The sequence below is a fragment of the Pseudomonas sp. SORGH_AS_0211 genome (assembly GCF_031453455.1).
GTDB classification, from domain to species: domain Bacteria; phylum Pseudomonadota; class Gammaproteobacteria; order Pseudomonadales; family Pseudomonadaceae; genus Chryseomonas; species Chryseomonas aestiva.
The window spans coordinates 283,846-339,193 of sequence record NZ_JAVIZV010000001.1 but is presented as its reverse complement, the minus strand read 5'-3'; the positions used below and the strand labels follow the sequence as shown (position 1 = coordinate 339,193).

Here is a 55,348-nt window from a genome sequence, read left to right as displayed (position 1 = left end):
CCAATCAGCTGGTGGGCGCGCCGAACATGGCGCTGATCGCCGAACTGCTCACCACCGATCCGGACTTCGACTTCCATTGCCTGGTGGATCATCCCGACCAGGTCACCGCCCTGGGTGCCTTCTTTGGCGCACGCGGCCTGGCGCTGCAGGTGATGATCGAATATGGCGTACCCGGCGGCCGTTGCGGTTGCCGCAGCGAATCCGAGGTGCGTGAACTGGCCCGCGCCATCGTCGGGCAACCGGCGCTGCGCCTGACCGGCATCGAAGGCTACGAGGGAGTGATCCATGGCGCGGAGGCGGCCACCGACATCCGCGCCTTCGCCGATTCCCTGGTGCGCCTGGCGGAGGAATTGCGTGGCCAGGGCGCCTTTGCCCTCGACCGGCCCATCGTCACCGCCTCGGGGTCAGCCTGGTACGACCTGATCGCCGCCGCCTTCGACCAGCTGGAAGTGCGCGAGCGCTTTCTCGCCGTCATGCGCCCCGGCAGCTATGTGGTCCATGACCACGGGATCTATCGCGATGCCCAGTGTGGCGTCCTGGCCCGCACCGGTCTGAACGAGGGCCTGCAACCGGCGCTGGAGGTCTGGGCTCACGTGCAGTCCATGCCCGAACCCGGTTTCGCCATCCTGGCGCTGGGCAAGCGCGACATCGCCCACGATGCCGGCCTGCCGCTGCCACTGCGCCGCTACCGGCCGGGTCGGACCGCTGCCGACGCCGTCGACGTCAGCGGCTGCACGGTCACGGCCATCATGGACCAGCACGCCTTCATGGTCGTGGCCCCAGGGACCGCGCTGGCCATCGGCGACATCATCGCGCTGGGCACCTCCCACCCCTGCCTGACCTTCGACAAGTGGCGCCAGGGCTGCATCGTCGACAGCGAGCTACGGGTGGTGGAGACCTTCGCCACCTGTTTTTAGCGGCGCAGCCTTCTAGGGCCGCAACTCGCCCTGCTCCTCCCCATCCCAGTAACGAACGCGCTCGGCATGCACCTTGATGAGGATCATGCCGGGCGTGTCGGTGCCCTGGGGAAACCAGCGATCCAGACTCTTGGTCCAGTGCGCCTCGAATTGCGCCTTGTCGCGGATCAGCTCGGCATGCCCTTCGATGCCGATGAAGATGCCGGGCTTGCCGAGCAGACTCTTGCCTTCGCTGAAGCTCAGCCCCACCGCCGGATCCTGCTCGATGTCACGGATCTTGGCCGAGTCCTCGTAGGCATAGAACCAGGAGTCTCCGTCGTATTCGACGTCGCCGTTGTTGCTCATCGGCCGGCTGGTCAAACGCCCGGTGCCGGTGGTCAGCATGCAGAAATCCAAATCGCGCATCGCTTTGGAAAGGTCGTGCAGGGTCTTGTCGGCCATGGGGGTCGCTCCGGTTGGGCGGGCAGGCAGTGCCCGTCTGCATTCAGACCGGGGACGGCTGCCGCTTGGTTCCGGCGCGGCGGCCGCGACCGGGCTTTTCGGACGGACAGCCCTAGTGCGAAGAGACATAGACCGCCGTCGCAGGCGGCGCCGGCAGTGCATAGGTGGCCTTCATCCAGTCGATCTCCGCCAGCGGTGTCCGGCCGAACAGCCGCTTGAATTCGCGACTGAACTGGGAGGCGCTCTCGTAGCCTACGGCAAAGGCCGCGTTCGCCGCCGGGAGGGCGTCGCGCAGCATCAACAGCCGCGCCTGGTGCAGACGGGTCGACTTCAGATACTGCATGGGCGTGGTACCCGTGACGTCGCGGAAGTGGCGATGGAAGCTGGGCTGACTCATCCGCGCTTCCTGCGCCAGCGCGGCGACGTCCAGCCGCTCGGCATAGCGGGCATGCAGGGTGCGCAACGACCGGGCGATGCGGCCGAAACGACCCTGGCGATCCAGGGCCGCACGCAGTGATCCGCCCTGGGCGCCGGTGAGGATCCGATAGTAGAGTTCGCGCAGCAGCGCCGGCCCCAGCAGCCGGGCGTCCGTCGGCACGCTCAAGACCTCCAGCAAGCGTAGCGTCGAAGCGCGCAGCGCTTCATCGAGCGGCGAGGCATAGAGCCCGCGGGGCGCCTCCAGCGCCGGTCCCAGTTCGCTGTCGAGCTGCAGGACCAGGTCGCCGAGCAGCCCGAAATCCAGCCGCAGATAGATGGCCAGCAGCGGTGCCTCCGGACTGGCATCGGTCTCCATGGTGAAGGGCACGGGCACGGAGACCACCAGGTAGTGCTGGGCATCGTACTGATAGACGCGGTCACCGAAGTAGCCGCGCTTGCCGCCCTGGCAGACGATGACGACCCCGGGATCATAGAGCACGGGTACGCCGGTCAGCGGGCGATCCGAGCGCAGGAAGCGCACATCCTCCAGAGGGCTGAGGTTGTAGCCTTCCTGGGGCGCCAGCCTGCCCAGCAGCGCCACCACCCGGCTGGCAAAGGGATCGCTCGGATTCATGGGGCCTCCGCGTCAGCCATCGGTGGAAAGGGTCAGGGCCTCCCAGCGCTCGATCTCCCGGCTGGCCGTGGCCAGACGTTCGCGCACCAGCTGCAAGGCATCGCTCCCCAGCAGCAACTGCGCAGGCGGCGCCGGCAGGGCGATCAGCTGCAGCAGGGCCTGGGCCGCCCTGCGCGGATCGCCCAGCTGCTTGCCGCTCTTGGCCTCCCGCGCCGCACGGATCGGCGTGAACTGCTCATCGTAGTCGGCGATGCCGCGGGCGCTGCGACGCATCGAGCGACCCGCCCAGTCGGTGCGAAAGGAACCGGGTGCCACGGCGGTGACCCAGACGCCGAAGGGTGCCAACTCCTGGCCCAGGGCCGCCGAGATGCCTTCGAGGGCGAACTTGCTGCCGCAATAGTAGGAGATACCCGGCAGGGTGATGGTGCCACCCATCGAGGTGATGTTGATGATATGACCGCGGCGCCGCTCGCGGAAGGACGGCAGGAAGGCCTTGGTCACGGCGACCGCCGCGAAGACATTGACCTCGAATTGCTGGCGCAGCTCTTCCAGCGGCGATTCTTCGAGAATGCCCTCATGGCCGTAGCCGGCATTGTTGACCAGGACATCCACCGGACCGTGGGCTGCCTGAACCTCGGCCACCACCGTTGCCAGGCGAGCATGGTCCGTGACATCCAGCAGCACGCCATGAGCCCGGTCCGACAAGGCGGCGAAGGCCTGAAGATCGGCTTCCCGGCGCAGCGTGCCGATGACGCGGTGGCCGGCCGCGAGGGCCTCCCGCGCCAGGGCGTTGCCCAGGCCGCTGCTCACCCCGGTGATGAAAAGGGTCTTGTGCTCGTTCATGGTCCACTCCCCTCGTTGGAAGCGGCCATGCTAGCGCCGGTGCCTGGCGCCTTCGTTGCCGGATCGTCTGGAGGTCTTGCCCAATCCTCTCGACCGCTACCCTCCTGGCGCCTATCAGACGACCTACAAGGGCTTCGCCGGCCACTCCCCCGATGCCACCCACGACGTGGGGCGCAGCCAGGCGCTGATCAGCTGGAGCCGCTTGCCGGTACCCGCCAGGAACACCCTGAACGGCAACGACCTCGGCGCGGCGAATGTGCGCTTCAAGGCTGGCGGGGCCTTCTGGTCCAACCTGCAGAAGGCCCGGCAGGCCCCGTGACCGTTCTGGGGTAGCAGGGGCTCGCTGGCGGCGTCGCCGCAGGCGTCCAACCAAGGCTGTAACCTTGGCTGCGGGAACAGCCCGCTAGCGACGCCCGGTTCGCGTGGCCAGGGCCGAGACGCCGACCCCCAGGATCACCAACCCGAGCCCGGCAAGAAACAGCGGGGAGACGGTCGCGCCAAACGCCAGACAGGAGAAGGCGGTACCCACGAGCGGCACCCCCAGGGTGAAATTCGACATGCCGAACGTGGAGATCCTCCGCCCATGTTCCGCCGAGATGACGAAGCAGGCCGACGTCGCGACCGGACCGATGAACAACAGCGCCTCGACCAGCGTTCGATCCCAGACGATGGCGATCGGCGGCCCTTCGACGAGGTAGGCGGCAATCGCCAGGGGGATGGTGGCCAACAGCATCTGCCAGGGTGCCAGGAGCAGCGCCGGGGTCACCCAGTAATGGCGCTTCACATGCAGGATGACGATCGCCCAGCTCACCGCCGCCAGCAGCAGGAAGGCCGCCCCCACGAGGGTGTCCCGCTGCGTCCAGTCGAGCTCTCCAGGGGAGCAGACCGCGACGACCCCCGCCATCCCCACCAGCAGCCCGGCAAGCTGCAGCCGGGTCGGCACTTCACGAAACAGCACCCAGGCCACGACCACGCACCACAGCGGCGTGGTGTAGGCCAGGAGCACGGCCTTGCTGGTGTCGACATGCACCATCGCCACCATGCCGAGTCCGGTGAAGGTCATCATCTGCAGCAGGCCCACGCTGGCGACGATGGGCAGGTCCTGCCGGGTGGGCCGCCTGAGCTGCCCTCGCACGCCGAGATAGGCGAACAGACAGAGCGCGGCGCTGGCGAATCTGAGGGTCGCCAGCCAGAGCGGCGGCACGCTGTGCAGGGCAAGCTTTGTCACCGGCCAGCTACTGCCCCACAGCAGCACCATGAGTCCCAGGCACAGGTAGGTGGAGGAGATTCCCCGGCCTTTGATGCGGCTTTTCGCCAGATGCTGGATTGAAACGCCCATGATGCCACCCCGTCGCAAGCAGATTGCCCAGGGTCATGATGCGGCGATACCAGCGGAAAAATGCACCTATCTGTTCCTTCAAAAAGGGAAGATGAGTAAGTTCTACCTATAAATAGATAATCACAGGAAAATCTCACCATGAGCCGAGCAACGCTCGACGAGGCCAGCCTGCGTATCCTCGATGCGCTTCAGGAAAATGCGGAGCTCAGCAATGCGGAGCTGGCCGATATCGTGGGCCTTTCCGCTTCACCCTGTTGGCGACGCGTCGCGGAAATGAAGGAGCGTGGCGTCTTGCGCGGCGCCGTGACGCTGGTCGATCCGGCAGCGCTCAACCTGGCCATCAACGTCTTCGTGCATGTGTCGCTCAAACTTCAGGACAAGCAGTCCCTGGAGATCTTCACCAACGCGATCAAGGAGCGCCCGGAAGTGATGGAGTGCTACCTCATGAGCGGCGAGGCGGACTTCATGTTGCGGGTGGTGAGCGAAGACCTGAGCAAATACCAGACGCTCCTGCTCGACTGCCTGACCTCCATCCCCGTCGTGGCCAGCATCAGATCGAGCTTTGCCCTGAGCCAGGTGAAATACACCACGGCCCTGCCCACCAATCATCTGCGAAAACGTCCGGCCGGCAGCAACGGTTGAGCGTTCGGAGCACCCGTCCAGCCAGGTCGGGCCCGCGTCCAGGCGGCTCCGCCCGAGAGCCAAAGCCTTGCCCGCTCCGGGGTTTCGGTCAGGTCCCCCGCGGCTTGGCTCGCGCCGTGGGTTCGGCGATCAAGGGATCGTCCGGCCAGTAGTGCTTGGGATAGCGGCCCTTGAGATCCTTCTTCACCTCGCCATAGGTATTGGCCCAGAAGCTGGCCAGGTCCTGGGTGACCTGCACCGGTCGCCGCGCGGGCGAGAGCAGGTGCAGCTTGACCGCCAGCCGCCCCCCGGCGAGGCGTGGGGTGTCGGCCAGGCCGAACAGCTCCTGCAGCCGTACCGCCAGCACCGGCGGCTGCTCGCTGTAATCCAGGCGGATGCTGGAGCCGGAGGGCACCGCCAGACTGCGCGGCGCCAGTTCGTCCAGCTGGCGCGGCAGTGGCCAGGGCAGCAGACCCTGCAGCATGGCGGCCAGATCCAGATTCGCGAAGTGGGCCAGCCGGGTGACGCGCTCCAGATAGGGCAGCAGCCAGTCTTCCAGGCTGGCCAGCAGCGCCGTGTCGCTTACCTCCGGCCAGTCGCTCGTCTGCTTCTGCTGCAGGTCCAGCTGGCGCAGCAGCGCCACCCGGGCCTGCCACTGGCGCAGTTCCGGCGTCCAGGGCAGCAACTCCAGGCCCTTGCGCCGCACCAGCCCGAGCAGCGCCCGGCTGCGGGCGGCGGCGTCCAGATTCTTCAGCGGCTCGCGACTCAGCACCAGTTGGCCGATCCGCCGCTGGCGTTCGGCGCGTAGCACGCCTTCGCGCTCGTCCCAATCCAGTTCGTCGTGACGCACCACCTGCTCGGCCAGCGGCCCCTCGAACAGCGCCGGATCCAGTTCGGCGGCGAGGTAGATGCGCTCTTCGCGCTGCCCCTGGCGACTGCCCAGGTCGGCCACCACCAGCCAGGGCGATTTCATCAATCCATCCGGCTCGCCAAAGCTGGCGGCCCGGCCGTTGGCCAGGCGGTAGTCCTGGCCACCCGCCTTGCGCTGCTGGGCGATGCGATCCGGATAGGCGCAGGCCAGCAGCGCCCCGGTCCAGCGCGGGTGTTCGGGATCGGCCACCGGCTGCCCGGCCGGGCCGCGCAACAGGCTGCGATACTGGCGGATCAGCTGACGAATGCGCGCCACGCCGCCGCGCGGACCCCGGCCTTCGCCCGCCAGCAGCAGGAGACGGGTGTGCAGATCGGCGCCCTGCCCCGGGGTCAGGTCGCGCTCGCCCAGCAGCGCGGCGATCTCGCAGGCGCGCTCGGCCAGGCCCCAGGCCTGACCGCGCAACAGCAGGTGGGCCAGCCGCGGATGGGCCGGCAGGCCGCTCATGGCCTGGCCGTGAGGCGTGAGCACGCCCTGGTCGTCCAGGGCACCCAGCCGCAGCAGCAGATCGCGGGCCTGGGCGAGGGCGGCAGCGGGCGGGGGATCGAGCCAGGCCAGCTCCTCGGCGTTCATGCCCCAGCGCGCCAGTTGCAGGGCCAGGCCGGCCAGGTCGGCCTGGAGGATCTCGGCGCTGTCATAGGCCGGCAGCTGCTGATGCAGCTCTTCCGACCAGAGTCGATAGCAGACCCCCGGTTCCAGGCGGCCGGCGCGGCCCTGGCGCTGGGTCGCCGAGGCACGGGAGATGCGGCGGGTGGTCAGGCGGGTCATGCCGCTGCCGGGATCGAAGGCCGGCACGCGCGCCAGGCCCGCGTCCACCACCACCCGCACCCCTTCGATGGTCAGGCTGGTCTCGGCGATGTTGGTGGCCAGCACCACCTTGCGGTTACCCGCCGGCGCCGGCTCGATGGCCGCGCGTTGGGCGGCCAGTTCCAGCTCGCCGTGCAGCGGACAGAGCAATACCCCCGCGGGCAGCTGCTCCGCCAGGCGCTCGGCAGTGCGGCGGATCTCCGCCTGGCCGGGCAGAAAGACCAGCAGGCTGCCGGTCTCCTCGTCCAGTGCCTGCAGCACCGAGGCGGCCACCCGCGCCTCCAGGCGTTCGTCCTGGCCGAGCGGTCGGCTCCAGCGGGTCGTCACCGGAAACATGCGCCCTTCGCTGCGCACCACCGGCGCTCCGCCCAGCAAGGCAGCCAGGCGTTCGCCTTCCAGGGTGGCCGACATCACCAGCAGCTTGAGCGGGGTGTCACGCAGCAGTTCGCGGCCGCTCAGGGTCAGCGCCAGGGCCAGGTCGGCGTCCAGGCTGCGCTCGTGGAATTCGTCGAAGATCACCAGGCCGACGCCCTCCAGCGCCGGATCGTCCTGCAGCCGTCGGGTGAGGATGCCCTCGGTGACCACCTCGATGCGGGTGCGCGGGCCCACCCGGCTTTCCAGGCGGATGCGATAGCCCACCGTCTCGCCAACGCCTTCGCCCAGCTCCGCGGCCAGGCGCTCGGCGGCGGCGCGCGCCGCCAGCCGGCGCGGCTCCAGCAGCAGGATGCGCTGACCGGCCAGCCAGGGCTCATGCAACAACGCCAGGGGCACCCGGGTGGTCTTGCCGGCCCCCGGCGGCGCTTCCAGCACGCAGTCATCGCGGTGGGCGAGGGCCTGGCGCAGCTCGGGCAGGACAACATCGATGGGCAAGGGCGTCATTGGGCACAGCCGGTGGTCTCAACGGGGCGGGCAGTATAAGAGCGGCTAACAAAATGTAGCGAGCGGCTGTCAGGCAGGTGCGCGCGGCGCGCAGGAACCGCAGTGTACGAGTGGTACATGAGGATTCCGAGCACTGCACGCGCCTGTATGGCAGACGCGCAGTAGTTTTGTTTGTCGCTCTAAAGCGTCTCGCCCGCCGTGATTCCGGCCGCTATAGTGGCGGCCTCATCCAACCGGAGGTTGTCTATGTCGATGCGTACCCGCGCGGTGTGTGGCGTCCTCGCCGCAGCCCTGTTCACCCAGCTGACCGCTTGCGGTTCGCTGTTCTATCCCGAGCGCCGCGGCCAGATCACCGGCAGTGGCCGGATCGATCCGGGCATCGTCGCCCTCGATGCCATCGGCCTGCTGTTCTACATCATTCCCGGCCTGATCGCCTTTGGCGTGGACTTCGCCACCGGCGCCATCTACCTGCCCGACAACAAGCGCGCCGAGGTTGATCCCAGCGAGCTGAACAAGGCGGTCAACCCGGATGGCAGCGTTGATCGCGCGCGCCTCAAGGCCATTATCCAGCAGGCCACCGGCCACAACCTGCCGCTGGACGATCCGCGCCTGCTGCAGCGCAGCGGCAGCAACGAGCAGCTCGCCAGCCTGGGCCTCGCCCCGCGCGCCTGATGAGCGACCCGCACGGCACCGAGCGGCTCCTGCGTCGCGCCACCGCCGCCTCGGTGGCAGTGGCGACGACGCTGATCCTGGCCAAGGCCGTGGCCTGGTGGTTCAGCGGCTCGGTCAGCCTGCTCGCCGGCCTGACCGACTCGCTGCTTGATGGCCTGGCCTCGGTGTTCAACCTGCTGGCGGTGCACTACGCCCTCAAGCCGGCGGACGACGACCACCGCTATGGCCATGGCAAGGCCGAGTCCCTGGCCGGCATCGCCCAGGCGGTCTTCATCGGCGTCAGCGCCGTGCTCATCGCCTGGCAGGCCATCGGGCGGCTGCAGCAACCCGAACCCCTGGGCGCCCATGCCCTGGGCATCGCCGTCACCCTGTTTTCCCTGGCCCTGACCGCCGTGCTGGTGGCCTACCAGCAGCACGTCATCCGCCTCACCGACTCCACAGTGGTCCGCGCCGACGCCCTGCACTATCGCTCCGACCTGCTGCTCAATGTCGGCATCCTGATCGCCCTGGCGCTGACCGGCTTCGGCTGGTACTGGCTGGATCCGCTGTTCGGCCTGGCCATCGCCCTCTATATCCTCTGGAGCGCCTACGGCATCGCTCGCGATTCCTTTGGCGTGCTGATGGACCAGGAACTGCCCGCCGACATCAGCGAACACATGCTGCAGCTGGCCTGCCAAGTCCCGGGGGTGGAAGGTGCCCACGACCTGCGCACCCGCCTCTCCGGCAATCACTGGTTCGTGCAAATGCACCTGGAGCTGCCGGGCGAGATGAGCCTGTCCCGTGCCCATGTGCTGTGCGACGAAGTGGAAGCCGCCATCCGCGCCGAGTATCCCCAGGCCGAGGTGCTGGTCCACGCCGATCCGCTGGACGCACCCGACGTTCCGCACCGTCATCCGTTGCCGCCCGCCCCCTGAGCGGAACCTGGCGCCGCTGCGCTCTCTCGAATCTGCTGAGCCTGATTCGAGAGAGCGCCCCAGACGGCGCCGGAGTCCACCATGAAAACCATGCACCCGGTCGCGCACCTTGCCGACCTGCGCGAAGACCGCGGTACCGCGGTCGAGATCGAAGGCACCGCAATCCTGCTGCTGCGCGTCGGTGACGAGGTACGTGCCTTCCAGGCGCAGTGCCCTCACGCCGGCGCGCCGCTGGCCGAGGGCGCGGTCTGCCAGGGCCGCCTGGTCTGTCCCTGGCACAAGGCCAGTTTCGCCGTCGACGATGGCCGCCTCTGCGAACCGCCGGCGCTGGATGCCTTGCAACGCTATCCGGTGGACGTGCGCGACGGCGAGGTGCTGGTCGGGACCGAGCCCCTGCCCGCGCAGACGGCGGAGCCCCAGTCCGACGATCGCCTGTTCATCGTCGTCGGTGCGGGCGCCGCGGGCACCGCCGCAGCGGCGGCCCTGCGCGAATTCGGCTTTGGCGGCCGCCTGCTGCTGATCGGCCGCGAACCGGGTGAGCCCTATGACCGGACCGCCCTGTCCAAATTCGTCCTCCAGGGCGACAAGGCCCCCGATGAAGCCCCACCGCTGCGCGAGGCCGACTTCTTCCGCCAGCAGCGCATCGAACGCCTGCACGCCGAGGTGACGCACCTGGATCCCCAGCTCCGCCAGCTGCAACTCGCCAACGGCCAGACCCTGAGCTACGCCGGCTGCGTGCTCGCCACCGGCGGCGAACCCAGGCCCCTTGAGGTGCCCGGTGCCGAGCTCAAGGGCGTCCACCTGCTGCGGACCCGCGCCGACGCGGCCGCGATCCTCGCCGATCTGCCTGCAGAGGGCCGCGCGGTGATCGTCGGTGCCAGTTTCATCGGCCTGGAAGCCGCCTCCGCCCTGCGCAAGCAGGGCCTGGCGGTGGACGTGGTCGCCCCCGCTTCCCTGCCCTTCGTCAAGCAGATGGGCGAGACCCTCGGCCAGCATTTCAAGACCCTGCATGAAGCCAATGGCGTGACCTTCCATGCTCCCAACGAGGTGGTGGGCTTTGCCGGCGACGACCAGGTGCGCCAGGTCAGCCTCAAGGACGGTACCCACCTGCCCGCCGACCTGGTCCTGGTGGGTACCGGCATCGCCCCGGCGACCGCCTTCCTGGCCAATCTGCCCCTGGCGGATGACGGCAGCGTCCCGGTGGATACCCAGCTCCAGGCCGCCGCGGGCCTCTACGCCGTTGGCGATCTGGCCACCTTTCCCTATGCCGGCCAACCCACCCGCATCGAACACTGGCGTCTGGCCCAGCAACACGGCCGCCTGGCGGCGCGCAATCTGCTGGGCCACGCCGAGAGCTACGCGGACGTGCCCTTCTTCTGGACCCTGCATCACGGCAAGCGTTACGAATACCTCGGCCATCCCGGCCAGTGGGACGACATGCACCTCGACGGCAGCCTGGGCGACCAGACCTTCGTCGCCCTGCTGCTGGCCGCAGAGCGGGTGGTCGGCGTCGTGGCTTGCCAGCGAGAACGCGCCACCGCGGTGCTGAGCCAGCTCATGCGCCAGCCACTGTCGCGCGCCCGCGCCCTGGACGTCCTGGCAACGTCCTGAGCGGGAACGACCCGGACGCACCCGAGGGACAGGTGCGTCCGGTCGGTCCGTGGCGCCTCAGTTCCTTGCGTTGAACATCTCGGTGAACAGCTGCTTGTGGGCCGCGTAGTAATCGGCCACGACCTTGTCGGCGGAACTGTCACGCGCCTGGAGCATCAGCTGCTGCAAGTCGCCGGCCGGCAGGTGGTAGTCTGCGAAGAAGGTGGCGACCTGCGGGTACTCGGCCGGAAACTCCTTGCGCGCCATGGCATGGATCTGCTCCGCCGTACCGAAGACCCCCTTGGGATCGTCGAGATAGCGCAGCTTCCACTTGGAAAACATCCAGTGCGGACTCCAGGCATTGATCACCGACCACTTGCCGCGCTTCAGATTGCGTTCCATCTCGGTGAGCATGCCGACTTCGGACGAAGCGACGATCTTGTAGCCCTTGAGTTGGTAGATGTCGAAGGCCTTCTCGGTGAGCTTGTACTGGCCATTGCCGACTTCCGAGGACAGGATCTTGCCGTCGAGCTTGGCCCGTACTTCCGGCTTCTGCAGGTCCTCGATACTGGAGAGCTCGCTCTGGGGAACGGACTCCGGCACCGCCATGCCCAGCTTGCCCTCGTAGAGCACGCCCAGATCGGTGAGTCTGTCCTTGTGCTTGTCGACGAACACCGCATGGGTGGTGGGCAACCACACCATGGGGATGAGATCAATGCTGCCGTTGGCCAAGGCCTGGAACTGGATGCCGATGTCGGCCTGCACCAGCTTCACCGGCAGCTTCAGCTGGTCTTCGATGGCGACCTGGGCGAGCTTCGCGGTGATTTCCGCGTCCGACCAGTTGACCCAGCCGATGCGGACCGGTCCCTGGGCGGCCTGGATTACCTGGCTGGCGATCGTCAGGCCCACCACGGCGACCAGACCCAGCACCTTGCGCTTCATGTTCTGTGCAACATTCATCAGCTCTATCTCCGGCGTTTGTAGTGTTGTTGTTGCTGGCAGTCTCAAGGTGAAGAACGTGTTGTTGTTGGGGTAGGAAGCGTCCGCTAGAGCGCCCGCTCCAGGTCCGGCAGGGCTTGGAACAGATCGGCCACCAGGGTGTAGTCGGCCACCTGGGTGATGGGCGCCTCGGCATCCTGGTTGATGGCGACGATGACCTTGGAACCGCTCATGCCCGCCAGGTGCTGGATGGCGCCGCTGATCCCCACGGCCACATAGAGATCGGGCGCGACATGCTTGCCGGTCTGGCCCACCTGCAGGTCGTTGCCGGCGAAGCCGGCATCCACCGCGGCGCGCGAGGCCCCGACGGCGCCGCCCAGCCGATCGGCCACCCGCTCTACCAGGGCGAAGTTCTCCCGGCTGCCCAGACCCCGCCCGCCGGACACCACCACGCGGGCACTGCCCAGCTCGGGCCGTGCACTGGTGCTGAGCACCTCGCTGACGACACGGCTCGCCGCCGGTATCAACGCCTGCTCCAGTCGCACGATCGGGCAAGGCGTCTCGCCCTGCTCCGCCGGGGCGAAGGCGGACGCGCGAATCGTCAGGACCTGCACCTCATCGAGGGATTCGATCCGCGCGATCGCATTGCCGGCATAGATCGGCCGGCGGAACACCGTCGGGCTGTCGATGCCGATGACCTCGGCGATCATCCCCACATCGAGCAAGGCAGCCACCCGCGGCAGGACGCTACGCCCCTGGACGCTGGCCTCGGCCAACAACTGCCCGGGCCGCCGGCCCGTCAGCCCGGCGATCAGCTCGGCCTGGCTTTCCGGGGCGCACGGCGCCGCGGTCTCGACCACCAGCACCCGGTCCACCCCGACCAGGGCCGCCGCCTGCTCCGCCGCCGCGGCAGCGCCTGGCCCGATCAACAGCAACTCGATGGGCTGCGCCAGCTCCCTGGCCGCCATGACGACGTTCGCCGTGCCAGCCTTGAGCTGGCCCTGGTGCTGTTCGGCGAGGATCAAAGTAGTCATCAGAGCACTCCTGCACGCTGTTTGAGGTGACTCACCAGTTCATCGACGGACTGGACCCGGATGCCGGCTGAGCGCTGGCTTGGAGGCTGCACGCCCAGCAGGCGGGTATGCGTTCTGGTCGCGATGCCCAGCGCCGTGCCGTCAAGCACCTCCAGCGGCTTCTTCTTGGCCTTCATGATCGCGGGCAGCGAGGCATAGCGGGGCTCGTTGAGCCGCAGATCGCAGGTCACGACCGCGGGCGAGCGCAGCGCGACGGTCTGGCGCCCGCCATCGATCTCGCGCTCGACGATCCACTCACCCCCCGCATGGCTCAGCGCCGAGGCGCAGGTGGCCTGCGGCAGGCCGGCGAGTTGCGCCAGCATCTGGCCGGTCTGGCTGTTTTCCTGGTCGATGGCCTGCTTGCCGAAGAGCACCAGGTCCGGACGCTCACGCTCGACGACGCGGGCCAGAGCCTTGGCCACGTTCAAGGGTTCCAGGGGGCCCGGCAGCTCCACCAGCAGCGCTCGATCCGCCCCCAGGGCCAAGGCCACGCGCAATTGCTCCTGCGCGGCGCTGCCGCCGACCGTCACCACCACGACCTCCTGGGCGATGCCCCTCTCCTTGAGGCGGATGGCTTCCTCGACGGCGATTTCGCAGAAGGGATTCAAGGCCATCTTGACGCCTGCCAGCTCGACGTCGGAACCGTCGGTCTTCACCCGAACCTTGATGTTCGGATCGATGGCGCGCTTCACCGCGACCAGCACTTTCATCGTCTCTCCTGGGGCCCCTCGGGGCCGTGGCTACCACCTGAGATGGGCCAATCCTAGCCATGGCTCGACGTCGTCGGCAAGAGAAATGTACACGATAGATTTATTTATTGACACCGATGTACATTCAACCCAGATTGAGTGAAAACACGCCTGATGTCGTCAGCCCGGAGAGCCCGAGATGTCCACCGATCCGCTCCTGCAGCCGTACCAGCTCAAGCACCTGACCCTGCGCAATCGCATCATCACCACGTCCCACGAGCCGGCCTATCCCGAGGACGGCATGCCCAAGGCGCTGTACCGCGCCTATCACGTCGAGCGCGCCAAGGCCGGGGTCGCCCTGACCATGACGGCCGGCTCGGCGGCCGTCTCCCGCGACAGCCCGCCGGTGTTCAACAACGTGCTGGCCTGGAAGGACGAGGTGGTGGGCTGGCTGCGGGACCTGACGGACGAATGCCATGAGCACGGCGCCGCGGTGATGATCCAACTCACCCACCTGGGCCGCCGCACCCGCTGGGACAAGGCGGACTGGCTGCCGGTCGTGTCGCCCTCCCACGAGCGCGAGCCGGCGCACCGGGCCTTCCCCAAGCAGATCGAAGACTGGGATATCGAGCGCATCATCAAGGACTACGTCGACGCCGCCGAGCGCATGAAGTACGCCGGCCTCGACGGCCTGGAACTGCAGGCCTACGGCCATCTGATGGATCAGTTCTGGTCGCCGCTGACCAATACCCTGGACGGCCCCTATGGCGGCTCGCTGGAAAACCGCATGCGCTTCACCTTCGAGATCCTGCGCGGCATTCGCCAGCGTTGCGGCGAAGACTTCCTGGTAGGCATTCGCTACACCGGCGACGAGACCCTCCCCGGCGGTATCGACGCCAACGACGGCATGACCATCTCCCGGCTGCTCAAGGACAGCGGCCTGGTGGATTTCCTCAACGTGATCCGCGGCCATATCGAAACCGATGCCGGCCTGACCGACGTCATCCCGATTCAGGGCATGCGCAATTCGCCGCACCTGGATTTCGCCGGTGAAATCCGCTCGGCCACCGGCTTTCCGACCTTCCACGCCGCGAAGATTCCCGACGTCGCCACCGCGCGCCACGCCATCGCCTCGGGCAAGGTCGACATGATCGGCATGACCCGGGCGCACATGACCGATCCGCACATCGTGCGCAAGATCATCGAGAAGCGCGAAGAAGAGATCCGCCCCTGCGTCGGCGCCAACTACTGCCTGGATCGCATCTACCAGGGAGGCGCGGCCTATTGCATCCACAACGCCGCCACCGGCCGCGAGACCAGCATGCCGCACGACATCCCCAGGGCGGCGCTGCCGCGCAAGGTGGTGATCATAGGTACCGGCCCGGCCGGTCTGGAGGCGGCGCGGGTAGCCGGGGAGCGCGGCCACCGCGTCAAGGTGTTCGAAGCCGCCGATCGCCCCGGCGGGCAGATCCGCCTGACCGCCCAGAGCGAACGGCGGCGCGAGATGATCAGCATCATCGACTGGCGCATGGCCCAGTGCGAACGCCTGGGCGTCGAATTCGCCTTCAACACCTGGGCCGAGGCCGACACGGTACTGGCGGAAGAACCCGACGTGGTGATCGTCGCCACCGGCGGCCTGCCCCACACCGAGATCCTCAGCCAGGGCAACGACCTCACCGTCTCGACCTGGGACATCATCTCCGGCGACGTCAAACCCGGTCGTCAGGTGCTGATCTTCGACGACGCCGGCGATCATGCTGCCCTGCAGGCCGCCGAGGTCATCGCCAGGAGCGGAGCCCAGGTGGAGATCGTCACCCCGGATCGGGCCTTTTCCGCGGAAGTCATGGCCATGAACCTGGTGCCCTACATGAGGACGCTGCAGGACCTCGACGTGACCTTCACGGTGACCTACCGCGTCGACCGGGTCGCGCGGCGCGAAGGTCGGCTGGTCGCCACCTTCAAGAGCGACTATGGCCCGGTGCACAAGGAACGCGTGGTCGATCAGGTGGTGGTGAACCACGGGACCGTGCCACTGGACGATCTCTATTTCGAGCTGCGGCCACAGTCGAGGAACGACGGCGCCGTGGAGCACCAGGACCTGATCGCCGGCAAGCCGCAGAACATCGTCACCAACCCGGCCGGGCGCTTCCAGCTGTTCCGTATCGGCGATGCCGTGGCCGCGCGCAATACCCATGCGGCGATCTACGATGCGCTGCGCCTGGTGAAGGATCTGTAGCCCAGCGAGCTGCCCTGGTCGCAGGCCGGGGCAGCTGCCAGCAGACCTAGAGCTCGTCCGCTGCCGGCGCCTGGCGGAAGGTCTCGCTGAGCGTCACGAAGACCCCGGGCTCGGCTTCGGCATAACCGAATTTGCCGAAGAAGCGGTCGAGTTCACGCCGGGTGGGGCGCTCACCGGTAAAGATGCTGGTGTAGTGCGGGATGCGCCGGAAGCGTTCGGTCAGCCCCTCGGCGGTCTTCATCGAGATATAGCCGATCTGCGTCAGGTACAGCGTCCGCGCCCGGGTGTCGGCCGCATCGGCGTCGTAGCCGAAGCGCTGGAACATGCTGGAAAGCGCCGCCATGCGCGTGCGATCGGCAAGGGCGATGGCCTCCGCCACTTCGGCGGATTGCAGCGCCCAGCTGCGGACCGCGAACTCGAACTGGGAGTCGAACAGCTCGGCGTTCAACCAGCACTCGAAGACATTGAGGATCGCCTCGGCGATGCTCTCAGCATAGCTCTCGCATTGCCGGATCAGATTGCCGGTGTTCTTGTCGCGCCAGCGATCAAGCAGTGCGGCCAGCAGGTGCTCCCGATCCTCGAAGAACCAGTAGAAGCTGGTACGCGACAGCTTCAGCCGCTTGGCGAGCGGCATCACCTTGACGCCATCGATGCCGGATTCCTTCAGGGCCTCGTAGGCGGCCTCCAGCCAGCCATCGGCCGAGCCGCGCCAGCCACTGTCGGCGTCCTTTTCCTTGTCCCGCGCCTTGCTCTGTCGCGCCATCGACCGCTTGTCCCGTGCAATACTGTCCAGCAACTGTACAGCACCGCGCTTTTCTCTGCGCATCCAGGTGGATGCCCGCTTCTCTACGGCTTCCGCCGTGATGAATCGGGACTGAAGGCATAGCCCCGGCGAAGGCAGGCTCCCATGCAGCGCTCCGAATCCATGCGACGTTCCAAAGGCTATCGCCGGCTCATCCCGTCCATGAATGCCCTGCTGGTCTTCGAGGCTGCCGCTCGCCTCGGCAGCTTCACCCTGGCCGCCCAGGAACTCGGGGTGACCCAGGCCGCAGTCAGCAAGCAGATCCGCTTCCTCGAGGAACTGCTGGATACCCGCCTGTTCCACCGCCTGCACCGGGCCATCCAGCTCACCCCCGACGGCAGCGCGCTGTTTCTGGTCATGGGTGATTCGCTGCAGCGCATCGCGGCGACCTTCGACAAGATCCTCGACGGCCAGGCCGAGCAGGAAATCGTCCTGGCCTGTACCAGCGCCTTCTCCCATCTGCGGATCATGCCCCGCCTGCCGGCCTTGCAGGCACTGCTGCCCGATCTCCAGCTGCGGCTGGTCCCGCCGCTGCATCGCGAGGCCGATCTGGCCATCCGCTACGGCGATGGCAGCTGGGATGATGGCACGGCCACCCTGCTGTTCGACGAAGAGGTCTTTCCGGTCTGCGCACCCGGGTGGCTGGTGAGCCATGCCGCGCCGCACTCCATCGCGGACCTCTACCAGAGTCCGCTGATCGACTCGGACGCCACGCTGGAAGGCTGGATGACCTGGAGCACCTGGTTCCGCGCCCTGGACCATACCCCACCGCGGCTGCGCATCGGCCTGCGCTGTACCCACTATGCCGACACCATCCGGGCGGCGACCCAGGGCCTGGGGATTGCCCTGGGCTGGCAGCGTCTGGTCGCCCCACTGCTGGCGGACGGCCAACTGGTCCGGGTGACGGACTTCATCGTCAAGCCGCGCGATGCCTATTACCTGGTGGTACCCCATGGTCGCCAGTCGGTGGTGGGCGACCTGCTGCCGACCTGGCTGCGCGACGAGCCAGGCGCCTGCAGACCGCTCTAGCACAAGGTTTTCATCGCATAACCCAGACTCATGCCAGCGTAACAATAAAGCGCGTTGACCCCTTCCAGGGGCGCTTCGATACTGCGGCCACCTACCCCCGGCCAATGTCTCCCCGAGGTGCACCCATGGACAACGCCCCTGCCAAGAGCCATCGCGACCTGCTCGCCCAGCGCCAGCCGGGTCATGGTCTGCCCGGCGAGCTGTATGGCCGGCAAGACGTCTTCGCCACGGACCTCGAGATCTTCTACAACCGGCACTGGATCGTGGTCGGCGTGACCGCGGACATCCCCGAGCCGGGCGATGTCTCCACCCTCGACATCGGCAAGGCCTCCATCATCCTGGTGCGCGATGACGACGAGAACATCCGGGCCTTTCGCAACGTCTGCCGGCATCGCGGCGCGCGGCTCAGGGAGGCGGGCAAGTCCACCGTGGGCATGCTGGTCTGCCCCTATCACCAGTGGACCTACGACCTCGACGGCCAACTGAAACACGCGGCGCACATGGGCCGGGCCTTCGACGCCAGCTGTCGCAGCCTCCTGCCGGTAGCGGTACGGGTGGTAGGTGCCCATATCCTGGTCTGCCTGAGCGAAGACTCGCCCCAGGACATCGATACGCTCGCGGCCGAGATGGCGTCCCGCTTCGCGCCCTACGCCCTGCAGCTCAGCAAGATCGCCCACGAGAGCGAGATCATCGAGAACGGCAACTGGAAGCTGGTGATCGAGAACAATCGCGAGTGCTATCACTGTGCCGCGGGCCATCCGGAATTGAACGCCTCCTTCCTGCCGGAAGACTTCGGCGTCTGCACCGACGGCATGAGTCCGGAATCGCTCCAGGCCCTGGCGGAGTATCAGGCGAAGAATGCCGCGGCCCGGCAGGACTGGGAAGATCAGGGCCATCTCTGCGCCGCCGTGGAGCATCTGGAAGAAGACAGCGTCACCCAGTTCCGCTCGCAGCGCCTGGTCATCGCCAACCACGGCGAATCCCAGACCCTGACCACCCGGGTGGCCTGCACCCGCCTGCTGGGCGACCTGCAGCGCCGCGACCTGGGCGACGTGCATTTCTGGACCCATAACTCCTGGACCCACGTGATGAGCGATCACGCCGTGGTCTCCTACCTCATCCCGCTCGGGCCGGACCGGACCCTGGTGAGGACCAAGTGGCTGGTCCATGCCGAGGCCGTGGAAGGCGTCGACTACGACCTCCAGACCCTGATCGAGGTCTGGCAGGCGACCAATCTGCAGGACGCCGGGCTCGTCGCCCTCACCCAGCGCGGTACCCAGGATCCTGCCTACGTGCCCGGCCCCTTCTCGCCCTTCACCGAGACCTACGTCGAGCAATTCACCCGCTGGTACGCCGCCCGCCTCGCGGCCCACGGGGTGTGAGAAATGACCATGACTGCGCTCATCCCCTTACCCGCCCAAGGCAGCCGCCTCAACGACGCCCGGACCTGGTCGGCGTTCGGCGCGGCCTGGAGCAGTGCCGAGCAGAAGACCCTCGAATGCTGCGCCATTCGGCTCGAGACCGCCGACGTCAAGACCTTCGCCTTTCGCTGTCCCGACTTCGTGGCCCTCGCCTTCGAGCCTGGTCAGTTCATCACCCTGTCGCTGACCATCGACGGCCAGCGGCTGTCGCGCTGCTACACCCTCTCCTCCACGCCGACCCGCCCCTTCAGCCTTGCCATCACCGTCAAGCGCGTACCCGGCGGGCCGGTGTCGAACTGGCTGCACGATCAGCTGGAGGTCGGCAGCCGGCTGCAGGCTTTCGGACCGGCAGGCATCTTTACCCCGGTCGGACATCCGGTACGCAGGTTGCTCTATCTGTCCGCCGGCTCGGGGGTCACGCCGCTGATGGCCATGACGCGCGCGGCCTTCGACCTGGGTGGCGATCCGGACATCGCCTTCGTCCACAGTGCCCGTACCCCCCGGGACATCATCTTCCGCGACGAACTGGCGCAACTGCAGGCCACACAACCTGGCCTCAAGGTCTTCGCCATCTGCGAGGCACCCGGCGCCGAAGGGGACTGGCAAGGCCCGCTCGGCCGCCTGGATCTGCCCCTGCTGGAACGACTGGTGCCGGACTTCCGCGAACGGGAGGTCTTCATCTGTGGCCCCCAGGGCTACATGGACGCCGTCCAGCGCACCCTGCAGGAAGGCGGCTTCGATCTTGCCCACTCGCACCAGGAGAGCTTCTCGATCGGCCGTCCGGCGGCCCCTGCCGAAGCCTCGCCGACCGCGGTCGGCGAGGCCCTGTTCACCGTCACCCTGGCGCGCTCGGGCAAGGTATTCAGCATGGCGGGCGACCAGACTGTGCTCAGCGCCGCCAGGCGCGCGGGCGCCATCGTGCCCTCCTCCTGCGGACAAGGCCTCTGCGGTACCTGCAAGACGGCTCTGCTCGAAGGCCAGGTGGAGATGCAGCATGCCGGTGGCATTCGCCAGCGCGAGATCGAGCGCGGGCTGCGACTGCTGTGCTGCAGCAGGCCCACGTCCAATCTGGTGCTCGACCTCTAGCGGCTTCGGTCCCGTGAAGGCGCCCTACCGGACGCTCCTCGACGAGGCGCCTCTGCCGCCGGCCTTTTGCTCGGCCGTGCGCAGCGGCCCGCGGGCATGGGTGAGGAGAGCCACGCCTCGATTCGCGCGGACCACCGCCCAGCGTTTCGCTTCCGCGTAGAACTCCTGGGTGTCCGGACACCTCTCAACTGAAGCGTCAGCCCCGTGATCGATGGCGATCCCGCTGAAGGCCTTGAGAGACACCGAGCCCCATGAATGCCCCCCTAGCCACCGCGCCTCGCCCCTATCGCGTCGGCCTGATCGCCGATACCCATGGCCTGCTCCGGCCCCAGGCGCTGGAAGCCCTGGCCGACAGCGACTTCATCCTGCACGCCGGTGACATCGGCAAGCCCGAAATCCTCGACGCCCTGCGCGCGATAGCGCCGCTGGCGGTGGTCCGGGGCAACAACGACGACCTGCCCTGGGCCGACGACATCCCCGAGCGCGTCAGCCTGACCCTGGCCGGCGTCGACATCCACATGCTGCACATCCTGCCCGAGCTGGATCTGGCGGCCGCCGGCGCCACGGTGCGGGTAGTGGTCAGCGGCCACTCGCACAAGCCGCTGATCGAAGAGCGCGATGGCGTACTCTACATAAACCCCGGCAGCGCCGGCCCACGGCGCTTTCGGCTGCCGATCAGCGTCGGCCGCCTGACCCTCGATGCCGGCCAGATCCAGGCCGAGATCCTGGAACTCACCCCCTGAAGGAATCCCGATGAGCATCGATTACCACTTCTACGAACCCAGCCAGGGCCACGGCCTGCCCCATGACCCCTTCAACGCCATCATCGCGCCCCGTCCCATCGGCTGGATCTCCTCCCACAGCGAGAGCGGTGTGCTGAACCTGGCGCCCTACAGCTTCTTCAATGCCTTCAACTACAAGCCGCCGCTGATCGGCTTTTCCAGCCAGGGCTACAAGGACAGCGTGGCCAATATCGAGCGCACCGGCGAGTTCGTCTGGAATCTGGCTACCCGTGAACTGGCCGAGGAGATGAACGCCAGCAGTGCCATGGTCGGACCCGAGGTGGACGAATTCGCCCTGGCTGGCCTGGAGCCTGCCCCCTCGACGATCGTCAAGGTGCCGCGAGTCGCCCGGGCCCAGGTGGCCTTCGAGTGCAAGCTGAGCCAGATCGTCCGCCTCAAGACCGCTGCCGGAGATGAACTGGATCAGTGGCTGGTGCTGGGCGAGGTGGTAGCCGCCCATATCGACAAGCGCCTGCTCAAGGATGGCATCTTCCAGACCGCGGCCGCTCGCCCCATCGTGCGCGGCGGTGGCCCGGCCGACTATTTCGAGATCACCGAGGCCGCGCTGTTCCGCATGCGTCGCCCCGACTGAGTGGTCGGCCCTGCAATGCAAAACGGCGCCCCAGGGCGCCGTTTTGCATTGCAGATTTCCTAGCCTGCTGCGCTGACGCGAAAATTCAGTCGCGGGAAATGCACCTGGAGCGCCCCCAGCTGCGCGTCGTGGCGACGGATCACCAGGGCCTCGCTGTCGGCATGCACCAGTTCGCCCACCACCGGATCCACCCCATAGTCGGTCGCCGCCACGCTCACCCGGTCACCCCAGGCGAAGCCTTCCACGGCAACGGCCTGGTCGCGCGGCAAGGCCAGCGGCTCCGCGGCCCTGGCGATCTCCAGCGCCTCGGCGGCGCCGAGTTCCTCATGGGTACCATGACCGAACCCCAGCACCCGGGCGAACCAGGCGGCGATCTCGGGACGCTCGTCGATCAGCGGCGCCAGTTGCGGCGTGCTCTTGAGAAACCAGAAGTTGTGCGCCAGGGCGATGTCGGCCACCGAAGGCGCGCCAAACAGGAATTCGCCGGCGCTGCGCTTGAGCTGGGTCTCCAGCCGGGTCAGCAGGGTCTGCAGCTGTTGCCGGGCCTGCTCGGGTGTCAGACGACTCAGGCTGCCACCACTGAACAGCGCCTTGCGGTCATCCATGAAGGCCTGGGCCTGCTCCGGCGGCAGACTGGCCAGGCGCGGCCCCATGATCTCCGGCTGGAACATCAGCGCCACCGCATGCTGGAACAGTACCGAATCCGCCCAGCCGGCAAAGGCGGCCACGACCGCTTCCTGACCTTCCGGAAACAGCGCCGGTACCGCCTTCTCCGCCTCCAGCCGCCGGGCGATCAGCGCCGTGTCGCAATAGACATCGGCCCCCACCTGCAGCACCGGGGTCTTGCGATAGCCGCCGGTGAGCGCCACCAGCTCGGGCTTGGGCAGCATCCGCGGAATGATCACCGAACGCCAGGCCAGCCCCTTGAAGCCCAGCAGCAGGCGCGCCTTCTCGGCGAAGGGCGATTGCCAATAGTGATGCAGAATCAGCTCGGACATGACAGCACTCCTGAATTAGCCATGGGCAAGGTGCCGGACCGGGCCAGCACCAGGGCTTCCTTGGCTCGTTTGGGTAGCTTCTTGATCTGGATCTCGCGGCGCAGCGCGGCCGACTTGTCGCCGCAGGCTTCCACGTAGACCAGCGCCTGGGCCGGGCTGGAAGCGAAGAAGCGGGCACCGCGGCCACTGCGGTGCTGGGCGAACCGGCGCGCGGGATCATCGCTGATGCCGCAATAGAGCGCCTGATTCTCGGCGCGCACCAGGTAGACATACCAGGTGCGCGCGGGTGGCAGGGGGTCGTCGCTCACCGTCAGGCGAACCACTCCCGGGCGGTACGCCAGACGCACACGCCGACGAAGTAGATACCGCTGGCGAACCAGAGCACCATCAGCCACAGCGGCTTGTCGGGATGCACGAACACCATCATGGCGCTGCTGAGCAGCCAGATGGACGTCACGGCGATATTCAGCGCCATCAGCTGACGCACGCGGAAGGGATGCAGGAACTTGACCCGGGTCAGGGTCAGGGCGGCCAGCACCAGCACCACCGCCATGCTGAACCAGGGCGCCAGGTCCAGCACGTAGAAATACAGCGCCACCACGTTCCAGGCCGCGGGAAAGCCGACGAAATAGTTATCGGCGCTCTTCATGTTCACATTGCAGAAACAGAACAGCGACGACAATAGGATGATGCCCACCGCCACCAGCTCGAAGTGCGGCGGCAGGGGCACGAAGCGATAGATGAAGATGGCCGGAATGAACACATAGGTCAGGTAGTCGACCACCAGGTCCAGCGCCGAGCCGTCGAAATGGGGCAGTACCCGCTTGACTTCGAATTTGCGCGCCAGGGTGCCGTCGAGCCCGTCGACGAGCAGGGCGATGCCGAGCCACATCAGGCAACCCTTGGGTTGACCGTCGACCAGAGCGAGCAGCGCCAGAAGCGCGAGGATCACACCACTGGAGGTCACCGCATGGGCGCCCCAGGCCTTGGCTTTTGTCAGCATGAGCGGATGGGAAATGGAGTTCACGGGCGTCTCTCTATGATGACGGCTTCGACTGCCCAGCGCACCGCCTGTTCTGGCAATACGCTACGAAATCGACAATGAAGCCGGTGAACGGCAAGGCGGGCCTTGACCGCCGACCCCGGAAACCGGGCGCCAAACATCGAGGATACCGCGCCTTGCCGTCCTTTGCCCGCCTTCCCGCCGAACGCCCGTGACTGGGTTCGCAGGACGACCGGGGCGGAGCGAGTCCGCCCAGACATATCGAACCTGTTCAAAGTCTCGCGAGCTGGAGCCAAACAAGGCCTAGGCGGCCCACGAAAAGACCTGAGGAAGCGGGTCGGACCCGCGCCCGGGTTTACGCCTGGTAAATGAGCATTCCGACGGGGCCGCCCAGGGCGGGCTGGCGACCCAGGGTCTTTTCAATGCCGTTTGGCCGACGCGCAGCAGGCTTTGGACAGGTTCTCAGTGCAGGATCTGCCCGAGGAACAGCCGCGTGCGCTCGTTCTGCGGGTTGTCGAAGAACTGGTCCGGCGCGGCCTGTTCGACGATCTCGCCCTTGTCCATGAAGATCACCCGGTTGGCCACAGTGCGGGCGAAGCCCATCTCGTGGGTCACGCAGAGCATGGTCATGCCGTCCTGGGCCAGGCCGATCATGGTGTCCAGCACCTCCTTGACCATTTCCGGATCGAGCGCCGAGGTCGGCTCATCGAACAGCATGATGCGCGGCTGCATGCACAGCGCCCGGGCGATGGCCACGCGCTGCTGCTGGCCACCGGACAGCTGGCCCGGAAACTTGTTGGCCTGCTCGGGAATGCGCACCCGCTGCAGGTAGTGCATGGCGATTTCTTCGGCCTGCTTCTTCGGCAGCTTGCGCACCCACATGGGCGCCAGGGTGCAGTTCTGCAGCACGGTCAGGTGCGGGAAGAGGTTGAAGTGCTGGAACACCATGCCGACTTCGCTGCGAATGGTCTCGATCTGCTTGAGATCGTTGGTCAGCTCGGTACCGTCGACGATGATCTGGCCCTTCTGGTGCTCTTCCAGGCGATTGATGCAGCGGATGGTGGTGGACTTGCCCGAGCCGGACGGTCCGCACAGCACGATGCGCTCGCCCTGGGTGACGGTCAGGTTGATGTCCTTGAGCACGTGGAACTGGCCGTACCACTTGTTCACGTCCTTGAGCTGGATCATGACCTTGCTGCTGTCGACCGGCTGCTTGTTGCTTACATTCATCTGTTGACTCCTAACGCTTGTGGCCGGTGTTCAGCTTGCGCTCCAGACGGGCGGAGTAGCTGGACATGGCGAAACAGAAAATCCAGAAGACCAGGGCGGCGAACACATAGCCTTCGGTGGACAGACCAGGCCAGGCCGGGTCGGAGGTGGCGCGCTTGATGCTGTTGAGCAGGTCGAACAGGCCGATGATGACCACCAGACTCGAATCCTTGAACAGCGCGATGAAGGTGTTGACGATGCCCGGGATCACCAGCTTGAGCGCCTGCGGCAGGATCACCAGGCCAGTGGTCCGCCAGTAGCCCAGGCCCATGGCCGCGGCGGCTTCGTACTGCCCCTTGGGAATGGCCTGCATGCCACCCCGCACCACCTCGGCGATATAGGCCGCCTCGAAGATGATCACCATGACGATGGCGCGCAACAGCTTGTCGAGGTTCATGCCATCGGGCAGGAACAGCGGCAGCATCACCGACGACAGGAACAGCACCGTGATCAGCGGGATCCCCCGCCAGAACTCGATCATGGTCACGCAGATGACCTTGATCGCCGGCAGCTTGGAACGGCGCCCCAGGGCCAGCAGGATGCCCAGCGGCAAGGCGCCGACGATGCCTACCGCGGCGATCACCACGGTCAGCATCAGGCCGCCCCACTCGCTGGAGGGCACCACGCGCAGACCGAGACCGCCATACAGCAGCCAGAAGGCCACCAGCGGATAGATCACCAGCAGGGCCAGACCGTAGCGGGCCTTGTGCTTGAAGCTGTCGAGAAACAGCGGAATCGCCCCGATCACGGCGATCACCACGGTCAGATCCACGCGCCAGCGCTGATCGCCAGGGTAGAAGCCGTACATGAACTGCCCGAAGCGCTCCTTGATGAACACCCAGCAGGCACCGCCTGGCACGCAATCGGCACGGGTGCTGCCGCTCCAGGTGGCATTGATGAAGGCCCAGTTCACCACCGGTGGCACGATCAGCCAGACGAGGTAGAGACCGAACAGGGTCAGGAGGGTATTGCCGATGCTGGAAAACAGGTTGCCCCGAATCCAGGCCAGGACACCGACGCTGGAAGGCGGCGGCGGCAGGTCCGGTTTGAAAGTATGGGTCTGGTTACTCATACGCGCTCCTTAACGCTCGATCAGCGCGATGCGCTTGTTGTACCAGTTCATCAGAATACTGATGCTGATGCTGATGGCCAGGTAGACGCTCATGGTGATGGCCATGGTCTCGATGGCCTGACCGGTCTGGTTCAGAACGGTGCCGGCGAACAGCGCCACCATCTCCGGATAGCCGACGGCAGCACCCAGCGACGAGTTCTTCATCAGGTTCAGATACTGGTTGGTCAGCGGCGGAATGATCACCCGCAAGGCCTGGGGAATGATCACCAGCCGCAGGGTCAGACCCGGACGCAGCCCCAGCGAACTGGCCGCCTCGGTCTGACCATGGCTGACCGCCTGGATGCCGCCGCGCACCGTCTCGCCGATGAAGGCCGCGGTGTAGACCGACAGGGCCAGCGCCAGGGAGACCAGCTCGGGGATGATCACCCAGCCGCCGCGAAGGTTGAAGCCCTGCAGTTCCGGCACTTCCCAGTGCAACGGCCGGCCGAAGATCAGGGCCGCCAGCAACGGGATCCCGATCACCAGCGCCAGCACGGTCCACAGCACCGGGAAGCGCTGGCCCGTGGCATGCCGCCGTTTGCGCGCCCAGCGCACCACCACCACGCTGGCGACGATGGCGATCAGCAGCGCGATCAAGCCGGGCAGGAACCCGGCATCGGCGATCGGCGCGGGCATGTACAGACCGCGGTTGTTGACGAAGAAGGCTTCGCCCAGGCTCAGACTCTGGCGCGGACCCGGCAGGGGCGCGAGCACGGCGAAATAGAAGAAGAAGATCAGCAGCAGCGGTGGAATGTTGCGGAAGGTCTCGATGTAGACCGTGGCGACCTTGCGAAGCAGCCAGTTGCTCGACAGCCGGGCCACACCCACGGTGAAACCAATGATGGTCGCCAGGAAGATACCGATGACCGACACCAGCAGGGTGTTGAGCAGTCCGACCAGGAAGACCCGCCCGTAGGTGTCGCCTTCGCTGTAGGGAATCAGGTGCTGGGGAATGCCGAAGCCGGCGGTATTGTTCAGGAAGCCGAAGCCGGAGGTGATACCCCGGTTGGCGAGATTGGCCTGGGTGTTGCTGAACAGGAACCAGCCGAAGGCCACGACGGCGACCACGGCCACGATCTGGAACAGCCAGGAGCGTGCCTGCGGATCGGTGAGCAGAGACCCACGGACCGGCGAGGACGGTTTGCTAACGTTTTGCATCTACTAGAAGCCTCATTAAATTCTCGCCCCACAGCGCGGGGAGCGCTGCAGGGCGAGAATCTGCACATCCGGAAGGTGGTCGGCGACTAAGGCGCCGAGATCAACGGACCGGCGGGGCGTACTGCAGACCGCCTGCATTCCACAGGGCGTTGAGGCCACGCTTGATCTTCAGATCGCTGCCCATGCCGACGTTGCGCTCGAAGACTTCGCCGTAGTTGCCGACCTGCTTGACGATTTGCACCGCCCAGTCTTTCGGCAGCTTCAGATCCTTGCCGAATTCGCCATCGGCACCCAGCAGACGACGAACATCAGGGTTCTTGGAGTCCTTGGCCTGGGCCTCGACGTTGGCGGAGGTCAGACCCAGCTCTTCGGCGTTGACCAGGGCGAACAGCGACCACTTGACCACGGTCAGCCAGTCCTCGTCACCACGACGGACGGCCGGCGCCAGGGGCTCCTTGGAGATCACTTCGGGCAGCACGACATAGTCGTCGGGCTTGGACAGCTTGTTGCGCTGGGCGTACAGCTGCGACTGGTCGGAGGTCAGGACGTCACAACGACCCGCTTCCAGCGACTTGGCGCTCTCGTCCGAGGTGCTGTAGGTGATGGGGGTAAACTTCATGCCGTTGGAACGGAAGTAGTCGGCCAGGTTGAGTTCGGTGGTGGTACCGGCCTGGATGCACACGGTTGCGCCGTCCAGTTCCTTGGCGCTCTTCACACCCAGCTTCTTGTTCACCAGGAAGCCCTGGCCGTCATAGTAGGTGACACCGGCGAAGATCAGACCCATGCCGCCATCGCGGGAGCTGGTCCAGGTGGTGTTGCGCGACAGCACGTCGATCTCGCCGGATTGCAGCGCAGTGAAGCGCTCCTTGGCGGTCAGGGGAGTGAAACGAACCTTGGTGGAGTCACCGAAGACCGCAGCGGCCACGGCGCGGCAGACGTCGACGTCGATGCCCTTGTAGTCACCCTTGGAATCGGTGTAGGAGAAGCCCGGCAGGCCATCGCTGACGCCGCATTGCACGAAACCTTTGTTCTTCACCGCATCCAGGGTAGCGCCTGCGTGAGCCATGCCGGACAGGCCAAGAGCAGCGGCGGTGGTCAGAATTGCCAGGGTAGACTTCACCATCTTCATCGATAAGCTCCACTTTGTTTATGAATTACGTTCCAGTCGCACGGCAGCACGATGTCTCTCGCCTGATTGCCGTGGAACCCGCCCACCCGATCCCTGGGCGTCCTCCATCAAGGGAAGAAGGAGACGCACTGGAAGGCATGACGAAGCAGTGAGTCAGTGTTACCTGTTAGTGCACTACCTGGCCGCAGCCTAGATGAGGCAATTTGCGGACCAGTGAATGCGACAGATGCTCACTTGGCTCAAACCCGGCAATCGCGAGACTTCGAGCAAAAAGCCGGACAACTAAATTACGAAAATGCGACACGCATTTTGTGCACCATCTGTTACCACACCCATTTTTAGTGGCACCAAACTGGAGCAAAGCCTTGGAAAATTCGCCTCTTGTGCTGGAATCGCCCAGCGGAACCGCCGATAGCTGCGTCATTTGGTTGCATGGCCTGGGGGCAACCCAGCATGACTTCGAACCCGTTGCCGAATTGTTGCAGCGCAGCCTGATCTCGACCCGTTTCGTGCTGCCCCAGGCGCCGACCCAGGCGGTCACCATCAATGGCGGCTGGGCCATGCCCTCCTGGTACGACATCCTGGCCATGAATCCGGCCCGGGCCATCGACCGCGCCCAGCTGGAAACATCGGCCGCCACGGTACGGGCCCTGATCGAGAGCCAGCAGGCCCAGGGCATTCCCGCCGAACGCATCGTGCTGGCCGGTTTCTCCCAGGGTGGTGCCGTGGTGCTGCATACCGCCTACAACACCTCCTGCCCCACCCTGGGTGGTGTCATGGCGCTGTCGACCTACGCGCCCAGCTTCGAAGACGCCCAGGTCAATCGCGGTGGGGCGACCCCGGCGCTGTGCCTGCATGGCGACCAGGACGATGTGGTTCCCCTAGCCCTCGGGCGCGCAGCCTACGAGGCGCTGGTGGCCGCGGGCGTGGAAGCGCTCTGGCACAGTTATCCCATGCGCCACGAGGTGATTCCGGCGGAAATCCAGGATATCCAGGACTGGCTGCTGGCACGTCTCGGCGGAAAATAAAGCGCGAATCACCGGACCGCTTCGTTTTTGGAAACCGGTCGACAATTTGCGGAATCTGGGGGCGAATGGAGGCCCGGAAAGGGCAAAGCGAACGAACTTTGGGGTACCCATCCGGTCCAGTAGGGGTGCCTGAAGGTCGTGATGTGCATGGAGCAGCTATGGCCCGAGTTTTCCTTTCAGCCCCCGGGGTGATCCTTTGATGGCCGCCCCCTTGTCGGCCTGGCTGGCCGAAGTCCCGGTCGCTTCCCTGAAGGACCTGCGCCTGTTCAAGGGCGTGGAGACCCATCTGCTGGAAGCCCTGATCGCCCGCTCGGCCACCCGCAGCCTGGTCGCTGGTGAGTGCCTGCTCTCGCCCGCCGTGATCAACCAGTACATGTACCTCGTTCTGGAAGGTCGCCTGCGGGTCCACCTGGGCTCGCCGGAAAATCCGCCCATCTATCTGCTCGGTCCGGGTGAGTGCTCGGGCGAAATCAGCTTCATGGACAGCGAGCGGCCCAGCGCCCACGTCATCGCCGAAGCCGATACCCTGGTGCTCTGCCTGCATCGCGATCTGGTGCTGGAGCTGATCGAACGCTCTTCCAAGGCCATGCACAACCTGCTCGGCATCCTCTGCGAGCGGATGCGCCGCGGCAATCAGCTCATCGTCGACACCGAACGCAACGCCAACGTCGACACCCTGACCGGCCTCTTCAACCGTCGGCGTCTCGAGCAGCTGTTCGAGCGCGAAAGCACCCGTTGCGCCTTCAACCGGCAGCCGCTGAGCCTGCTGATGCTGGATGTCGATCACTTCAAGCGCTACAACGATACCCATGGCCACCTGGCGGGTGACTACGCCCTGTGCCTGGTCGCCAACACCCTGCGTGACCAGCTGCGGCCCAAGGACAGCATGGCGCGCTATGGCGGTGAAGAGTTCGTCATCCTACTGCCGGAAATCGATCGCGACGAAGCGATCGCCATCGCCGAGCGCCTGCGCCAGAGTCTGGCGGAGATCAAGGATTTCTATTCGCCCTGCGGCAGGTTGCCGGGGGTTACCGTCTCCATCGGCCTGGCGCAGATGCGCAAGGCCGACTCCCTGGATGAACTGGTCGGACGTGCGGACAAATCGCTCTACCAGGCCAAGGATGCCGGGCGCAATCGGATCAGTGGCTGACCGGATTGCGCCTGCGTTCGGCAGGTAGTTGTTGCCGGGCACGTAGGTTGCTTTACACTGCGGTCTCATTCCGCTTTCGATGATCGAGACCCTCCGTGCTCAAGGCACTCAAAAAATTTCTGGGCAAGGATCAGGAGGTCGCTCAGCCGACTCCCTCCCCTGCGCCCCAAGCTACCCCCAGCGTCGCTCCTGCAGCCCCCGCCTCTCCTGCACCCATCGCGCCCGAGCCTCAGGTCGAGCGTGTGCCACGCAAACCGCGCACCCCAGGCGAATCCCGTAGCCAGGAGCCTCGTGCCCAGGTCGAAAAACAGGAACCTCGCGCCCAGGCGGAAAAATCCGCCAAGCCGCGCCGCGAGCGCAGCCCGCGCAAGCCCAAGCCGGTCGACACCTGGAAACTGGAAGACTTCGCGGTCGAACCGCAGGAAGGCAAGACGCGCTTCCATGACTTCAAGCTGGATCCGCGGCTGATGCACGGCATCCATGACCTTGGCTTTCCCTACTGCACGCCGATCCAGGCGGAAGTACTGGGCTTCACCCTCAAGGGCAAGGACGCCATCGGCCGTGCCCAGACCGGCACCGGCAAGACCGCCGCCTTCCTGATCTCGACGATCACCCAGCTGCTGACCACTCCGCCGCCCAAGGAAAGATACATGGGCGAGCCGCGGGCGCTGATCATCGCGCCGACCCGCGAACTGGTGGTGCAGATCGCCAACGACGCCCTGGACCTGGCCAAGTACACCGGGCTCAACGTCATGAGCTTTGTCGGCGGCATGGACTTCGACAAGCAGCTCAAGCAGCTCGAAGCGCGCTACTGCGACATCCTGGTTGCCACCCCGGGCCGTCTGCTGGACTTCAACCAGCGCGGCGAGGTGCACCTGGACATGGTCGAGGTCATGGTGCTGGACGAGGCCGACCGCATGCTGGACATGGGCTTCATCCCCCAGGTTCGCCAGATCATTCGCCAGACCCCGCCCAAGAGCGAACGCCAGACCCTGCTGTTCTCCGCCACCTTCACCGACGACGTGATGAATCTGGCGCGGCAGTGGACCACCGATCCGGCCATCGTCGAGATCGAGCCGGAAAACGTGGCCAGCGACACCGTCGAGCAGCACGTCTATGCGGTGTCCTCCAGCGACAAGTACCGCCTGCTCTACAACCTGGTCGCCCAGAACAACTGGGAGCGGGTGATGGTGTTCGCCAACCGGCGTGACGAGGTGCGCCGCATCGAGGAGCGCCTGACCAAGGACGGCATCAGCGCCGCCCAGATGTCCGGCGACGTGCCCCAGCACAAGCGCATCAAGACCCTGGAAGGCTTCCGTGCCGGCAAGATCCGCGTGCTGGTAGCCACCGACGTGGCCGGCCGCGGCATCCACGTCGACGGCATCAGCCACGTGATCAACTTCACCCTGCCGGAAGACCCGGACGACTACGTGCACCGCATCGGCCGTACCGGTCGCGCCGGCGCCACCGGCACCTCCATCAGCTTCGCTGGCGAGGACGACGCCTTCGCCCTGCCGCCCATCGAAACCCTGCTGGGCCGCAAGATCTCCTGCGAAATGCCTCCAGCCGAGTTGCTCAAGCCGGTGCCGCGGCAGCGTTGAGGCCAGCTCCACTGCCGCAGGGTTGTCCGCCGGCCTCCCAAGAACAGCCGGCACCTCTGTAGGGTGGATAGCGGCGCGGCCCTATCCACCTGCAACGTTGCGTGCCAGGTGGAAAACGCTGACGCGGTTTTCCACCCTACTTGTCACCCCTTCGACCAGCGGCCGGCAGCATCCTGATCGCTAGCGCGACCTTCCACCCAGCGCGGGCCTTCGGCCGTATCTTCCTTCTTCCAGAAGGGGGCGCGGGTCTTGAGGTAGTCCATCACGAAATTGCAGGCGTCGAAGGCAGCCTGGCGATGGGCGCTGGCGGTGCCGACGAAGACGATGGGCTCGCCTGGCTCCAGTCGGCCGATGCGATGCAGGATATCGACCCTGAGCAGCGGCCAGCGCTGGTTCGCCTCTTCGACGATGCGCGCCAGGGCCTTTTCGGTCATGCCGGGAAAGTGCTCGAGAAACAACCCGCCGACGTCCCGGCCGTCATTGAAATCCCGCACGTAACCCACGAAGCCCACCACGGCACCGATGCCGGTGTTGGCGGCATGCAGGGCATTGAGTTCCTGGCCGGGATCGAAGGCCTCGGCCTGCACACGGATAGTCATGCTCAACCCCCAGTCACGGTCGGAAAGAAGGCGACCTCGTCACCCTCGCGCAACGGCTCGGCCAGCCCGCAGAGCTCCTCGTTGCGGGCGCACATCAGACCGCGCTCGCCCAGGGTCTCGGCCCAGATCCCGCCGCGCTGGACCAGGTGTTCACGCAGGTCGCCCACGGTGGCCAGGTCAGGCTCCCAGGCCAGGCTGTCCTCGGCGAGGCCCAGCACTTCGCGATAGCGGGCGAAGAATTGCACGCGGATCATGCCGGTTGCTCCTCGGCGCGGAAGTGGCCACTCTTGCCGCCATGCTTTTCCAGCAGCCGCACCGCCTCGATGGTCATGCCCCGATCGACCGCCTTGCACATGTCGTAAAGGGTCAGGGCCGCGACACTGGCGGCGGTCAGGGCCTCCATCTCCACGCCGGTCTGACCGGACAGCTTGCAGGTGGCGGTGATCCGCACCCCATCGGGGGCTTCGGCGACCAGCTGGACCTTGACGCCGGTCAGCATAAGCGGATGGCAGAGCGGGATGAGGTCGGCAGTCTTCTTGGCTGCCTGGATGCCGGCGATACGCGCCACGGCGAAGACGTCGCCCTTGGGGTGACCGCCGCTCTGGATCAGGTCGAGGGTTTCCGGACGCATGCGCACCCGGGCTTCGGCGGTGGCTTCACGGAAGGTCACCTGCTTGTCGGTGACATCGACCATGTTGGCACGGCCTTGGGAATCGAGATGGGTCAGCACGGCATGACTCCTGGAAAGGACCTGCCATTGTAGACCTGCGGCTGGGGATTTGATCCCCGCCCGTGACCGGACGGGGATCGAGGGCATTACAGATGGGACTCTGCGTATTCGGCGAGGATGGACCGGGGCACGCCCTGCAGGGTGATGTGCACGCCGTGGTTGAAGCCCTTGAAGCGCTCGGACAGGTAGGTGAGGCCGGAGCTGGTGGCCGAGAGATAGGGCGTATCGATCTGCGCCAGGTTACCCAGACAGATCACCTTGGAGCCGCTGCCGGCACGGGTGATGATGGTCTTCATCTGGTGCGGGGTGAGGTTCTGGCATTCGTCGATGAGGATCAGACTCTGCTGGAAACTGCGACCGCGGATGTAGTTCAGCGACTTGAACTGCAACGGTACCTTGCTCAGGATGTAGTCCACGCTGCCGTGGGGGTTGTGGTCGTCCATGTGCAGGGCTTCGAGGTTGTCGGTGATGGCACCCAGCCAGGGCTCCATCTTCTCGGCCTCGGTCCCGGGCAGGAAGCCGATGTCCTCGTCCAGGCCCTGAACGCTGCGGGTGGCGATGATCCGCCGGTATCTCTTGGTGACCATGGTCTGTTCGATGGCCGCGGCCAGCGCCAGGATGGTCTTGCCCGAGCCTGCCGCGCCGGTCAGGTTGACCAGATGAATGTCGGGCTCCAGCAGGGCGAACAGCGCCAGCGCCTGGTAGATGTCCCGCGGTTTCAGCCCCCAGGCCTCCTGGTGCATCAGGGGTTCCTGGTGCATGTCGAGCAGGATGACCTCGCCGTCGCGCACCGCCTTGACCCAGCCGACGAAGCCCTGCTCGTCGAGCACGAAGTCATTGACGTTGAACGGTGGCATCTCGGCCGACAGCTGCACCCGGTGCCAGACGCGACCCAGCTCCTGCCGACTTTCCACCTTGCTCACGTTATCCCAGAAGGACCCCGGCAGATTGTGATAACCCTGGGACAGCAGGGAGACGTCGTCGAGCAACTGGTCGGTCTGGTAGTCCTCGGCGGCGATGCCGCAGCCACGCGCCTTGAGGCGCATGTTGATGTCCTTGGTCACCAGCACGACCCGCTCCTGGGGATGCTGGGTGCGCAATTCGACGAGCTGGTTGATGATGCGGTTGTCGTTGATGTCGTCGGGCAGACAGGCCATGGGCCCGGCGCGGCGGCTCATGAGGATGGACAACCGCCCCTTGGCCTCGCCCTTGCCGCGGGGGATGGGCACGCCCCGCTCGACGTCCTCGGGTGAGGATTCGGCGAGCACGCTGTCGATCAGCCGGATCGCCTGCCGGCATTCCGCGGCAACGTTGTGCTTGCCGGTCTTGAGCTTGTCGAGTTCCTCCAGGACCGTCATGGGAATGGCAACGTGGTGCTCCTCGAAGTTGAGCAGCGCGTTGGGGTCGTGGATCAGTACGTTGGTGTCGAGCACATAGAGGGTGGGCTGGGTGGGGCGGGAACGTCCGTGATCATCCATACTCGGTCACCTCGTAGAAACGCTTGACTCGCAAGCCTGTCGACGGAGCGCCAGACGACGCTCCGCTGCGAAAGGTGCCGTCGCTCCAACAACGGGTTCACGGACCGGCCAACATGAGGGCACGGGACCCGGGAGATGCGACGGACACTTCGGTAATAACGCAAAAGACCTGAGGCACAAAAGCTTTTTTTGGCCGTACCCGATTTTTTTCGCGCGCCCCTATTTCCTGCCTCCTGACCCGGCAACCTCGCCTCGGGAACGTGGTCAATACCTATCGATCCCATCGGCAAGGCCCACTGGAGCCCGGCGACGGAGACTTCTAGAATGGCGCCTCGCCAAGAGGAGCCAAGCCGATGCTGATGGTGATTTCACCCGCCAAGACGCTGGACTACAGCACACCGCCGAGCACGTCCCGCCATACCCTGCCGCAATACCTCGAGCATTCCCGCGAACTGATCGACGGGCTCCGCCTGCTCGCCCCGGCTGAGGTCGCCGCGCTCATGGGGGTGTCCGACAAGATCGCCACGCTCAATGTCGCCCGCTTCGGCAGCTGGACCCCGGATTTCACGCCGGAGAATGCCAAGCAGGCGTTGCTGGCGTTCAAAGGCGACGTCTACACCGGCCTTGCCGCCGAGGACTTCCAGGAAGACGACTTCGACTTCGCCCAGCGGCACCTGCGCATGCTGTCCGGACTCTATGGCCTGTTGCGCCCTCTCGACCTCATGCAACCCTATCGCCTGGAGATGGGCACCAAGTTCGCCAATTCGCGCGGCAAGGACCTCTATGCCTTCTGGGGCGACCTTATCAGTGACTGGCTCAAGGCGGATCTTGCGGCCCAGGGTGACGAGGTCCTGCTGAATCTGGCCTCGAACGAGTATTTCAGCGCGGTGCGCCGCACGCGCCTGCAGGCCCGGATCGTGGATGTGGAGTTTCGCGATCTCAAGAATGGCGATTACAAGATCATCAGCTTCTACGCCAAGAAGGCACGGGGCCTGATGGCGCGGCACGTGATCAGGCAACGCGTCCCCACGGTGGACGACCTGCGCGATTTCGGTGACCAGGGTTATCGCTACTCGACCGAGCGTTCCTCGACCGACAAGCTGGTGTTTCTGCGCGATACACCGCCGAATTAGCCGAGCGAATCGACGGATGGCACAATTGCCCGCACGCGGGGCCATCGAACTGGCTAGAGGGTCACATTCGGTGCCTGCCATCCGTGAAAGACTGTCATCTCCCTCCAATAAAAAAGGTTTCAGCCCCGTAGCGGAGACGTTCCAGGCGCGAAAAGTTGCCGGACCTCTCAAAACCGCTGCCTTTCCGAAAAAAGGAAAATTCGCTGAGAACCACTTTCGTTTGATTCTGTCTTTGTCTGGTCCTTGCCCCGGGTCATGCTGGCCAATGGCAATCAGTCCGCACGTTCAATTTGTACCGGCCGACCTTTCGGCCGGTTGATCTTTCGAAGCATGGACGCTTCGTCCCGACCTCAGGGACAGCGGCCACAAATCAGCAGACGCTGAAGGAGTAACGCCCATGATTCCCGTCATCCTGTCCGGTGGTAGCGGCTCGCGACTCTGGCCCCTCTCGCGCAAGCTCTACCCCAAGCAGTTCCTGGCCCTGACCAGCGAACAGACCATGTTCCAGGAGACCATCAATCGCCTGGGCTGCGAGGGCAGCATCGATTGCCCCATCATCGTCTGCAACGCCGAACACCGTTACCTGGTGGAAGAGCAGCTCAAGGCCGTCGAGTGCAAGCCGCAGGCGCTGATCATGGAGCCCTTCGGTCGCAACACCGCGCCGGCCGTGGCCATCGCTGCCATGCAACTGGTCGCTGACGGCAAGGACGACCTGATGCTGGTGCTGCCCGCCGATCACGTGATCGAGGACGAAGCCGAATTCAAGGCCGCCCTGCAACAGGCCGCCGCCGCCGCCGAGCGTGGCGAGATGGTGCTGTTCGGCATTCCGGCCACCGCGCCCGAGACCGGCTACGGCTACATCAAGACCGGTTCCAACGACGGTCTGCCCCAGGGCGTGTCCCGCGTCGAGCGCTTCGTCGAGAAGCCCGATGCCGTCACCGCCACCGAATACGTGGCCTCCGGCGACTACTGCTGGAACAGCGGCATCTTCCTGTTCCGCGCCAGCCGTTTCCTGGAAGAGCTGAAGAAGCACGATACCGACATCTATGACACCTGCCTGCTGGCGCTGGAGCGCAGCAGCATCGACGGCATCAACATCAGCATCGATGCCGCCACCTTCGCCGTCTGCCCGGACAATTCCATCGACTACGCCGTCATGGAAAAGACCACCCGCGCCTGCGTGGTGCCCATGAGCGCCGGCTGGAACGATGTCGGTTCCTGGTCCGCGCTGTGGGACGTGCATGCCAAGGACAACAACGGCAACGTCATCAAGGGCGACGTCGTCCTGCATGACAGCCGCAACTGCCTGGTACACGGCAACGGCAAGCTGGTGACCCTGGTCGGTCTGGAAAACGTGGTCGTGGTGGAAACCAAGGACGCGGTCATGATCGCCCACAAGGACAAGGTCCAGGACGTCAAGAAGCTGGTCAATGCCCTCGAGAAGCAGAACCGCAACGAGGTCAAGGCGCACCAGGAGGTCTTCCGTCCCTGGGGTTCCTACGACTCCATCGACATGGGCCAGCGCTTCCAGGTCAAGCGCATCACCGTCAAGCCGGGCGCTCAGCTGTCGCTGCAGATGCACCACCACCGTGCCGAGCACTGGATCGTGGTCTCCGGTACCGCCGAGGTCACCTGTGACGACAAGGTCTTCCTGCTGACCGAGAACCAGTCCACCTACCTGCCGATGACCTCCGTGCACCGCCTGGCCAACCCCGGCAAGGTACCGCTGGAGCTGATCGAAGTGCAGTCCGGTGGCTACCTGGGCGAAGACGACATCGTCCGCTTCGAGGACATCTACGGCCGCGTCGACACCCAGGCCCTGGAAGTCGCCAAGGCCGGCAAGGCGCCCACGCGCTAAGCACTGCCAGCAGGCACCAAACAGACACCGGCTCAGGCCGGTGTCTGTGTTTTCGGCAGCCGCTCGGCAAAACGGGTTAGGCTTGTCGTTTCCCCTTTTCGCCATCGGATCCGCCGCATGACCGCTCCCACCCTGCTCCGCCTCGATCAACTGGACGAGGCGCTGGCCGCCTACGACGGCTTCATCCTCGACCTCTGGGGCGTGCTGATCGACGGCTACGAGACCTTTCCCGGTGCCCGCGCCTGGCTGCAGCGTCGCGCCGCCGAGGGCAAGCCGGTGTGGTTCCTCAGCAACGCCTCGCGCGATGCGGACGGCATGGTCGAAGAACTGGGCAAGCTGGGCGTGCCACGCGAACTCTTCGCCGGCATCACCACCTCGGGCCAGCTGGCCATCGACGCCTTTCAGCAGGACCCGAAATTCCGCACAGGCAGTATCTACCTCTCCGGTCCTGGCACCGGCCAGGCGGGCTGGCCCGCGGAGATCCGCGCGCGTTTCGTCGAGGACATCGACCAGGCCGCCATCATCCTCGGCGTCGGCAGCTTTCCGGAAGACGAGCTGGAAGCCCGCTTCGCGCCCCTGGCCACCGCCCTGGACAAGCCCTTTCTCTGCGCCAATCCGGATCGCAACGTGGTATCCGGCGGTCTACCCTTCTATGCGGCCGGCAAGCTGGCCGATCGCTTCGCCGCCCTGGGTGGCGCGGTCACCTGGTACGGCAAGCCCGATCCCTATGCCTTCCATTGCGCGGCAGGGGCGCTGGCCGAACGGGGTGCCCAGCGCCTGCTGTTCGTGGGGGATTCCCTGGTGACCGACGTCCCTGGTGCGGTGGCGGCGGACATCGACTGTCTGTGGCTGGCCGCCACCGGCATCCACCGCGAGGCCCTGGGCCTGGACTTCAATCAGGAGCCCACCCGCGAAGGTCTTACCGCCTTGCTGGAGCAGCATCCCGCGCTGCCGCGCTTCGCGGCAGCCGGTCTGGCCTGACCCCCTTTTCCCACATGCCGAGGTATCGATGAGCAAGAAGCACGTAGTGGTCTTCAACCGCCTGCCCGAACAGCTGGTGGAACGCCTGCGCGAACACTTCACGGTCGAGGTGATTCCCTTCAGTGCCAACATCGATCTCTTCGCCGCTTCCGCAGCCAAGGCCCAGGGTCTGATCGGCGCCAGTCGCAAGCTGGGCGAGAAAGAGCTGGAAATGGCCACCACCCTGGAAGCCATCGCCAGTGTTTCGGTCGGCTACGACAGCTATGACGTGGACTACCTGACCGAGCGCGGCATCCTGCTCACCAACACCCCGGACGTGCTCACCGACACCACCGCCGATCTCGGCTTCACCCTGCTGATGAGCGCCGCCCGGCGGGTGCCGGAGCTGGATGCCTTCGTCAAGGCCGGACACTGGCGCAAGGGTATCGGCGAAGAACACTTCGGCACCGACATCCATGGCCGTACACTGGGCATCGTCGGCGCCGGCCGCATCGGCGCGGCCATCGCCAAGCGCGGCCACTTCGGCTTCGACATGCCGATTCTCTATACCGCCAACAGCGCCAAGCCCGAGCTGGAAGAGCAGATGGGTGCCCAGCGCCGCGAACTGGACGACCTGCTCGGGGAAGCCGACTTCGTCTGCCTGGTGGTGCCCCTGTCAGCCGCTACCGAAGGCCTCATCGGGGCACGCGAACTGGGGCTGATGAAGTCCAGCGCCATCCTGATCAACCTGGCGCGTGGCCCGGTCATCGACGAGCCGGCGCTGATCGAGGCGCTGCGCCAGGGCCAGATCCGTGGCGCGGGCCTGGACGTCTATACCCGTGAGCCGCTGGAGGCCTCGCCGCTGTTCGAACTACCCAACGTGGTCACCCTGCCGCACATAGGTTCGGCCACCCACGAGACCCGCTACGCCATGGCCGAACGCGCGGTGAACAACCTGATCGCGGCCCTCGAAGGCAAGCAGCCGACCGATCTGGTCAATCCGGCGGCCCTGGACCGCCGCTAGGCGCCGATCGCCCACCGTCGACCCAGGTGGCGTGCCGTCCGGCCGCTTAAAGGCTATACTGCCGCGCCGCTCTCGGGTCGGCCGCCCTGGCCGGGTGGGCCTCTCTCAGTGTGTCAGGCCACCCCTCCGATCGGGCTCCTTCGCGGCCCGGTCCGTGCGACCCGAATTGCGCGCCCGTCTCGCCACCGTCCGTGGCCGAGACGCAAGAAACCGCCAAGAGGAGCGCGTACATGACCGTGATCAAGCAGGATGACCTGATCCAGAGCGTTGCCGACGCCCTGCAGTTCATCTCCTATTACCACCCCGTCGACTTCATCCAGGCCATGCACGAGGCCTATCTGCGCGAAGAATCCGCCGCCGCGCGCGACTCCATCGCCCAGATCCTGATCAACTCGCGGATGTGCGCCACCGGCCATCGGCCGATCTGCCAGGACACCGGCATCGTCACCGTCTTTGCCAGGGTCGGCATGGACGTGCGCTGGGACGGCGCCACCCTGAGCCTGGACGAGATGATCAACGAGGGCGTCCGTCGCGCCTACAACCTGCCGGAAAACGTCCTGCGCGCCTCGATCCTGGCCGACCCGGCCGGTGCTCGCAAGAACACCAAGGACAACACCCCGGCGGTGATCCACTACCAGATCGTCCCCGGCAACACCGTGGAGATCGATGTCGCGGCCAAGGGCGGCGGCTCCGAGAACAAGTCGAAGATGGCCATGCTCAACCCGTCCGACTCCATCGTCGACTGGGTGCTCAAGACCGTGCCGACCATGGGCGCCGGCTGGTGCCCGCCGGGCATGCTGGGCATCGGCATCGGCGGCACCGCCGAGAAGGCCGCGGTGCTGGCCAAGGAATCGCTGATGGACGAGATCGACATCCATGAGCTCAAGGCCCGCGGCCCGCAGAGTCGCCTGGAAGAGCTGCGCCTGGAGATCTTCGACAAGGTCAACCAGCTGGGCATCGGCGCCCAGGGCCTGGGTGGCCTGACCACGGTGCTCGACGTCAAGATCAAGGATTACCCGACTCACGCCGCCTCGCTGCCGGTGTGCATGATCCCCAACTGCGCCGCCACCCGTCACGCCCACTTCGTGCTCGACGGCTCCGGTCCCGCAGCCCTGGAGGCCCCGCCGCTGGACGCCTATCCGGAAATCGTCTGGGAAGCCGGTCCGAGCGCTCGTCGCGTCGACCTCGACACCCTGACCCCGGAAGAGGTGCAGAGCTGGCAGCCCGGCGAGACCGTGCTGCTCAACGGCAAGATGCTGACCGGTCGCGATGCCGCCCACAAGCGCATGGTCGACATGCTCAACAAGGGCGAGTCGCTGCCGGTGGACCTCAAGGGCCGCTTCATCTACTACGTCGGCCCGGTCGATCCAGTGGGCGACGAGGTGGTCGGCCCGGCCGGTCCCACCACGGCGACCCGCATGGACAAGTTCACTCGCCAGATCCTCGACCAGACCGGTCTGCTGGGCATGATCGGCAAGTCCGAGCGTGGCCCCATCGCCATCGAGGCGATCAAGGACCACAAGGCGGTCTACCTGATGGCCGTGGGCGGCGCTGCCTACCTGGTGGCCCAGGCCATCAAGGGCTCCCAGGTGCTGGCCTTCCCGGAACTGGGGATGGAAGCCATCTATGAGTTCGAGGTGAAGGACATGCCGGTGACCGTGGCCGTCGATACCCGTGGCGAGTCGGTGCACATCACTGGCCCGCAGGTGTGGCAGAAGAAGATCGCCGACAGCCTCGCCGTCGAGATCTAGGTTCCGTCCCACGAAAAAGCCCAGCTCAGTGCTGGGCTTTTTTCATTCAGCGCCTGGGTTCCAGCACTTGCCACTGCTCCAGCCAGTCATGGCGGATAAACACCTGGCCCTGGGTCCGCACTCGTCGCACCTCGTCCAGGTCCAGGTCGGCATAGAGCCACTGGCCGATGTCCGGACAGAGTTCTGCGCTCTGGGCGATCACGCCGTCCGCGGGCATGCCACGATCCGGCGGGACAAAGAGCCCGGCGCGGCCGACATTTTCGTCCAGCGCCGGCGACCAGGATGCCAACCCCACCGTCGGTGACTGCAATACGGCGACCTGGTTTTCCAGCGCCCGGGCCTGGGCACCGACCCGCACCCGGTGGAAGCCGGCGACGGTATCGGTACAACTCGGCACCAGGATCAGGTCCGCGCCCGCCTCGGCCAGGTGGCGGCCCAGCAGCGGGAATTCGCTGTCGTAGCAGATCAGGATGCCGAGACGCCCGAGGGCCGTATCGAATGTCCGCAAACCTTGGCGGCCGCCGGAAATGTCCCACTCCTCTCGCTCGAAGCGGGTCATCATCAGCTTGTCCTGATGGCCCAGGCAGCCTTCGGGACCAAACAGCCAGGCGCGATTGCGGTACCGGCCATCGTCATCGAGGACGGGAAGCGAACCGGGCAACAGGTACAACCGCAGCCGGCGTGCCAGACTTTCACAGAGGTCGCGCCAAGCCGGAATCAGTGGCTGGATGCCGGCAATGGAGCCCTGCAGGTCGCTGCGCTCGTCGGGAGGCAGCTGGCCGCTGAGCACCAGGCCGGCGTATTCAGGCAATAGCAGCAGCTGGCTGCCTTCGGCCGCGGCTTCCTCGCAGAGATCGGTCAGGTGCGCAGCGTAGGCGTCCCAGGACTCCAGCAGGTCGATGGCGTATTGGCAGGCGGCGAGGCGGATCATGGCAACTCCTTTAGCCAGAAGGTCATGGGCTTGGGCGACTCGAATGCTTCGTCGAGATCCTGCCACCGGTACTGGGTGGTCAGCGTCGGCCGTTCGGTGAAGCCCTGACGCTGCCAGAGGCTGTGTAGCGGTTTGTAGTGCGGCGGCCGCCGGGGATGGTCGTCCGGACGCTGCACGGCGCAAAAGGCACACCAGGCGAAGCGCCCCAGCTGCCGCGCCCGGGCCTCGCGTTCGGCAAAGAAGCGCCGGCCAAGTCCCTGGCCGCGGTAGGCCGGCAGTAGCAGGGACTCACCAAAGTAGTAAATCCGCTCTACTGGCCAGCCACTGGCGAGGAAGGGCTGCTGGAATTCCGTGGTCTCGTCCGCCAGCGGCAGGGCGGTGGCAGCGCCCACTACCCGGCCGGCATCGCGGACCAGCACGCAGAGGCTGTCCGGCGACTGGGCGTAGGTCTGCAGATAGCGGGACTCGTAGTCCGGGGTGCCGTCGTAGAGATAGGGAAATTCGCGAAAGACCGTGATACGCAGGGTGGCGAGTTCGGGGATCAGCGGGGCGATGGCAGCGCCGTGGAGGAGTTGGATGTCCATGGACTCTTCTGGTTAAGCAGGAGACGTGAATGGCTATGTCGGCCTCGTAGCGGCACCCTACCATGCGCGGGCAATGCCATTTTTTCGTTCACGACAGGAACCGCCATGACCACGACCGACCTCATCGACGCCTACTACGCCGCCTTCAATGCCGGCGACATGGACATCTTTCTGGAGTTGCTCACCGATGATGTGGTCCACGACATCAACCAGGGCGAGCGGCAGGTGGGCAAAGCCGCCTTCGCGGCCTTCATGGCACACATGAATCGCTGCTATCGCGAACGCCTGACCGATTTGGTCGTCATGGCCGAACCCAGCGGGCGCCGCGCCGCCGCCGAATTCGTCATCCATGGCGAGTACCTGGCCAGCGACGAAGGCCTGCCGCCGGCCAGCGGCCAGACCTACCACCTGCCGGTGGGAGCCTTCTTCGAGATCCGCGACGACAAGGTGGCGCGGGTGACCAACTACTACAACCTCAACGACTGGATCGCCCAGGTCGGTGGCTGACGTCCGTCAGTTCACGGGAGCGCCGTCCCCTCGGCAGGGGTCGCATGGAGATCACCCCTGACCCAGGAGTTTCCATGCCCACTCTTCCCAGCGATTCCGTCTGTAGCCTGGCCCCCGTCTTCGCCATCCAGCCCGATCAGGTCGAGGCCTTCAGGCGCCTGGGCGAGGCCATGCTGCAACGCACCCAGAGCGAACCCGGCTGCCTCTACTATGGCTTCTGCTACGACGGCGCCACGGCGCGCTGCCGCGAAGGCTATCGCGATGCCCAGGCGCTGCTGGCCCACCTGGACAACGTCGGCGATCTGCTGGAGCAGGCCCAGGCCATCGCCACCCTGGAACGCTTCGAGGTGTTCGGGGCGGCCGATCAGCTGGAGCAGCTGCGTGAGCCGCTGGCGGCGCTGAATGCGCGCTTCTTCGTCATGGCCGAAGGCTTCCGCCGCTGGTCTGGGTCGGCTTCTGCTGCGGCGCCAGGCGCGGCAGCAGCACCTTGAGAATGCGCTTGCGCGTCGGCACCACCAGCCGCTCCTGGAACAGCACGCAGAGCACCACCACCGCCAGCAGGAACAGCCAGTACCATTCGATGGAGTTGGTATAGGCCCCGGCGGCGGCGATACAGACCTCGCGATTGCCGCTCATACAGGCCTTGAGATCGCCGCCGATCAGCTGTTCCAGGGTCATGTAGATGCCCGACAGGGGCACATGCAGGGCGAACATCGACAGTGACGCCGCTCCCAGCCGCGGTGACCAGTGGCGGATGCGCTCGCTGACCGGTTCCCGTGCCAGCGCGGCCAGGTAGACCAGGATCAGTTGCGACGGCAGGAACAGGCCGTTGTGAAAGAGGAAGTACCAGAACTTGGGCCCATGGGTGAAGAGTGCCGTACCCAGGGCGAAACTCAGGATCAGGTAGCTCGCCAGCAACAGCCGCTGCCTTTCCGACGGCGCCCAGCCCCGCGCGTGCTGGCGGCGAAAGACGGCATACAGCAGGATGCCGGCGAGGAATTCCGGCAAGCGGAACAGGGGCACCCGTTGCAGGAGGCCGGTGAAGGGCATGCCATAGTTCTGGTTGGCGATCACCAGCAGCGGCGGAATCAGATAGAGCACCCAGACCAGCAGCAACAGCTGCCAGGGACGCTCGCTGGTCATCAGCCGCGGGGCCAGCTTGGGAAAGGTCAGATAGAAGAAGAACAGCGCCGAGATCGACCAGAGGGGCGCGTTGAAGGTGAGGTAATAGGGATTCCAGGCCTGCAGCATGAACAGCTGCAACACGGCGTTGAAGGCGAGCTCCGCGTTGGTCATGAAGTGCTGGAACAGTTCGGGGTTGGTTCGCGCCAGGGGTTCGTTGGTGTCGAACACCACGAAGCGGACACTGGCCGTGGCCGCGCCCGGCGGAATACCCAGACTGCCGATCCAGGTCACCACCGCCATCGCCAGCAGCAGGGCGAAGATGTGGATCGGATAGAGATTGGCGAAACGCTTGACCCAGAAGCTGCGCGCCGGCTCGCGCAGGCTGCCGCGACCGCAATAGACATGGGCGAGCAGAAAGCCGGAGAGCACGAAGAAGGTGCTGGTGGCGAAGAAGCCCATGCTGGTGATCTCGTCCAGCAGGGGGATGGTCTTGCGCTCGGGATAGAAATGGATGGTGTGGTAGACGACCACATAGAAACCCATCAGGAACCTGAGCCACTCCAGACCGATGAAGCGGTGTTTATCTAAAGTCTGCACTAAGGCGTTACTCGTCTGGCCTCGTCCACGGGACGATGGGTCCGGCCAACAGCGCCGGATCGGTTATGTTACCCGCACCTGACAACCGGGGCTGCTAACCGCGACCCAGTACACCGATCACCAGCCGATCCAGGGAACCCCACAGCCATTCGCGCGCCCGTCTCCACCAGGGGCGACTGCGCCAGAACTCCAGGGTGATCTCGCGGCTCTGGGCGAAATCCTTGACGAAGCTGGCCGCCACCGCCTGACTCAGGCCGCGATCCACTGCCTCGACATTGGCCTCCAGGTTGAACCTCAGATTCCAGTGATCGAAGTTGCAGGAGCCGACACTGACCCAGTTGTCCACCAGCACCATCTTGGCGTGGATGAATCTCGGCTGGTATTCGTAGATGCGTACACCGGCGCGCAACAGGCTGCGGTAGTAGCGCTGCCCGGCGAAACGCACCGGCGGATTGTCAGTGTGCCGGCCGGTGAGCAGCAGGCGCACGTCGACGCCGCGGCGCGCCGCGCGCCTGAGCGCCCAGCGCACGCGCCAGGTCGGCAGGAAATAGGGCGTGGCGAACCAGATGCGTTCCTGGCCACCCACCAGGGCACGAATCAGTGCCTGGAGGATGTCACGGTGCTGCCGGGCATCGGCATAGGCGACCCGGCCCTGCCCTTCCTGGGCAGCGGGCGGTGGCGGTGGACGCTCGCGTCCCCGCCGCGGACGCGGCTTCCAGGCGCGGCGGCGACCGACCGCTTCCCATTGGCGCTCGAACAGGGCCAGCCAGTCTTCCACCAGCGGACCCTGGATGCGCACCATGACCTCGTGCCAGTTGCAGTCGCTCTTGGCCGGATCCCAGAAGTCGTCAGTCGCGCCGCTACCACCGACAAAGGCTTCTTCGCCGTCGATGATGAAGATCTTGCGATGATCGCGATGCAGGTTATGCAGGCCGTGGCCGAAGCGCACGGGATTAAAGACGCGCAGCTCGGCGCCGGCTTCCTCGAGCTGACGGCGCAAGGCGGCGTCCATCCGCAGAGTACCGAAGCCATCGAACAGGCAACGTACCGCGACGCCCCGTCGGGCCGCCTCGGTCAGGGCCACTAGCAGTTGCTCGGAGCAGCTGCCGGCTTCCACCAGATAGAGTTCGACATCGATCTGGCGACTGGCACCAGCGATGGATTCGAGCATGGCCGGAAAGAACCGACCGCCGTCCACCAGCAATTCGAACCTGTTGTTTTCCCGCCATGGAAAGACGGCGCCCCGCATGCTTCCTACTCCGTGCCTGTGGCCATTGCATAAGAAGGCACGGACGAGTGTTCGTTCAGTGGCGTGCGTGGTTTGGCTGGCCAGGTGCCGGCCCGGGAGGTCCTGGCGGCCCTGGCCCGCCACCTGGCTCGCGGCCTGCGCCGATGGACGGCGGCTCGCCGCTGGCGCAGGCCGCAGGGCGCTTAGAGCGTTGGCTCGGGCCGCTTGGCGGCCCAGTCCACCTGCTGGGGGAAGCGTCCGGTCACCTCGGCGCTCAGCGGTCGGGAGACCAGGAAGCCCTGCATGATTTCGCAGCCGTGCTCGATCAGCCAGTCACGCTGCTCCAGGGTCTCCACGCCCTCGGCGATGACTTCCAGATCCAGGTTGCGGCCCAGCTCGAGGATGGTGCTGACGATGGCGGCGTCGCGCGAGGAGTCCAGCATGTTGGCGATGAACAACTGATCGATCTTGAGGGTGTCCAGCTCGAAGTGGCGCAGGTATGCCAGCGAGGAATAGCCGGTGCCGAAGTCATCCACCGCGATGCGCACACCGAGGGCCCGCAGTTGCGACAGCTGCGCCCGCGTGTAGTCGATGTCGTGCATCAGCGCCGACTCGGTCACCTCGATTTCCATCTGCCTGGGTTGCAACCCATGGGTCTCGATGATCTGGCGCAGGCTCTCCGCCAATTGCGGCATGCCAAACTGCACGGGACTGAGGTTGATGCTCAGCAACAGTTCGTCGCCGTAGATCTCCTGCAGGGACTGCAGCTTGGTGGCGCCTTCGCGGAAGATCCAGTCGCCGATGCGGTTGATCAGCCGGGTCTCTTCCAGCAGCGGAATGAAGACGCTGGGCGAGACCTTGCCGGCCACCGTGTGCTCCCAGCGCAGCAGCGCCTCGAAGCCGCGTAGGCGGCCATCGCGCAGATAGACCTGCGGCTGGTAGGCGAGGACGAAATCCTTGTTGTCGATGGCATTGCGCACGCTTTCTTCGAGCATCAGCCGGGAACGCGCACGGCCATTCATTTCCGGCGAGAAGAAGCGGTACTGCTGGCGTCCGCCGCGCTTGGCCTCGTACATGGCAATGTCGGCGGATCTCAGCAGGCCGTCCACGGTATGGCCACAATCGGGATAGCTGGCGATGCCGATGCTGGCGCCCAGGCTGACCTCCATGCCGTCGATGCGATGCACCGTGGCCAGCAGCTCCAGGAGCTTCTCGGCGACGCGGGCGGCATCCTCGGGATGCTCGAGGGAATCGAGCAGCGCGGTGAATTCGTCGCCGCCCATGCGGGCCAGGATGTCGTAGGGCCGCATGCAGCTCTTGAGCTGCTCGGCGACGATGCACAGCACCCGATCCCCGGCCTCGTGGCCGAGAGAATCATTGATGCGCTTAAAACCGTCGAGGTCGATGTAGAGCACGGCCATGCGCTTGCCGTTGCGACCGCTGCGCGCCAGCGCCGCTTCCAGGGTCTGGTTGAAGCCGCGGCGATTGAGCAGCCCGGTCAGGGCATCGGTGACGGCCTGGGATTCGAGCTGGTCCTGCAACTCGCGCATGCGCGACATGTCCAGGGCGATGATGACCATGGCCCGCTGCATGCGCGGCAGCGGCGCGCAGGACAGCGCCACCGGCAGGCTGTCGCCGCGATTGGTACGCAGGCGGGCGTCATGCAGGCGATAGGTCTCGCGACGGTCGTAGTGCTCCATGAAGGGCGAGGTCTGCCAGTCGTCGAGACCGCTGCCCCCTTCGAGGAAGTCGAGGAAGTTGGCATGCACCAGGTCACTGACGCTGCAGCGCAACATGCGGGCGATGGCGGCGTTGGCGAAGGTCACCCGGCCCTGCTCGTTGACGGTGAGGATGCCCTCGGCGGCATTGTCGAGCAGCGAGTCGCTGAAGGACTTGGCCAGTTCCAGCTGCTGGGTGGCCTGCAGCAACTCGCGACGATTGCGCTCGTGATCGAGCAGCGAGCGCACCTTGTGGCGGAGGATATTGGGATCGACGGGCTTGAGCAGATAGTCGACCGCGCCGGTGGCATAGCCACGCAACACCGATTCGTAGGAGTGGGCTTCGGCGGAGACGAAGATGATCGGGGTGAAGCGGGTGCGCAGGTTGCTGCGCATGATGCGCGCCACCTCGAAGCCGTCCATGATCGGCATCTGGACGTCGAGTAGCACCAGGTCCACGGTTTCGTCCAGCAGGTATTGCAGGGCACGCTCACCCGAGGCAGCGGTGATCACCCGCCAGTTCCCGACCTCCAGCACCGCCTGCATGGCGAACAGGTTCTCCTGGCGGTCGTCCACCACCAGCAATACCGGACCTTGCTCTGTCTGCGGCAACGGGCACTCCATCAAGCCTTTTCTCCCCGCGGCCTCTGCCGCCGTGCAGCAGCCATGTGCGGCTGGCTACCCCTTCCCTTCGTGTCCGTTATGCGATGTGTCGCTCCAACCCTACTAGCGTAGCAGCCGGACAGGAGCATGCCTCCTGCCAATCGGCGGGAGGCTCCCTTTACGACGTCTATCAGAGCGCAAAATGGAAAAGCAGTTTCCGCCGCCCCTCACGAGGGCGCGGAAACTGCGGGTCGCAGGCGACGAGCGGTCGTTACTGGGCCGGGGTGCCGGTGGCTCCCGGCAGGGGCCGCAGATTGACCTCGACGCGACGATTCTGCGCCCGGCCATCGGCGGTGGCGTTACTGGCGATGGGCGCATCGGGACCGGCGCCCCGGGTGCTCAGCCGCGCCGCGGGGACGCCCTGGGCGGTCAGGTAGCCGGCGACGTTCTGCGCCCGGCGCTGGGACAGCTCGACGTTGTGGGCGCGGCTGCCGGTGCTGTCGGTATAGCCGACGATCTCGATGCTGTTCTGGTCGAACTGCTTGAAGGAATTGGCCAGGTCGTTCAGCGGCTTGTAGAAGCTGTTGGCGATGTCGGCCGAATCGGTGGCGAAGGTGATGTTGCCGGGCATGATCAGCTTGATGTCATCGCCCTGGCGCTGCACCTCGACGCCGGTGTTTTCCATCTGCCGGCGCAATTCGGCTTCCTGGCGGTCGGCGTAGTAGCCGTAGCCCGCTGCCGCCGCACCCACGGCCGCGGCGCCGATCAGCGCACCCTTGCCCCGATGATTGTGATCGATGGCGGCACCGGCGACGGCGCCGGCAAGAGCGCCCAGGCCACCGTACTTGGCGGTGTTGGAGGTGCCACCGCTGGCCTGACCCTGATTTTCGTAGGGATTGGGGGAAGCGCATCCGGCCAGGGTGGCCAGGGCCAGGCTGGCGAGAAGGATACGGGTGGGCAGCGCCATGTCTTTACTCCTTGAAGATCCATTGCGGCGAACGGGGCCGCACCCGGCAATTCTAGCCGCGTGATCTGAATCGCAACTGAACGAAGCGGCGCCTCTGGACACTTATCGCGATAGTGAGCCTCTAAGCCCACGATAGGCAGAATCGAAGATGGATAGCTTGCATATCGATTTTTTACGATCTAAGGTTCGCTACAACCCAATATGACGATGCGACCGTGATGGACGAGATCCTCAAAGCCCTGGCCAATCCCCTGCGTCGCCAGATCCTCGACTGGCTGCGCGATCCCCGGCAGTACTTTCCGCACCAGGACCATGACCTGAACACCGGCGTCTGCGCCGGGCAAATCGAGGCCCGTGCCGGGTTGTCGCAATCGACGGTCTCGGCGCACCTGGCGGTATTGACCCGAGCCGGCCTGGTCACCACGCGGCGCATCGGTCAGTGGGTGTTCTACCAACGCGACGAGGCCGCCATCCAGGCCTTTCTGCAACGTCTCGCTCGCGAACTCTAGTCTGCAAGGAATCCTGATGCCCGCTTCTCTCATCGTGCTGGCGCTGAGCGCTTTCGCCATCGGCACCACCGAATTCGTCATCATGGGGCTGCTGCCCAACGTCGCCGCCGATCTCGGCGTGTCCATCCCCAGCGCCGGCTGGCTGGTCACCGGCTATGCCCTGGGTGTGGCCGTCGGCGCGCCCTTCATGGCCCTGGCCACGGCCCACTGGCCGCGCAAGCGCGCCCTGCTCGCCCTGATGGGCATCTTCATCGTCGGCAACCTGCTCTGCGCTGTCGCCAGCGGCTACAACATGCTGATGCTGGCGCGGGTGGTCACCGCCCTCTGCCATGGCGCCTTCTTCGGTATCGGCGCGGTCGTCGCCGCGAGCCTGGTCCCGGAGAATCGCCGCGCCTCGGCGGTGGCCCTGATGTTCACCGGCCTGACCCTGGCCAATGTGCTGGGCGTGCCCCTGGGTACCGCCCTGGGCCAGGCGGCCGGCTGGCGCTCGACCTTCTGGGCGGTGGTGATGATCGGCGTGGTCGCCCTGGTTGGGCTCTGGCGGGTACTGCCGGCCGACCGCAACCAGCCGCGCGCCGACCTGCGCCGGGAGCTGCTCGCCCTGCGCGGCCTGGGCTTCTGGCTGGCGCTGTCGATGACGGTGTTCTTCGCCGCCTCCATGTTCGCCCTCTTCACCTATGTGGCGCCGCTGCTGCAGGAAGTCACCGGTGTCTCGCCGCGAGGCGTCACCGGTACCCTGCTGCTGATCGGCCTGGGCCTGACCCTGGGCAACTTCATCGGCGGCCGGCTGGCCGACTGGCGCCTGGCCACCAGCCTGGTGGGCATCTTCGTCGCCCTGGCGCTGACCTCCGCCGCGCTACGCTGGACCGGCCATGCCTTCCTGCCCGCCGAGATCACCCTCTTCCTCTGGGCCGCGGCCGCCTTCGCCGCCGTGCCGGCCCTGCAGATCAACGTGGTCACCTTCGGCAAGGACGCGCCGAATCTGGTCTCGACCCTCAACATCGGCGCCTTCAACGTGGGCAATGCCCTCGGCGCCTGGGTCGGCGGCCTGGTGATCGACCACGGCCTGGGTCTTACCGCGGTACCCCTCGCCGCCAGCGGGCTCGCCCTGCTGGCGCTCATCGCCACCCTGCTGACTGCCAGCCAGGCCCGCAAGAGCGGCCTGGCGACCGCCAGCTAATCAAGAGAGCTAGCCATGACTCAGCTGTTCGAGCCGATCAAGATCGGCGCCCTGGAACTGCCCAACCGCGTCATCATGGCGCCCCTCACCCGCTGCCGCGCCGAACCGGGCCGGGGTCCCGGGCGATCTGATGGTCGAGTACTACGTGCAACGCGCCTCGGCAGGTCTGATCATCACCGAGGCCACCTCGGTGGACCCCATGGGCGTGGGCTATCCCGACACCCCCGGCATCTGGTCCGACGCGCAGGTGGCCGGCTGGCAACGCGTGACCACCGCCGTGCACAAGGCTGGTGGCCGCATCGTGCTGCAACTCTGGCATGTGGGGCGCATCTCCGATCCCCGTTACCTCGACGGCGAACTGCCGGTGGCGCCGAGCGCCATCGCCGCTCAGGGTCACGTCAGCCTGCTGCGTCCCAAGCGTGACTATGTCACCCCGCGGGCGCTGGAAACCGCCGAAATCCCCGGCATCGTCGCCGCCTATCGGCATGGCGCCGAGAACGCCAAGCGCGCCGGCTTCGATGGCGTCGAGGTCCATGGGGCCAATGGCTATCTGCTCGACCAGTTCCTGCAGAGCGACACCAACCAGCGCACCGACAACTATGGCGGCTCCATCGAGAACCGTGCCCGGCTGCTGCTGGAAGTGACCGATGCCTGCATCGATGTCTGGGGCGCCGATCGCGTCGGCGTGCATCTGTCCACCCGTGGCGACATGCACACCATGGGCGACAGCGACCCTGCCGCCACCTTTGGCCATGTCGCTCGCGAGCTGGGTCAGCGCCAGGTCGCCTTCATTTGCATCCGCGAAGCGGCTGGCAGCGACAGCCTGGGCCCGGACCTCAAGGCAGCCTTTGGTGGCGTCTACATCGCCAACGAGAAATTCGACAAGGCCAAGGCCAATGCCTGGCTGGAAGAAGGCAAGGCCGATGCCGTGGCCTTCGGCGTGCCCTTCATCGCCAACCCGGATCTGCCGCAACGGCTGGAGCAGGACGCCGCGCTGAACGAGCCGCACCCGGATACCTTCTACAGCAAGGGGCCGGTGGGCTACATCGACTATCCGCGGCTGTAATTTTCTCCGCCGATAGGAAAAGCCCGCCAATTGGCGGGCTTTTTTGTGGCCTTCACCGACGGCTGTGACAGCCATACCGTCGAAGCCCAGGGTCACGAGCACAGTTCATCCCTGTTGGGCTTCGCTGCGCTCAACCCAACCTACGTCGAGAATCGTAGGTTGGGTTGAGACGGCCTCATCGTCGAAGCCCAACAGGCACGAGCACGATGCATCCTTGTTGGGCTTCGCTGCGCTCAGCGCCAACCTACGTCGAGAGTCGTAGGTTGGGTTGAGACGGCCCTATCGTCGAAGCCCAACAGGCACGAGCACGATGCATCCCTGTTGGGCTTCGCTGCGCTCAACCCAACCTACGCCGAGAATCGTAGGTTGGGTTGAGACGGCCCTATCGTCGAAGCCCAACAGGCACGAGCACGATGCATCCCTGTTGGGCTTCGCTGCGCTTAGCGCCAACCTACGCCGGTGTAGGCCAGAACGCCCGGATCGCCGCCACGCCCTGGGCGCCGGCCTGCCAGGCGCCGGCGAGGTCGTCATCGCCCAGCCCTCCCAGCAGGTAGGCCGGCAGGTCGCAGTCGGCCAGCAGTTGCTGGGCCTTGACCCAGCCCAGGGTCGGGGCGCCGGGGTGGCTGGCGGTGGGCATCACCGGCGACAGGGTGACGAAATCCACGCCCATCTGCCGGGCCAGGGCCAGTTCCTCGGCGTCGTGGCAGGAAGCCGCCAGCAGGCGCTGCTCCGGGAAGGGCCGGCCATTGGGCGCATAGCGGCGCAACTGCTCGGCGGTCAGATGCCAGCCGGCGGCAGGAAAATCGCCCAGCCATTCCAGCGGCCCCTTGAGCATCAGCTGGGCGCGCCCGGTGCAGAGCCCCTGGACGTCGCCCGCCAGGTCGCGGTACTGCGGATCGAAGTTGTCCGGCGTGCGCAGCTGGACCAGGCGGATGCCACTGTCCAGAGCCCGGTGCAGGCCGTTGAGCAATTCCGCGGTGGTCAATTCGCCAGGAGTGATGAGGTAGCGGTCTGGCAGACGCGCCGCCTGGACGATGGGTCGGTTGGCCGCCGGGAAGTCGTAGTTGACCAGATCACGCGGGGCCACCCAGGCCAGCGGCTGGCCTTCGGCGCCATGGGCGTCGCCGGTAAAGGCGTCCACCTGCCAGACATCCAGCAGCACCGCCTGATCGGGATAGTCGTGGCGCACCTGCAGCAGCGGGCGAGCCGCTGTCACCTGGATACCCAGCTCCTCGGCCAGTTCGCGCGCCAGGGCCACGGCCGGCGCTTCACCGGCCTCCACCTTGCCTCCCGGAAATTCCCAGAGACCGCCCTGGTGCTTGTGCGCGGGGCGTTGGGCAATAAGGATCTGCCCCTGGGGGTCGCGGATCACCGCCGCGACGACATGCAGACGAGTCATGCGCTCTGCTCCTCCGTTTCAGCCTCCGCCAGCCAGCGCTGGAAGGCCGGCCAGGCGTAGACGGTTTTGACATAGGCGGCCGCCTCGACCGACAGTTCCACCCCGTAGCTGCGGAAGCGGCTGGCGACCGGGGCATAGAAGGCATCGGCAATGGTCGGCGTGCCGAACAGGTAAGGACCCTGCTGGCCGTAACGCTCGCGGCATTCGCGCCACAGCCGCTGGATGCGCTGGATGTCTTCCACCGCCTCCGCGGTGGTCGACTTCAGCCGCTGGCGGCGACGCAGGTCCATGGGCAGCTCGCGGCGCAGGGCGAGGAAGCCGCTGTGCATCTCGGCGCACAGCGCCCGGGCATGGGCGCGGGCAAGGGTGTCCGTCGGCCACAGCCCGGCATCGGGATAGGCCTCGGCGAGATACTCGACGATGGCTAGGGAATCCCAGATGGTGCCCTCGGCCAGCTTGAGCACCGGCACCTTGCCGGTAGGCGACTGGGCCTTGAGCAAGGCGCGGCTGTTGGGGGTATAGAGCGGGATCGACACCTCTTCAAAGGCAGCGCCGCTGAGCTCCATGGCCAGCCAGGCCCGTAGCGACCAGGAGGAGAAATTCTTGTTGCCGATCATGAGTTGCAGCTGGGACATGCGGGGATTCCTCGAAACGATGCGGCCCGCGAGGACCGCCGCAGGCGCCCGCCGGAGCGGACGCCCAGGCGCCGGGTAGCCGTCAGGTACGGTACTCGGCGTTGATCTTCACATAGTCGTGGGAGAGATCGGTGGTCCAGATGGTCTCGCTGTGGCTGCCGCGACCCAGCTCGATGCGGATCTCGATCTCCGCCTGGGCCATGACCCGCGCGCCCTGCTCTTCGGTGTAGGTGGCCGCGCGACCGCCCTGCTGGCAGATCTGCACGCCACCAAGGAAGACGTCGATCAGGCTGACATCCAGCTGGGGCACGCCAGCCCGGCCGACAGCGGCGAGGATGCGGCCCCAGTTGGGGTCGGAGGCGAACAGCGCGGTCTTGATCAGCGGCGAATGGGCCACGGCATAGCCGACGTCCAGGCACTCCTGGGCATTGCCGCCACCATTGACCTGCACGGTGACGAACTTGGTGGCACCCTCGCCGTCACGCACGATGGCCTGGGCCAGTTCGGCGAATACCGCGAAGATCGCATCGCGCAGCTGCTCGAAGGCCGTGCCGCTGGGCTGGGTGATTTCCGCCATGGCCGCCTGGCCGGTGGCCACCAGCATGCAGCAGTCGTTGGTGGAGGTGTCGCCATCGATGGTGATGCGGTTGAAGGAGCGGTTGGCGGCA

The 55,348-nt window shown here is 66.0% G+C and carries 52 protein-coding genes, 1 other RNA gene and 2 pseudogenes (2 of these 55 running past the window's edge); 25 read left to right on the top strand and 30 right to left on the bottom strand.

The genetic code is table 11. The features are described 5' to 3' along the window. Positions 1 to 917, top strand: partial view of an amino acid deaminase gene (locus QE393_RS01560; RefSeq protein WP_310041740.1) — the 3' portion only. It extends 292 nt beyond the left edge of the window; 917 of the gene's 1,209 nt are visible here — the last part of the coding sequence; its start codon lies off the left edge, out of view; its stop codon occupies positions 915 to 917. Positions 918 to 929: 12 nt separating this feature from the next. Here the strand turns inward: QE393_RS01560 and QE393_RS01555 are convergent, their stop codons facing one another. The 3 genes from QE393_RS01555 to QE393_RS01545 all read right to left on the bottom strand — a co-directional run bounded on the left by QE393_RS01555 (position 930) and on the right by QE393_RS01545 (position 3,252). Further along, a complete protein-coding gene (locus QE393_RS01555) occupies positions 930 to 1,358 on the bottom strand; it encodes a pyridoxamine 5'-phosphate oxidase family protein (protein WP_273809951.1) in 429 nt (142 codons plus the stop codon). A gap of 112 nt (positions 1,359 to 1,470) precedes the next feature. Next, positions 1,471 to 2,409, bottom strand: a complete 939-nt coding sequence (locus tag QE393_RS01550) for an AraC family transcriptional regulator (RefSeq protein ID WP_273809952.1) — start codon at positions 2,407 to 2,409, stop codon at positions 1,471 to 1,473. Positions 2,410 to 2,421: 12 nt separating this feature from the next. Continuing rightward, positions 2,422 to 3,252 (bottom strand): oxidoreductase, encoded by an 831-nt coding sequence (locus QE393_RS01545; RefSeq protein WP_273809954.1) that lies wholly within the window; start codon positions 3,250 to 3,252, stop codon positions 2,422 to 2,424. Between the two features lie 76 nt (positions 3,253 to 3,328). Between QE393_RS01545 and QE393_RS01540 the strand changes: the two genes are divergently transcribed. Beyond that, positions 3,329 to 3,571: an NPP1 family protein gene (locus QE393_RS01540; protein WP_310041736.1), complete on the top strand. Its 243-nt coding sequence runs from the start codon at positions 3,329 to 3,331 to the stop codon at positions 3,569 to 3,571. Positions 3,572 to 3,655: 84 nt separating this feature from the next. Here the strand turns inward: QE393_RS01540 and QE393_RS01535 are convergent, their stop codons facing one another. Next, positions 3,656 to 4,591, bottom strand: a complete 936-nt coding sequence (locus QE393_RS01535) for a DMT family transporter (protein ID WP_273809957.1) — start codon at positions 4,589 to 4,591, stop codon at positions 3,656 to 3,658. A 138-nt stretch (positions 4,592 to 4,729) separates the two neighbouring features. Here QE393_RS01535 and QE393_RS01530 point away from each other — a divergent pair, with 138 nt between their 5' ends. Beyond that, positions 4,730 to 5,233 carry an Lrp/AsnC family transcriptional regulator gene (locus QE393_RS01530; RefSeq protein ID WP_133862081.1) on the top strand — a complete coding sequence of 168 codons (504 nt, stop codon included), beginning with the start codon at positions 4,730 to 4,732 and terminating at the stop codon, positions 5,231 to 5,233. Between the two features lie 88 nt (positions 5,234 to 5,321). On the opposite strand, the gene hrpB is transcribed toward QE393_RS01530, so the two are convergent. Together hrpB and QE393_RS01520 are read right to left on the bottom strand one after the other, a co-directional pair. Further along, on the bottom strand, positions 5,322 to 7,826 hold the full coding sequence (gene hrpB, locus QE393_RS01525; protein WP_273809960.1) for an ATP-dependent helicase HrpB: 2,505 nt from the start codon (positions 7,824 to 7,826) through the stop codon (positions 5,322 to 5,324). A 43-nt stretch (positions 7,827 to 7,869) separates the two neighbouring features. Then, positions 7,870 to 7,945, bottom strand: a non-coding RNA gene (locus QE393_RS01520) — sX9 sRNA. A 127-nt stretch (positions 7,946 to 8,072) separates the two neighbouring features. Here QE393_RS01520 and QE393_RS01515 point away from each other — a divergent pair. From QE393_RS01515 to QE393_RS01505, 3 genes are all read left to right on the top strand, one after another. Continuing rightward, complete coding sequence (locus tag QE393_RS01515; protein WP_017639149.1) at positions 8,073 to 8,498, top strand: hypothetical protein; 426 nt, start codon at positions 8,073 to 8,075, stop codon at positions 8,496 to 8,498. Beyond that, entirely contained in the window at positions 8,498 to 9,412 is a 915-nt protein-coding gene (locus tag QE393_RS01510; RefSeq protein WP_273809962.1) for a cation diffusion facilitator family transporter, read from the top strand. Before QE393_RS01515 ends, QE393_RS01510 begins: the two co-directional genes overlap by 1 nt. A gap of 81 nt (positions 9,413 to 9,493) precedes the next feature. Beyond that, a complete protein-coding gene (locus QE393_RS01505) occupies positions 9,494 to 11,023 on the top strand; it encodes an apoptosis inducing factor family protein (protein ID WP_273809964.1) in 1,530 nt (509 codons plus the stop codon). Positions 11,024 to 11,080: 57 nt separating this feature from the next. On the opposite strand, the gene QE393_RS01500 is transcribed toward QE393_RS01505, so the two are convergent. From QE393_RS01500 to QE393_RS01490, 3 genes are all read right to left on the bottom strand, one after another. After that, positions 11,081 to 11,962 (bottom strand): glycine betaine ABC transporter substrate-binding protein, encoded by an 882-nt coding sequence (locus tag QE393_RS01500; protein ID WP_273809966.1) that lies wholly within the window; start codon positions 11,960 to 11,962, stop codon positions 11,081 to 11,083. An 86-nt stretch (positions 11,963 to 12,048) separates the two neighbouring features. Further along, positions 12,049 to 12,975, bottom strand: a complete 927-nt coding sequence (locus QE393_RS01495) for an electron transfer flavoprotein subunit alpha/FixB family protein (RefSeq protein ID WP_273809968.1) — start codon at positions 12,973 to 12,975, stop codon at positions 12,049 to 12,051. Continuing rightward, positions 12,975 to 13,724 carry an electron transfer flavoprotein subunit beta/FixA family protein gene (locus tag QE393_RS01490; RefSeq protein WP_273809970.1) on the bottom strand — a complete coding sequence of 250 codons (750 nt, stop codon included), beginning with the start codon at positions 13,722 to 13,724 and terminating at the stop codon, positions 12,975 to 12,977. The genes QE393_RS01495 and QE393_RS01490 overlap by 1 nt, the downstream gene beginning before the upstream one ends. 178 nt (positions 13,725 to 13,902) lie before the next feature. Between QE393_RS01490 and QE393_RS01485 the strand changes: the two genes are divergently transcribed. Further along, complete coding sequence (locus QE393_RS01485) at positions 13,903 to 15,939, top strand: NADH:flavin oxidoreductase (RefSeq protein ID WP_273809972.1); 2,037 nt, start codon at positions 13,903 to 13,905, stop codon at positions 15,937 to 15,939. 46 nt (positions 15,940 to 15,985) lie between these two features. On the opposite strand, the gene QE393_RS01480 is transcribed toward QE393_RS01485, so the two are convergent. Further along, positions 15,986 to 16,702 (bottom strand): TetR/AcrR family transcriptional regulator, encoded by a 717-nt coding sequence (locus tag QE393_RS01480; RefSeq protein WP_273809973.1) that lies wholly within the window; start codon positions 16,700 to 16,702, stop codon positions 15,986 to 15,988. Positions 16,703 to 16,846: 144 nt separating this feature from the next. Between QE393_RS01480 and QE393_RS01475 the strand changes: the two genes are divergently transcribed. The 5 genes from QE393_RS01475 to QE393_RS01455 all read left to right on the top strand — a co-directional run bounded on the left by QE393_RS01475 (position 16,847) and on the right by QE393_RS01455 (position 21,651). Next, complete coding sequence (locus QE393_RS01475) at positions 16,847 to 17,770, top strand: LysR substrate-binding domain-containing protein (protein ID WP_273809974.1); 924 nt, start codon at positions 16,847 to 16,849, stop codon at positions 17,768 to 17,770. Between the two features lie 125 nt (positions 17,771 to 17,895). Next, entirely contained in the window at positions 17,896 to 19,152 is a 1,257-nt protein-coding gene (locus QE393_RS01470; RefSeq protein WP_273809975.1) for an aromatic ring-hydroxylating dioxygenase subunit alpha, read from the top strand. Between the two features lie 3 nt (positions 19,153 to 19,155). Beyond that, the gene (locus QE393_RS01465) at positions 19,156 to 20,277 is read left to right on the top strand and encodes a hybrid-cluster NAD(P)-dependent oxidoreductase (RefSeq protein ID WP_273809976.1); all 1,122 of its coding nucleotides are present in this window, start codon (positions 19,156 to 19,158) and stop codon (positions 20,275 to 20,277) included. 251 nt (positions 20,278 to 20,528) lie between these two features. Next, on the top strand, positions 20,529 to 21,020 hold the full coding sequence (locus QE393_RS01460) for a metallophosphoesterase family protein (protein WP_273809977.1): 492 nt from the start codon (positions 20,529 to 20,531) through the stop codon (positions 21,018 to 21,020). Positions 21,021 to 21,030: 10 nt separating this feature from the next. After that, positions 21,031 to 21,651: a flavin reductase family protein gene (locus tag QE393_RS01455; protein ID WP_273809978.1), complete on the top strand. Its 621-nt coding sequence runs from the start codon at positions 21,031 to 21,033 to the stop codon at positions 21,649 to 21,651. Positions 21,652 to 21,710: 59 nt separating this feature from the next. Here QE393_RS01455 and QE393_RS01450 read toward each other — a convergent pair whose 3' ends face one another. The 7 genes from QE393_RS01450 to QE393_RS01420 all read right to left on the bottom strand — a co-directional run bounded on the left by QE393_RS01450 (position 21,711) and on the right by QE393_RS01420 (position 28,319). Continuing rightward, positions 21,711 to 22,649 (bottom strand): glutathione S-transferase family protein, encoded by a 939-nt coding sequence (locus QE393_RS01450; RefSeq protein ID WP_273809980.1) that lies wholly within the window; start codon positions 22,647 to 22,649, stop codon positions 21,711 to 21,713. After that, complete coding sequence (locus QE393_RS01445) at positions 22,637 to 22,957, bottom strand: GIY-YIG nuclease family protein (protein WP_273809981.1); 321 nt, start codon at positions 22,955 to 22,957, stop codon at positions 22,637 to 22,639. The genes QE393_RS01450 and QE393_RS01445 overlap by 13 nt, the downstream gene beginning before the upstream one ends. A gap of 2 nt (positions 22,958 to 22,959) precedes the next feature. Next, on the bottom strand, positions 22,960 to 23,652 hold the full coding sequence (pcsA, locus tag QE393_RS01440; RefSeq protein WP_133862217.1) for a phosphatidylcholine synthase: 693 nt from the start codon (positions 23,650 to 23,652) through the stop codon (positions 22,960 to 22,962). A gap of 462 nt (positions 23,653 to 24,114) precedes the next feature. Next, entirely contained in the window at positions 24,115 to 24,882 is a 768-nt protein-coding gene (locus tag QE393_RS01435) for an amino acid ABC transporter ATP-binding protein (RefSeq protein ID WP_039976153.1), read from the bottom strand. 10 nt (positions 24,883 to 24,892) lie between these two features. Beyond that, positions 24,893 to 25,993: an amino acid ABC transporter permease gene (locus tag QE393_RS01430; protein WP_187981196.1), complete on the bottom strand. Its 1,101-nt coding sequence runs from the start codon at positions 25,991 to 25,993 to the stop codon at positions 24,893 to 24,895. Positions 25,994 to 26,002: 9 nt separating this feature from the next. Next, positions 26,003 to 27,190 carry an amino acid ABC transporter permease gene (locus QE393_RS01425; protein ID WP_273809983.1) on the bottom strand — a complete coding sequence of 396 codons (1,188 nt, stop codon included), beginning with the start codon at positions 27,188 to 27,190 and terminating at the stop codon, positions 26,003 to 26,005. A 100-nt stretch (positions 27,191 to 27,290) separates the two neighbouring features. Next, the gene (locus QE393_RS01420; protein WP_187981194.1) at positions 27,291 to 28,319 is read right to left on the bottom strand and encodes an amino acid ABC transporter substrate-binding protein; all 1,029 of its coding nucleotides are present in this window, start codon (positions 28,317 to 28,319) and stop codon (positions 27,291 to 27,293) included. Between the two features lie 383 nt (positions 28,320 to 28,702). Between QE393_RS01420 and QE393_RS01415 the strand changes: the two genes are divergently transcribed. From QE393_RS01415 to rhlB, 3 genes are all read left to right on the top strand, one after another. Continuing rightward, entirely contained in the window at positions 28,703 to 29,347 is a 645-nt protein-coding gene (locus tag QE393_RS01415; protein WP_273810343.1) for an alpha/beta hydrolase, read from the top strand. 199 nt (positions 29,348 to 29,546) lie between these two features. After that, positions 29,547 to 30,497 (top strand): GGDEF domain-containing protein, encoded by a 951-nt coding sequence (locus QE393_RS01410; protein WP_133862099.1) that lies wholly within the window; start codon positions 29,547 to 29,549, stop codon positions 30,495 to 30,497. 95 nt (positions 30,498 to 30,592) lie between these two features. Beyond that, positions 30,593 to 32,098: an ATP-dependent RNA helicase RhlB gene (gene rhlB / locus QE393_RS01405; protein WP_273809984.1), complete on the top strand. Its 1,506-nt coding sequence runs from the start codon at positions 30,593 to 30,595 to the stop codon at positions 32,096 to 32,098. Between the two features lie 143 nt (positions 32,099 to 32,241). Here rhlB and moaE read toward each other — a convergent pair whose 3' ends face one another. The 4 genes from moaE to QE393_RS01385 all read right to left on the bottom strand — a co-directional run bounded on the left by moaE (position 32,242) and on the right by QE393_RS01385 (position 34,905). Next, positions 32,242 to 32,697 (bottom strand): molybdopterin synthase catalytic subunit MoaE, encoded by a 456-nt coding sequence (moaE, locus tag QE393_RS01400; RefSeq protein WP_273809985.1) that lies wholly within the window; start codon positions 32,695 to 32,697, stop codon positions 32,242 to 32,244. A gap of 2 nt (positions 32,698 to 32,699) precedes the next feature. After that, entirely contained in the window at positions 32,700 to 32,951 is a 252-nt protein-coding gene (locus QE393_RS01395; RefSeq protein ID WP_133862102.1) for a MoaD/ThiS family protein, read from the bottom strand. Continuing rightward, a complete protein-coding gene (moaC, locus tag QE393_RS01390; protein WP_273809986.1) occupies positions 32,948 to 33,427 on the bottom strand; it encodes a cyclic pyranopterin monophosphate synthase MoaC in 480 nt (159 codons plus the stop codon). Before moaC ends, QE393_RS01395 begins: the two co-directional genes overlap by 4 nt. Positions 33,428 to 33,513: 86 nt before the next feature. Next, positions 33,514 to 34,905 (bottom strand): PhoH family protein, encoded by a 1,392-nt coding sequence (locus tag QE393_RS01385; protein ID WP_273809987.1) that lies wholly within the window; start codon positions 34,903 to 34,905, stop codon positions 33,514 to 33,516. A gap of 353 nt (positions 34,906 to 35,258) precedes the next feature. Here QE393_RS01385 and yaaA point away from each other — a divergent pair, with 353 nt between their 5' ends. The 5 genes from yaaA (at position 35,259) to QE393_RS01360 (ending at position 41,631) form a co-directional block, all read left to right on the top strand. Next, on the top strand, positions 35,259 to 36,038 hold the full coding sequence (gene yaaA / locus QE393_RS01380; RefSeq protein ID WP_273809988.1) for a peroxide stress protein YaaA: 780 nt from the start codon (positions 35,259 to 35,261) through the stop codon (positions 36,036 to 36,038). Between the two features lie 397 nt (positions 36,039 to 36,435). Further along, positions 36,436 to 37,896: a mannose-1-phosphate guanylyltransferase/mannose-6-phosphate isomerase gene (locus QE393_RS01375; protein WP_187981188.1), complete on the top strand. Its 1,461-nt coding sequence runs from the start codon at positions 36,436 to 36,438 to the stop codon at positions 37,894 to 37,896. A 117-nt stretch (positions 37,897 to 38,013) separates the two neighbouring features. Beyond that, positions 38,014 to 38,877 carry a TIGR01459 family HAD-type hydrolase gene (locus QE393_RS01370; RefSeq protein ID WP_273809989.1) on the top strand — a complete coding sequence of 288 codons (864 nt, stop codon included), beginning with the start codon at positions 38,014 to 38,016 and terminating at the stop codon, positions 38,875 to 38,877. Positions 38,878 to 38,905: 28 nt separating this feature from the next. Continuing rightward, a complete protein-coding gene (locus QE393_RS01365) occupies positions 38,906 to 39,880 on the top strand; it encodes a D-glycerate dehydrogenase (protein WP_273809990.1) in 975 nt (324 codons plus the stop codon). Between the two features lie 230 nt (positions 39,881 to 40,110). Next, a complete protein-coding gene (locus QE393_RS01360; RefSeq protein WP_273809991.1) occupies positions 40,111 to 41,631 on the top strand; it encodes a fumarate hydratase in 1,521 nt (506 codons plus the stop codon). 46 nt (positions 41,632 to 41,677) lie between these two features. On the opposite strand, the gene QE393_RS01355 is transcribed toward QE393_RS01360, so the two are convergent. Both QE393_RS01355 and QE393_RS01350 read right to left on the bottom strand, forming a co-directional pair. Next, entirely contained in the window at positions 41,678 to 42,562 is an 885-nt protein-coding gene (locus tag QE393_RS01355) for a carbon-nitrogen hydrolase family protein (protein ID WP_273809993.1), read from the bottom strand. Then, the gene (locus QE393_RS01350) at positions 42,559 to 43,146 is read right to left on the bottom strand and encodes a GNAT family N-acetyltransferase (protein WP_273809995.1); all 588 of its coding nucleotides are present in this window, start codon (positions 43,144 to 43,146) and stop codon (positions 42,559 to 42,561) included. The genes QE393_RS01355 and QE393_RS01350 overlap by 4 nt, the downstream gene beginning before the upstream one ends. Before the next feature lie 105 nt (positions 43,147 to 43,251). Between QE393_RS01350 and QE393_RS01345 the strand changes: the two genes are divergently transcribed. Together QE393_RS01345 and QE393_RS01340 are read left to right on the top strand one after the other, a co-directional pair. Beyond that, positions 43,252 to 43,653: a ketosteroid isomerase-related protein gene (locus QE393_RS01345; protein ID WP_273809996.1), complete on the top strand. Its 402-nt coding sequence runs from the start codon at positions 43,252 to 43,254 to the stop codon at positions 43,651 to 43,653. A gap of 74 nt (positions 43,654 to 43,727) precedes the next feature. Continuing rightward, on the top strand, positions 43,728 to 44,144 hold the full coding sequence (locus QE393_RS01340; RefSeq protein WP_310041714.1) for an antibiotic biosynthesis monooxygenase: 417 nt from the start codon (positions 43,728 to 43,730) through the stop codon (positions 44,142 to 44,144). Here the strand turns inward: QE393_RS01340 and QE393_RS01335 are convergent. The 4 genes and pseudogenes from QE393_RS01335 to QE393_RS01320 all read right to left on the bottom strand — a co-directional run bounded on the left by QE393_RS01335 (position 44,071) and on the right by QE393_RS01320 (position 49,914). Beyond that, a complete protein-coding gene (locus QE393_RS01335) occupies positions 44,071 to 45,375 on the bottom strand; it encodes an acyltransferase (protein ID WP_310041712.1) in 1,305 nt (434 codons plus the stop codon). The two genes, QE393_RS01340 and QE393_RS01335, sit on opposite strands and share 74 nt — an antisense overlap. Before the next feature lie 94 nt (positions 45,376 to 45,469). Further along, positions 45,470 to 46,624 carry a phosphatidylserine/phosphatidylglycerophosphate/cardiolipin synthase family protein gene (locus tag QE393_RS01330; protein WP_273810000.1) on the bottom strand — a complete coding sequence of 385 codons (1,155 nt, stop codon included), beginning with the start codon at positions 46,622 to 46,624 and terminating at the stop codon, positions 45,470 to 45,472. A gap of 182 nt (positions 46,625 to 46,806) precedes the next feature. Next, positions 46,807 to 48,945, bottom strand: coding sequence for a bifunctional diguanylate cyclase/phosphodiesterase (locus tag QE393_RS01325; protein WP_273810002.1), 2,139 nt, complete (start codon positions 48,943 to 48,945; stop codon positions 46,807 to 46,809). 250 nt (positions 48,946 to 49,195) lie between these two features. Then, a pseudogene (locus QE393_RS01320) lies at positions 49,196 to 49,914 on the bottom strand (OmpA family protein). A gap of 195 nt (positions 49,915 to 50,109) precedes the next feature. Between QE393_RS01320 and QE393_RS01315 the strand changes: the two are divergent. The 3 genes and pseudogenes from QE393_RS01315 to QE393_RS01305 all read left to right on the top strand — a co-directional run bounded on the left by QE393_RS01315 (position 50,110) and on the right by QE393_RS01305 (position 52,646). Continuing rightward, positions 50,110 to 50,400: a helix-turn-helix transcriptional regulator gene (locus tag QE393_RS01315; RefSeq protein WP_273810005.1), complete on the top strand. Its 291-nt coding sequence runs from the start codon at positions 50,110 to 50,112 to the stop codon at positions 50,398 to 50,400. 16 nt (positions 50,401 to 50,416) lie between these two features. Beyond that, on the top strand, positions 50,417 to 51,580 hold the full coding sequence (locus QE393_RS01310; protein WP_273810007.1) for an MFS transporter: 1,164 nt from the start codon (positions 50,417 to 50,419) through the stop codon (positions 51,578 to 51,580). A 15-nt stretch (positions 51,581 to 51,595) separates the two neighbouring features. Further along, positions 51,596 to 52,646, top strand: a pseudogene (locus QE393_RS01305) (alkene reductase). A gap of 451 nt (positions 52,647 to 53,097) precedes the next feature. Here QE393_RS01305 and QE393_RS01300 read toward each other — a convergent pair. From QE393_RS01300 to argJ, 3 genes are all read right to left on the bottom strand, one after another. Continuing rightward, positions 53,098 to 54,045, bottom strand: coding sequence for a Nudix family hydrolase (locus tag QE393_RS01300; protein WP_273810009.1), 948 nt, complete (start codon positions 54,043 to 54,045; stop codon positions 53,098 to 53,100). Beyond that, positions 54,042 to 54,680, bottom strand: coding sequence for a glutathione S-transferase family protein (locus QE393_RS01295; RefSeq protein WP_273810011.1), 639 nt, complete (start codon positions 54,678 to 54,680; stop codon positions 54,042 to 54,044). The genes QE393_RS01300 and QE393_RS01295 overlap by 4 nt, the downstream gene beginning before the upstream one ends. A gap of 82 nt (positions 54,681 to 54,762) precedes the next feature. Then, positions 54,763 to 55,348, bottom strand: the 3' portion of a protein-coding gene (gene argJ, locus QE393_RS01290; protein WP_273810012.1) for a bifunctional glutamate N-acetyltransferase/amino-acid acetyltransferase ArgJ. It continues 632 nt past the right edge of the window; 586 of the gene's 1,218 nt are visible here — the last part of the coding sequence; its start codon lies off the right edge, out of view — the gene reads right to left on this strand; the stop codon is at positions 54,763 to 54,765.

What these genes read in the sequence shown, in the direction of transcription:
- QE393_RS01555 (WP_273809951.1), bottom strand. Translation starts at nt 1,358, where the DNA reads ATGGCCGACAAGACCCTGCACGACCTTTCCAAAGCGATGCGCGATTTG.
- QE393_RS01550 (WP_273809952.1), bottom strand. Translation starts at nt 2,409, where the DNA reads ATGAATCCGAGCGATCCCTTTGCCAGCCGGGTGGTGGCGCTGCTGGGC.
- QE393_RS01545 (WP_273809954.1), bottom strand. Translation starts at nt 3,252, where the DNA reads ATGAACGAGCACAAGACCCTTTTCATCACCGGGGTGAGCAGCGGCCTG.
- QE393_RS01535 (WP_273809957.1), bottom strand. Translation starts at nt 4,591, where the DNA reads ATGGGCGTTTCAATCCAGCATCTGGCGAAAAGCCGCATCAAAGGCCGG.
- QE393_RS01530 (WP_133862081.1), top strand. Translation starts at nt 4,730, where the DNA reads ATGAGCCGAGCAACGCTCGACGAGGCCAGCCTGCGTATCCTCGATGCG.
- hrpB (WP_273809960.1), bottom strand. Translation starts at nt 7,826, where the DNA reads ATGACGCCCTTGCCCATCGATGTTGTCCTGCCCGAGCTGCGCCAGGCC.
- QE393_RS01515 (WP_017639149.1), top strand. Translation starts at nt 8,073, where the DNA reads ATGTCGATGCGTACCCGCGCGGTGTGTGGCGTCCTCGCCGCAGCCCTG.
- QE393_RS01510 (WP_273809962.1), top strand. Translation starts at nt 8,498, where the DNA reads ATGAGCGACCCGCACGGCACCGAGCGGCTCCTGCGTCGCGCCACCGCC.
- QE393_RS01505 (WP_273809964.1), top strand. Translation starts at nt 9,494, where the DNA reads ATGAAAACCATGCACCCGGTCGCGCACCTTGCCGACCTGCGCGAAGAC.
- QE393_RS01500 (WP_273809966.1), bottom strand. Translation starts at nt 11,962, where the DNA reads ATGAATGTTGCACAGAACATGAAGCGCAAGGTGCTGGGTCTGGTCGCC.
- QE393_RS01495 (WP_273809968.1), bottom strand. Translation starts at nt 12,975, where the DNA reads ATGACTACTTTGATCCTCGCCGAACAGCACCAGGGCCAGCTCAAGGCT.
- QE393_RS01490 (WP_273809970.1), bottom strand. Translation starts at nt 13,724, where the DNA reads ATGAAAGTGCTGGTCGCGGTGAAGCGCGCCATCGATCCGAACATCAAG.
- QE393_RS01485 (WP_273809972.1), top strand. Translation starts at nt 13,903, where the DNA reads ATGTCCACCGATCCGCTCCTGCAGCCGTACCAGCTCAAGCACCTGACC.
- QE393_RS01480 (WP_273809973.1), bottom strand. Translation starts at nt 16,702, where the DNA reads ATGGCGCGACAGAGCAAGGCGCGGGACAAGGAAAAGGACGCCGACAGT.
- QE393_RS01475 (WP_273809974.1), top strand. Translation starts at nt 16,847, where the DNA reads ATGCAGCGCTCCGAATCCATGCGACGTTCCAAAGGCTATCGCCGGCTC.
- QE393_RS01470 (WP_273809975.1), top strand. Translation starts at nt 17,896, where the DNA reads ATGGACAACGCCCCTGCCAAGAGCCATCGCGACCTGCTCGCCCAGCGC.
- QE393_RS01465 (WP_273809976.1), top strand. Translation starts at nt 19,156, where the DNA reads ATGACCATGACTGCGCTCATCCCCTTACCCGCCCAAGGCAGCCGCCTC.
- QE393_RS01460 (WP_273809977.1), top strand. Translation starts at nt 20,529, where the DNA reads ATGAATGCCCCCCTAGCCACCGCGCCTCGCCCCTATCGCGTCGGCCTG.
- QE393_RS01455 (WP_273809978.1), top strand. Translation starts at nt 21,031, where the DNA reads ATGAGCATCGATTACCACTTCTACGAACCCAGCCAGGGCCACGGCCTG.
- QE393_RS01450 (WP_273809980.1), bottom strand. Translation starts at nt 22,649, where the DNA reads ATGTCCGAGCTGATTCTGCATCACTATTGGCAATCGCCCTTCGCCGAG.
- pcsA (WP_133862217.1), bottom strand. Translation starts at nt 23,652, where the DNA reads ATGCTGACAAAAGCCAAGGCCTGGGGCGCCCATGCGGTGACCTCCAGT.
- QE393_RS01435 (WP_039976153.1), bottom strand. Translation starts at nt 24,882, where the DNA reads ATGAATGTAAGCAACAAGCAGCCGGTCGACAGCAGCAAGGTCATGATC.
- QE393_RS01430 (WP_187981196.1), bottom strand. Translation starts at nt 25,993, where the DNA reads ATGAGTAACCAGACCCATACTTTCAAACCGGACCTGCCGCCGCCGCCT.
- QE393_RS01425 (WP_273809983.1), bottom strand. Translation starts at nt 27,190, where the DNA reads ATGCAAAACGTTAGCAAACCGTCCTCGCCGGTCCGTGGGTCTCTGCTC.
- QE393_RS01420 (WP_187981194.1), bottom strand. Translation starts at nt 28,319, where the DNA reads ATGAAGATGGTGAAGTCTACCCTGGCAATTCTGACCACCGCCGCTGCT.
- QE393_RS01410 (WP_133862099.1), top strand. Translation starts at nt 29,547, where the DNA reads ATGGCCGCCCCCTTGTCGGCCTGGCTGGCCGAAGTCCCGGTCGCTTCC.
- moaE (WP_273809985.1), bottom strand. Translation starts at nt 32,697, where the DNA reads ATGACTATCCGTGTGCAGGCCGAGGCCTTCGATCCCGGCCAGGAACTC.
- QE393_RS01395 (WP_133862102.1), bottom strand. Translation starts at nt 32,951, where the DNA reads ATGATCCGCGTGCAATTCTTCGCCCGCTATCGCGAAGTGCTGGGCCTC.
- QE393_RS01385 (WP_273809987.1), bottom strand. Translation starts at nt 34,905, where the DNA reads ATGGATGATCACGGACGTTCCCGCCCCACCCAGCCCACCCTCTATGTG.
- yaaA (WP_273809988.1), top strand. Translation starts at nt 35,259, where the DNA reads ATGCTGATGGTGATTTCACCCGCCAAGACGCTGGACTACAGCACACCG.
- QE393_RS01375 (WP_187981188.1), top strand. Translation starts at nt 36,436, where the DNA reads ATGATTCCCGTCATCCTGTCCGGTGGTAGCGGCTCGCGACTCTGGCCC.
- QE393_RS01370 (WP_273809989.1), top strand. Translation starts at nt 38,014, where the DNA reads ATGACCGCTCCCACCCTGCTCCGCCTCGATCAACTGGACGAGGCGCTG.
- QE393_RS01365 (WP_273809990.1), top strand. Translation starts at nt 38,906, where the DNA reads ATGAGCAAGAAGCACGTAGTGGTCTTCAACCGCCTGCCCGAACAGCTG.
- QE393_RS01360 (WP_273809991.1), top strand. Translation starts at nt 40,111, where the DNA reads ATGACCGTGATCAAGCAGGATGACCTGATCCAGAGCGTTGCCGACGCC.
- QE393_RS01355 (WP_273809993.1), bottom strand. Translation starts at nt 42,562, where the DNA reads ATGATCCGCCTCGCCGCCTGCCAATACGCCATCGACCTGCTGGAGTCC.
- QE393_RS01350 (WP_273809995.1), bottom strand. Translation starts at nt 43,146, where the DNA reads ATGGACATCCAACTCCTCCACGGCGCTGCCATCGCCCCGCTGATCCCC.
- QE393_RS01345 (WP_273809996.1), top strand. Translation starts at nt 43,252, where the DNA reads ATGACCACGACCGACCTCATCGACGCCTACTACGCCGCCTTCAATGCC.
- QE393_RS01340 (WP_310041714.1), top strand. Translation starts at nt 43,728, where the DNA reads ATGCCCACTCTTCCCAGCGATTCCGTCTGTAGCCTGGCCCCCGTCTTC.
- QE393_RS01330 (WP_273810000.1), bottom strand. Translation starts at nt 46,624, where the DNA reads ATGCGGGGCGCCGTCTTTCCATGGCGGGAAAACAACAGGTTCGAATTG.
- QE393_RS01325 (WP_273810002.1), bottom strand. Translation starts at nt 48,945, where the DNA reads ATGGAGTGCCCGTTGCCGCAGACAGAGCAAGGTCCGGTATTGCTGGTG.
- QE393_RS01315 (WP_273810005.1), top strand. Translation starts at nt 50,110, where the DNA reads ATGGACGAGATCCTCAAAGCCCTGGCCAATCCCCTGCGTCGCCAGATC.
- QE393_RS01310 (WP_273810007.1), top strand. Translation starts at nt 50,417, where the DNA reads ATGCCCGCTTCTCTCATCGTGCTGGCGCTGAGCGCTTTCGCCATCGGC.
- QE393_RS01300 (WP_273810009.1), bottom strand. Translation starts at nt 54,045, where the DNA reads ATGACTCGTCTGCATGTCGTCGCGGCGGTGATCCGCGACCCCCAGGGG.
- QE393_RS01295 (WP_273810011.1), bottom strand. Translation starts at nt 54,680, where the DNA reads ATGTCCCAGCTGCAACTCATGATCGGCAACAAGAATTTCTCCTCCTGG.